The following is a 57,671-nucleotide window of genomic DNA, read 5'->3' as shown; positions in this document are numbered from 1 at the left end:
CATCATTGGCAAAAAGTTTAATGGCGTCAATAAACCGGGTGCCGATAATCGGATCACCACCGATACCGATACAGGTGGACTGACCGAGACCAACCTGGCTGAGCTGATGCACCGCTTCATAGGTCAGGGTGCCGCTGCGGGAAACAACTCCGATAGTCCCTTTTTTATGGATAAAGCCAGGCATAATACCGATCTTGGCTTCACCGGGAGTAATCACACCGGGACAGTTTGGCCCGACAAGCACAGCACCTTTTTTCTGAACAAAAGCATAGGCTTTCATCATATCATTGACCGGAATACCCTCGGTAATGCAGATGATCACTTTAAGGCCCGCATCAGCAGCCTCCATGATGGCATCGGCAGCAAATGCTGCAGGCACAAAGATAACGGTCGCATTGGCTTCCGCCTTTTCTACCGCATCACGCACGGTGTTAAATACCGGCACCGGTCGGCAAAACTTGTCCTTTTCATTACCGTGATAGAGAACGCCGCCTTTTCCAGGAGTAACTCCGGCAACCACATTGGTTCCATATTCGAGAATCTGGGAGGTATGAAAGGTACCTTCTCCACCGGTAATTCCCTGCACAAGCAGGCGTGTATCCTTGTTAACTAAAACACTCATAGAGCCACTGATTAGTATTGATGGTTATAAAATACGCCCTAAGAAATTATCAGGAAGCCTGCATATGTCTGGCTATACCAAGCAGTTTCCCCTCCTCGAAAAAGTTACAGATAAGGTGCAGACCGACAGGAAGGTTGAGGCTGTCGAATCCGACAGGTACACTGACAGCCGGCATACCGACAATACTGGCCGGAACAGTAAAGACATCAGCCAGATACATTTCAAGCGGATCTCCGGTTTTGTCACCGATACCAAAGGGCGGAAATGGAGAGGTCGGTCCGGCAATGACATCAACCTTATCAAGCGCTTCACGATACCTGTCCTGAAAAACTCTTCGTACCTGCTGGGCCTTTTTGTAGTAGGTATCATAGTAACCGGCTGAAAGCACATAGGTTCCAAGCATGATCCTGCGTTTGACCTCCCTGCCGAAAGCTTCCGTTCTGGAGTTCACATACATAGCCGCAAGATCTTCCGCACTGCCTGAACGATAGCCATACCGTGCTCCGTCAAAACGGGCAAGATTGGATGAAGCCTCCGCCGTGACAAGAATGTAGTATGCCGCGATTGCATAATCACTTTCAGGAAGGGTTATATCAACAAGCTCCGCGCCCTTGCCACGGAGCTCATGAAGCTTGCCCTTTACAAGGCGGGCAACATCAGGATTCAGGCTTTCGTGAAAGAACTCCGAAGGAACACCGATCCTGAGACCTTCAACAGAGACCGCCGCCATGTCAGAGCGATAGTCGGGCACCGCATGCAGTGAAGAGGTGGCATCATGGTCATCCTTTCCGGCCATGACCTCAAGCACCAGAGCCGCATCATCACAGTTCATGGCAAGAACCCCTATCTGATCAAAAGAGGAGGCAAATGCCACCAGACCATAACGGGAAATACGTCCATAAGTCGGTTTCAAGCCGACAATATTACAGAAACCGGCCGGCTGGCGGACAGAGCCCCCGGTATCGGAACCAAGAGCCACCATTGCCAGACCATTGGCCACTGCCGCAGCCGATCCTCCCGAACTGCCGCCGGGCACCCGTGTTTTATCAAAAGGATTGGGAACATTTCCGAATGCCGAATTTTCATTCGAACTGCCCATGGCAAACTCATCCATATTGGTTTTGCCAAGAAAAACAGCATCTGCCTCTTCAAGGCGCAGGACGGCTGTTGCATCGTAGACACTTTCGTAATTCTCAAGAATTTTTGATGCACAGGTGAGTCCGGCTCCTTTTATAGCTATATTGTCCTTTATAGCTATCGGCATGCCGAACAGTTTTCCGGGGTTACCCCCTTCCACCAGTTTCCTGTCAAGGGCTTTTGCCCGGTCAAGTGCCTGCTGGTGGAAAACAGTTATATAGATATTGTCAGCGTGATGCTGATCAATACGGTCCAGATAGAGACGAACGACCTCCTCACAGCTTATTGCCCGGGAGAGAAGTCTTGAACGTAGATCCTCGTAACCACTTAATTGCACGTCAGTTATAAATTATTTTATGATAAGATTTTGCCGTGTCGATTGCTGCTCACTTTAACTATGAAAATGAGGATCTCACTACAGGAGCTGTGTTCTGTCTAAAGTTTGTATAATAAGAAATAACTGCATATTATTCACTCAATTTAAGGTGTTTTCGTCTTCTGAAAACATCAGCAGCTTAGGTTCTCATAGTCCCTTAAGCTATAAGGAGTAAAGAGCGTTATGGCTATAATCAAGACAATGTCTCAATCATCATCATTCAAGCCCCACTGGTTTTCAACTGACAGTGACACCTCTGACAAACGGCTGCAAGCCGAACTTAAATCATCCTGCCAGCTCCCCTGTCATATTGCCATAATTATGGATGGAAACGGCCGATGGGCCCGTTTAAAGGGGAAAACAAGACTTGAGGGTCATATTGCCGGTGTGGATTCTGTCAGGGATGTAGTTGAGGCCGCCTCCCAGCTTGGCATCAAATACCTTACCCTTTTCACGTTTTCTACAGAGAACTGGAACCGGCCCGAAAAGGAGATTTCAGCCCTGATGCAGCTTCTTGTCAGAGTTATTGGCCGCGAGACCAAAAAACTGCATGACAACAACATCCGGCTCAATGTTATCGGAAACATAGCGCGTCTTCCTGAAAAAGTGAGAGCTGTGTTGCAAAACACCATGGAACTCACCAAAAACAATAACAAACTTGTACTGAATATAGCGCTCAGCTACAGCGGGAAATGGGATATAGTCCAGGCCTGCCGCTCCATGTTTTTTGAAATACAGGCAGGAAATATTGATCCGGATGCTATTGACGAGCAGCTCCTCTCATCCTACCTCTCTACGGCATCAATGCCCGACCCCGAACTGCTGATCAGAACCAGCGGTGAGTTCAGGATAAGCAACTTTATGCTCTGGCAGAACGCCTATTCGGAAATATATTTCACCAATGCCTACTGGCCCGACTTTCGTCGGTCGCAGCTTTATGACGCCATACTGGAATATCAGAACAGGGAACGCCGATTCGGACAGACAAGTGAACAGATTCAGAAAAAAAATATAGCTTCAACCAAGCACTAAAAGGATTGATACCTACGTACTTCATGAAAAAAACGCAACCACTGATAACGTTAGTTCTGACGGCCCTTGCATTAAATTTTACTGTTAATACTGTTGAGGCAAAAACACGCACAAAGGTTACTGAACCGGCTAAAGCCATTGAAGCAAAACAGAATTCGTTCACAGTAGCAAAAATATCTTTTGTCGGACTGGAGACACTGAGTGAACAGGAGTTAACTGCAAGCCTTCCGGTCAAGGTCAATGACCGGATCACCATACCCGGAACGGAACTCTCCGGAGCAATGCAGTACCTCTGGCAGCTCCAGCGCTTCAGCGATATCAGTGTTGAAAAAAACGATCTCGGCCAGGGCAGGATCTCCCTCAAATTTACGGTACATGAACTGCGGATTCTTGATAAGGTAACCTTTGAGGGAAACAGAAAGTACAAAAGTGATGAACTGCTTACCAAAACCGCTCTTGTAGCGGGTCAGAAAATCAGCGAGCAGGATCTGCTGACTGCGGCAAATAAGATCGAAAAGCTCTATGCCACAAAGGGCTATCTGACCGCCGGTGCAGAGTTTACTTTGAAGGATAATGGCAAAAATCATGTGGCCGCCCACTTTACAATAAGTGAGGGGTCAAAGGTAGCTATAGAAAAAATAACCTTTCATGGCAACACAGCTTTCAGCCAGAATAAACTGAAAGGGGTGTTCAAGGAGACTTCCCAGAACTCCTGGTGGCGTAAAATCTTCGGCGCACCAAAGCTTGACAAGGATAAATTCAGCGATGACAAGAACCTTCTCGAAGAGTTTTATCGCAACAACGGCTATCGTGATGTAAGAATTCTACGTGATTCGCTCAGCTACACCGCTGATAAAAAAGGGGTATTTCTTGACATTTTTCTTGAAGAGGGCCGCAAATACTCTATCCGCAACATTACATGGAGTGGAAACACCAAGGATTTTGCCACCACAGCAATACTCAACAACAACTTCAGGATCAAAAAGGGTGATGTCTACAATGCCAGAATGATTCAGGAACGGCTGAATTATTCTCAGGATAACAGTGATATCAGTTCACTCTATCTGGATCGCGGCTATCTGGCATTCAATGCAAAACTTGACGAAAAGGTTGTAAAACCCGACTCCGTAGATCTGGCGATCTCGTTACGGGAGGGGGAGCAGTTCCAGCTGAATACCGTCAACATTAAAGGCAACAGCAAAACGAAGGACCATGTGATCCGCCGTGAGCTCTACACGATACCGGGAGATATGTTCAGCCGCAGTAATGTGGTGCGCAGTATCCGGGAGCTCAACATGCTCAACTACTTTGAGCCGGACCGGATATCACCGGACGTTCAGCAGAACCCGGAAAACAACACGGTTGATTTGACCTACAATGTAACGGAAAAGCAGACCGACACCTTCAACGCTTCGGTAGGATACGGGAACACCGGCTTCACCGGCGCACTTGGTGTCACCTTCAATAACTTCTCCCTGAAGGATATCTTCAACCCGCAAGCCTACAACCCCCTGCCGCACGGTGACGGGCAGAAGCTCGGACTGCAATGGCAGTTTGGCAGCTACAATTATAACACGCTAAGCCTCTCATTTTCTGAACCATGGGCATTCGGCGGCCCCACAAACGTAGGGTTTTCAGCCTTCAAAACCCATAGTGCATACGATTATACCGATGACAGCGTCGACAACCCGACGGTCATTGACCAGTTGGGTACAACACTCTCTGTCGGAAGACGACTGACCTGGCCTGACGACTATTTCTCCATCAACTGGAAGCTGAAATATCTGAACAGCAAAGGGGGATTTCTCAGTTTTATCGATCTGCCTGCAGATGCCCCGACAGAAGCCAATGAGTATTCCATAACGCAGACTTTTGGCCGCAACAGTATCGACAGCCCGATCTATCCCCGAAAGGGAAGTAAAAATATCTTCACGGCGCAGCTCGCCGGAGGCCCGCTTCCGGGTTCGGTTGATTTCTATAAATTATCGGTGAACTCCAGCTGGTTCTTCCCGATCTCAAAAAAACTGGTGCTGAACCTCTCCTCTCAGCACGGCTACCTCTCAACATTCAGTGACAGTGACTATATCCCCTATACTGAATATTTCTATATGGGAGGCAGCGGTATGTCCAACCTTCCTACCATCCCGCTCAGGGGATATGACGACCGGAGTCTTGGTTCCCCTCTCGGCAGCACCAGCTCCAGTTCCACCCTCTATGCCGGAAAGATTTATTCCAAATTCTCTTCGGAAGTGCGTTACCCTATTACCATGTCGCAATCGGTAAGTATCTATGGCCTTGCATTTGTTGAGGCGGGTAACCTATGGCGTTCCAAAGGGGAAGTGAATTTTTCAGATCTGAAAAAATCTGCCGGACTTGGCCTGCGACTCTACCTGCCGGTTATCGGGCAGATAGGTCTTGATTACGGTTACGGATTTGATGCCGTTAAAAGCATTCCGGCAAAGACAAAACAGGGATGGGGCCTCCTCTTCAGCTTCGGCACGGCAAATGAATGAAATTAACTATGATCATATTTCTGTAATTTGTAAATTAAAGTGAACTATATATATTTAAGCTATGTTCTATAGTATGATACGGTACGGAAATTTAACCAAATACACAGGAGAGAAGATGAAGAAAACTTATTCACTGCTTATCGCAGCTTTGGGATTTACTCTTTCGGCTGCACCTGCTCTGGCTGCTGACAGGTATGTAAGCATTTTCGGTGGCGCTTCGAAAATTAACAGCGGCTTATTGGACACCGGTCTGGCAGCAACAGCTGCTCTTGGATGTGACTACGGAAGCAACCGGGTTGAGGCTGAAGTAGGCTATCAGAGTAACGGCTATAAAGCCAACACAGACGATGTGAAAGTTGCTACACTCATGGGCAATGGCTACTTTGATTTCGACCTTGGCGGTGTTGATCTCTATGCAACCGGTGGACTTGGTGTGGCTGAAGCTTCAACTGCTTTTGTGGGTAGCAGCAATACCAACCTTGCATACCAGTTTGGTGCCGGCCTTGCCGCTCCCATCGGTGACAAGGTAAAGCTTGATGCACGGTATCGCTACTTTACAACCGTTGACAATCCGGCACTTTCAAGCAACAGTATTCTGCTTGGACTTCGGGTAAGCTTCTGATCTGAACAGATGAACTTGAAAAAGGAGGCTTCGAGCCTCCTTTTTTTTTCAAAAAAAACATACCATCTCAAGAGCTGCTTTTCAGGCGCGACAGTTCATCACGAAGTCTTGCCGCCTCTTCATAGTTCTCATTGCTGATCGCTTCATTAAGCGCATTCTGAAGTTCATCAAGCCGTGCATCCAGACTTGACGATACCAGCGGCATCTCCTCTTCGGCTTCAGCCGGAATCTCCTCTTCTCCCTCCTCCTTCTGCTCCTCTCTTATACCGGCCTCATTCATAATCTCTTCGGTAACAAAAAGGGGGGCATTGAACCTCACCGCAATAGCAATGGCATCACTCGGGCGGGCGTCGATTTCATGCACTTCACCATTTACCTCACAGACAACCTTGGCATAAAAGGTTTCATTATGCAGCTCATCAATAATGATTTCATTGACGTGCAGATGAAATGCATCGGCTATATTTTTGAAAAGATCGTGAGTAAAGGGACGCGGGGGTTTTATGTTTTCAAGTTTCAATGCAATGGCCTGTGCTTCAAACCCGCCAATAATAATTGGAAGCTTGCGCTTTCCCTCCAACTCATAAAGAATGAGGGCATATGCTCCATTGGTATGGGGACTGGTAGAAAGTCCGAGAATATCTACCTGAAGTTTACGCATCGGCTTACAAAAGATATTTTACGTTATACCCGCAAATGAAAAGCGTATCCGGGTATTTATTAACCATAAGGTACAGTTAATCATTTCTTCTTCAAAAATTCCTTTAGCGCTTCGATCAGTTTTGGAAGCACAAGATGCACATCACCCACAATACCAAAATCTGCAACCTGAAAAACAGGCGCATCATGATCACTGTTGATGGCCACCACTATTGCCGATGATGCAACTCCTGCCAGATGCTGGGGAGCACCGGAGACTCCACAGGCAAAATAGAGTTGCGGCGCAACCGTTTTGCCGGTCTGACCTATCTGCTCAGCATGGGGTCGCCACCCTTCATCAACAGCAAATCGGCTGGCGCCGACTGCTCCGCCAAGAAGAGCTGCAAGCTCTTCAAGCAGGGCAAAGCCCGCGCTGCTCCCCATTCCTCTGCCTCCGGCAACAATTATACCGGCTTCGGCAATATCAAGGCTGTTCTGGCGAAGAACAATCCTGCGAACTTCAGCAAGAAGGTTATCGCTGCTTTGTTGATGCAGCTCTATCGGCAGCACCTGAATTGTGCCGTCGGCAGAAGAGCGGGTGACCATTCCCCGGGAAGGCGAAAGATTATAGATGGTGATATTTCGCTGCGGTAAGAACGAAGCTGTGGCCAGACCCGAATAAACCGGACGGAAAGAACCGTCAGGATGCCCCTGCCGGTTGAAAAGGAGATCTCCCGAGAGCAGTGAAGCCTTAAGCAAGACTGAAAGTCGAGGTGCCAGATCCCTGCTTAGAGATGAATCGGCAAAAAAGAGTGCGGAAATACTCTCCTGCTTGATCAGCGAGGTAACAAGACGGGTATAGAATTCCTGCCGGTACGGGCGGAGCAACTCTTCATTTGCATGATAAACGACCCCGTCTCCGGCAAGGAGATCGCCAATCGGCTGCCTGTCCACCGGGCCGGCAATAAGACCGGTCACCATTGCACCCGCAGATAAAGCCGCGATCTCCTGAACCCTGTTCCATGCATCAATAGAGGATTTTTTCAGAACCCCCTCCCTTTGCTCCAGAAACACCAGAAATCTTGTCATTGTAACGGTTTATTAATCAGCCGAAAAAAGAGAACATTCATTGGAGAGGAGCAGTACCAGCTCTTTTTCATCCTCTGCAAATCGGCATACTTTTTTTCGTTCAAGAGCTTTAAAGTCACTCACGAGAACCAGAGGAGCCCCGTCAACCGACACGGCTAAAAGATCTATCGGCTTTTTCCTGGCCTCCATGACGGCCTTGACCGTTGTTTTCCGGGGCTGATTCAACCCTTTTTCGGCACTGATCACGACCGGATAGTGAAGCTCAATCTGCTCAACACCACCCTCAATCTCCCGCTCAAGATGCAGATGCTCACCCGAAACATTCAGAGAGGTAACGCCGCTTACCGATGCTATACCCAGCAATGCTCCGAGCATTGAAGGAACCTCTGCACTCTGAAAGTCGGTAGAGCTTTTTCCGCAAAAAACAAGGTCGGGTAAAATCCCTTCATAAAATTCCATCAGCGCACTCTTCAGTTGCAGGGCTGTAAAATAGGGATCAGAGGGTTCAGCTGCACTCACGAGAACTGCCCGGTCGGCTCCCAGTGCAAGCGCTTTTCGCAGCATATCTTTAGCCGACAAAGGAGCAACAGTGAAGACGGTTACCAAACTCCCCGCAATACGCTCTTTAAGGCACACCGCTTCCTCAAGGGCATACTCATCGTATGGATTCATAACCTCGTTGATTCTCGAACGGTCTAATGCTCCGTCAGCAAAACCGATAACCGACGCACTATCAGGCACCTGACAGAGACATACAGCAATATTCATGATGGGTTCCCTTGATTCCTGACTGTTAGAACAGAACGATCTTCCTTGAGATGGTTCTGTATAGACAAAATACGAGCGAAGGAGAAGAAAAAATGCAAAAAAAAAGCCGCGAAAACGCGGCTTTAATGATTAACAAGTGCCCGAGAGGAGATTCGAACTCCTACACCTTTCGGCGCTACCCCCTCAAGATAGTGTGTCTACCAGTTTCACCACTCGGGCTTGTCAAAATCCAGAAATAACAATACACATCAGTGAGAATAGAAGGACTCGAACCTTCGACCCTCTGCTTAAAAGGCAGATGCTCTACCGACTGAGCTATATTCTCAACCAATAACAAAAGTACAGACGTACCGGAACTTATTTGTTCTGGTATCTCAAGCGCTTCTTGTGCCGGTTCTTACGGCGCATCTTTTTGCGCTTGTGTACCGCCATTTTATGACGTTTTCTTTTTTTTCCGCAGGGCATGTAGTAAATGTCTTTCCACTTGTTTTAAAGGCAGATAATATAGGAAGTTTTCTCAAAAGCGCAAATACAAATTCATCCTTAAACAGTAATTCATTTTTTATAATGGTGTTGCATACGATCCCATCCGGCTTGAGAGCACAATCATGCATTCATGTATTTGAAAAAGTCCTTGTTGTCCTTTGTGTCGGCCATTTTCTCGCGCATGAACTCCATGCATTCGATCGGATTTTTGTCGGCAAGATATTTTCTGAGAAGCCATGTTCTGGAAAGCTCTTCCTGTGAAAAGAGCAGCTCCTCCTTGCGGGTGCCGGAACGGAGAATATCAATGGAAGGAAATATCCGCCGTTCGGAAAGGCGGCGATCAAGCAGAAGCTCCATATTACCGGTACCCTTGAACTCTTCAAAGATAACATCATCCATACGCGAACCGGTATCAACAAGTGCTGTGGCTATAATAGTAAGACTGCCCCCCTCCTCAATATTACGGGCTGCACCGAAAAAGCGCTTGGGTTTGGTCAGCGCATTGGCATCAATACCACCGGAGAGAATTTTTCCGGAGTGTGGAATGATGGTATTATGAGCCCGTGCCAGCCTGGTAATGGAGTCGAGCAGCACCACAACATCACGGCCAACCTCTACAAGCCGCTTGGCCTTCTCCAGTACCATATCAGCCACAAGGACGTGGCGTTCAGGATCCTCGTCAAACGTTGAACTGACGACCTCTGCAGGCACACTGCGTGCCATATCGGTCACCTCTTCAGGGCGTTCATCAATGAGCAGCACAATAAGGTAGACCTCGGGATGATTTTTGATGATCGCATTGGCAATCATCTGCAGAAGCATGGTCTTGCCGGTTTTCGGCTGCGCAACAATCAAGCCTCTCTGTCCCTTTCCTATCGGTGTGAAAATATCCATAATCCGCCCGCAGTATTCCGACTGCTTGGTTTCAAGCTTGAGCCGTTCGCGGGGAAAAAGAGGGGTGAGGTTTTCAAAATAGGGGCGCTCCCGTGTAATTTCGGGATCGTTGCCGTCTATGGTGTTGATCTTCAGCAGTGCAAAGAAACGCTCACCCTCTTTCGGCGCCCGGACCTGGCCGGATACCGTATCACCGGTACGCATGTTGAAGCGCTTGATTTGCGAAGGAGAGACATATATATCATCAGGAGAGGAGAGGTAGTTGTAGTTGGCTGAGCGTAAAAAACCGTACCCTTCCGGGATAACCTGGAGAACACCGGTATTGACCATCACATTGCCACTTTCAGAATCGCTGTTTTTCTGCGACTGGGCTTCGATAATCTTGAAAATCAGCTCCTCCTTCCGCAACCCTGCCGCCGTAACACCAATCTCTTTGGCTAAAGCATGCAGCTCAAAAACTTTCTTTTTCTGGAGCATATTGATGTCCAGACCTTTAAAAACCGGATTGTTCGACATTGTAATGGGATTCAACGCTTGTTATTCAAAAAAATAAACAGGAAAAGAAGAGGATAGCCCGTCATATCCGGACGGTATATCCACAATCATGGTCAAAACCACGCATCTTCGACGGGAGTTAGCTTTAACGCGTTTTCATGCAACATGAAAGCAGGGAAAAAGAAGATGACAGGGGAAGACTTTCTATAATTGAAAAAGGGATAATCACAACAAGGAATTATGAAACGGATGTCTCTCTTGGGTAAATGAAGCATTTATGTGGCTTGACTAAAATATAAAACTTTTTCCGTAAAAAAACTCTCTTCAAACCGCGGCACACTTCAGCAACCTGAAGCAATAATCTCTCCTGCAAGATAAAATGATCCGGTCACAAGAATCAGGTCATCAGGTTTCGAATACTCCCTCAGATACCCGAGCGCCTCACCTCCTGTTTTAAACACCTTTGCCTCATTGCCCTCATCAACGCATAACAGGGCAAGCTGTTCTGCGGGAACGCTACGTTCCGAGGGAATATTGACCGGATAAAAATCGCAGTCAAGACGGGTAAGCTCCCTGATAACCGAAACGGCATCCTTGTCCGAAGCCAGACCAAGAATAACGTGTACAGCCCGGTATGCGCTCCGGAAATCAGCTATGGCATTGACAGTCTGGCGCATGCCATCGGAATTGTGCGATACATCAAGGAGCACGGCGGGATGCACTCCTATCTTCTCCAGTCTTGCCCGGTAACCGGTCCGTAAAAGCTGTTCAAGACCTGCATAGATAGATGCCGGTGCAACACCGGCATCCTCGGCAACCATCACTGCAAGAGCTACATTGGAGGCATGAAACGATCCGCTCAGCGGCGCTTTAAGAGCCGGATAATACCCTGAAGCCGTCCGGAGATCAAGCTGAAGCGCTCCTGCTTCGGCACAGAGAACACTCCAGACCGCATCCTGACCTGCGACAAAGAGCAATACTTCATGCAATCCAGCCACCCAGGATATCGGCTGAAAAGCTTCAGGATCGGAAACCGCAGTAAAAACCCTGCACCCTTTTTTTATTATGGCCGCTTTTTCCTCCGCAATCAGTGCGCGGGTCTCTCCAAGCCAATCCGTATGATCCAGCCCGATGCTTGTAATAACTGCATAGGCTGGATCCAGAATATTGGTGGCATCAAGCCGCCCCCCCATGCCCGTCTCGATAATGGAAACATCAACCTGTTCATCAGCAAACCAGGCAAAGGCTATCGCTGTTGTCGCTTCAAAAAAGGTGTAAGGAGTATCGGCCGCTCGCTCTTTGAGCTGTGAACAGTAACAGGCCACCCGCTCTCCGGGAATCGGTTCACCGTTGATGCGCATTCTTTCACTGAAATCAACAAGATGAGGAGAGGTGTAAAGTGCGGTTTTTTTGCCGGAAGCCTGGAATATTGATGCAAGAGCGGCGGCAACGGTCCCTTTTCCATTCGTACCGGCAATATGAATCACCAGACCGAGACGTCTTTCGGGAGAACCAAGGTGATCAAGCAGCGAGCGCACAACGTCAAGACCCGGCTTTATGCCGAACCGGTGAAGCGGGTAGAGAAAATCAAGCGCGTCCTGATAGGTCACCGTTATCTGCTAACTGTTATGAATTGAAACAAGAGCTGATTTGATTACCTCCTCAACACTGAGAGCGGAATTTTTTTCAAGAATGGAGTCCACAGCTTTCTGTACTGTAACTCTGGAGAAACCGAGCGTCACAAGGGCGTTGATTGCATCATCCCTCATCCGGGAGGAGAGCTGTGCTGCCGGTGCCGCAATAGTCCCGGCAGGAGACAGTTTCAGGATTTTATCCCGCAATTCAAGAATTATGCGTGCGGCGGTCTTTTTGCCTACACCGGTGATCCCGTAAAGCCGTTCAGGAGTGTTCGCCAGGATGGCGTCATAAACTTCCGCAACCTGCAAGCCGGAAAGAACCGCAAGAGCAAGCTTTGGCCCCACGCCGGAAGTCAGTATAAGCAGGCGGAACATCTGCCGCTCGGCTTCCGTAAGAAAACCATAAAGCTGATGGGCATCCTCTCTGACCGAGAGATGGGAATAAAGCAATACTTCACTGCCCGGTACAGGCAGCTGTCGGCTGGTGCTCGCGGAGATAAGAAACCGGTAGGCAATCCCGGAAACTTCTACAACCGCCTCTTCCGGCAGGAGTGAAACAAGCCTGCCACGAAAATATGCAAACATGAGAGAAGGAATGGAAACCCGGACTGAAAACCGCTCACAGAGCGTCTGTTACGGATTTTTCAGGCCGGATGTCAGAGAATGAAGATCAGTATTGAACCGGAAAGCAGGCATGCAACGCTTACTCGGCTTTGCCGTAACTGTTCAAGAGACGAGTCAGTTGTGACTTCTTTCTGGATGCTTTATTGGCATGGATATAGTTCTTGACGCCAAGACGATCGAGTTTCTGAACAGCCGAACGATAGGCGACCTCAACTTCCGCCTTGTCTGCACGGGTATCAATCAGTTTCTGCATATTTTTGACAAGAACTTTAAGCTCTTTTTTCCTTGCTCTGTTCCTGGCATTTCTTCTTTCTGACTGCCGCAGTCTTTTTTCAGCCGATTTGTGTAAAGGCATATACGGTTGCTGTTAGGATATAAAATTTTTCAAAAGCCTCCTTGCTTCAATAACAAAGGGCATATAATATAGAAGAAAGGAGGAAATAATCAAAAGAGTATCAAGAAATCCTGAAAAAGCCTTGCAACTCTCTTCCGGTTTCAGTAAACGCAGATCCAGGTACATGCCTGCTCCATTCCGACTCGGAACGTCATTCAGAACTCGGAGCTTTTTCCTTATATTGCGCCAGATCTTTTTCAATTCATTCAGTGATTATTATGAGCCTGATGATCAGCGTTTCCGGCATACGCGGTATAGTCGGTGAAAGCCTTACCCCAAAAAATCTTACCGCTTTTGCCATGGCCTTTGCCTCATGGATTCTTCGCCGTAAGGATGACCGGACAAAACATCCAAGGATAGTCATCGGCAGGGATACCCGGCCTACAGGCAAGGCTATCGGTGATCTTGTCAGCAATGTTCTGGTGCTTTGCGGCTGTGACGTTATCGACCTTGATATCGCAACAACACCAACAGTAGAGATTGCCGTCACCTCCGAATGTGCCGACGGAGGACTGATCATTACCGCATCCCATAATCCTGTTGCCTGGAATGCGCTGAAAATGCTCAACCACCTTGGCGAGTTTCTGACTGCCACAGAGGTTGATGAGCTGCTTGCCATAGCAGACAGGGAGCAGTTCTGCCCGGCTGGATGGGATCATATCGGCGTTATCACCCATGATGATCGCTATGACGACCTGCACATCGAAAAGATTCTGCAACTTTCTTTTGTTGATACAGCAGCAATAGCAAAAGAGCAGTTCCGGGTGCTCGTAGACTGTGTTGAGGGTGCCGGTTATGCCGTTGTGCCGAAGCTGTGCAAAAAGCTCGGTATGGAGCATATTGTTCCGGTTGCCTGCGGCGGTAGCGGCCTCTTCCCCCGCAATCCTGAACCGATTGAGGAGAATCTTTCGGCAACCATCGCCGGACTCAAAGAGAGCGGATGCGATTTTGCCATTGTTGTTGATCCGGATGTCGACCGGCTCGCACTCATCTGTGAAGACGGGACTCTGTTCGGCGAAGAGTATACCCTTGTAGCCTGCGCAGACTTTTATCTCAAACAGCACCGTGGCGCTGTGGCAAACAACCTCTCCAGCAGCAGGGCCTTGAGAGATATTGCCGGAAGGTACGGCGTTGAGTGCTACAGCGGAAAAGTCGGAGAAGCCAATGTTATCGAAGTGATGAAAGAGAAATCGGTTGTCATTGGCGGAGAAGGCAATGGCGGCATTATTCTTCCCGAACTCCATTACGGAAGGGACGCTCTGGTTGGCATTGCGCTCTTCGTCCAGGCCTTCACTCACTGGCGCACAACAAACCGTAACGGCACTCTTTCAGCCTTCAGAAAAGAGTTTCCCGACTATGTGATGTCGAAGCAGAAAACTACGCTCGGAAAAACTGACCGTTCATCGCTCGAGAATATTCTGACCGATATTGCCTTGCAATACCCTGAAGCTGAATCAAGCGCTCTTGATGGGCTGAAACTTGATTTTGCCAGCAGCTGGGTGCATCTGCGTCCGTCGAACACCGAACCAATTATCCGCATCTACTCCGAAGCACCGTCAAAAGAGGAGGCTGAAGCGCTGGCTGATAAACTGAAAAGGGATATAGAGAAAAGAACGCAGGGGCATGAATGACCTGAAACGGCAGGTATTTGGATGAAAAATAATGAGTAAAGAGCAGAACAAAAGCTTCCGGACGCAACAGGACGAAACACTTGGAATAGAGAAAAAAGGCTCGGTTGACAGCTATATTGTCTCCCGTCTCTTCGCCTATATCAAGCCATTTAAAACCCTTGTAGCCGCCTCTGTTGCAATTACCATTGCAGGCTCTTTTCTTGGTCCGCTTCGGCCCTATCTGACAAAAATCGCCATTGACGACCATATCGCCCGTGGCGATCTCAGGGGACTCGCCTTTATCAGCATCCTGCTTGCAGGAGCCATACTGCTTGACGGCATCAAGCAGTATATCACCACATGGTTAACCCAGATTATCGGCCAGAAGGCCGTATTCAACCTCCGGATGGATATTTTCACCCATCTGCAAAAACTGCCGGCACGGTTTTATGATCGCAACCCCATAGGACGACTGATCACAAGAACAACAAGTGATGTTGAATCGCTCAACGAGATGCTCTCAAGCGGCATTATCACCATTCTCGGCGATATCCTGCAACTGTTTTTTATCGTTGTCTTGATGGCTTGGATAGATTGGCAGTTGACGCTTATTGTACTCGCCGTTCTCCCCCTCATGCTCTATGCAACCATCCTGTTCAAAAACAGGGTACGGGTTGCGTTTCAGGATGTCAGAACCCACCTTGCACGCCTTAACACCTTCTTTCAGGAGCATATTACCGGCATGAGCATCGTACAGCTCTTCAATCGCCAGGAGCAGGAATATGAGAACTATGCCGCCATTAACCGCGATCACCGGGATGCAAACATACGCACGGTTTTTTATTTCTCCATCTACTATCCGCTGATTGAAGTGCTGAGTGCTGCTGCTGCGGGTCTGGTGATATGGTACAGCGGCGTGCGCCTGCTCAAGGCTGACCTCACCATTGGAGTGGTTATCTCGTTTGTGCAGTATATATGGCTCTTTTTCCGCCCTCTTCAGCACCTTTCCGACCGGTTCAACGTTATTCAGACGGCAATTGCCGGATCCGACCGGATTTTCAGACTGCTTGATGAAAAGGAGGGGATTGAAAACCCAGCAGAAGTTCAGCCCGTCTCAACCTTCAGGGAAAAAATAAGTTTCAGTAATGTCTGGTTCGCCTACGACGGCGATAACTGGATACTCAAGGATATCTCCTTCGATATCCGGCATGGCGAAAAAGTTGCCATTGTCGGGGCAACCGGGAGCGGGAAAACGTCAATTATCAATATTCTCTCCAAACTCTACCCTTTCAGCAAAGGCTCCATCACCATTGACGACATCCCGATCCGGGAAATCGAGGCGAGTTCACTGCGAAAACTTGTCGGGGTTGTCATGCAGGATGTCTTTCTCTTTTCCGGCACCATTCGCGAAAACCTCGCCTTCGGCAATCCCGATGTCTCCGACGAGGCCCTGCGGGAAGCGGCAAGAGTGGTTGGTGCAGACCGGTTTATCGAGCAGCTCCCCGGCGGCTACCAGTACAGGGTGCTTGAAAACGGCACCGGCCTCTCCTCCGGCCAGAAACAGTTGATCGCCTTCGTGCGGGCACTGCTCTACAATCCGGAAATTCTGGTGCTTGATGAAGCAACCAGCTCTGTTGATACGGAAACAGAGACACTGATCGATGCGGCAACGGCGAAACTCATGAGTGAGCGTACCTCGATTATTATTGCCCACCGGCTCTCAACCGTGCAGAAAGCTGACCGGATCATCGTTCTGCACAAGGGCGTGATCCGGGAAACCGGCAACCATCAGGAACTTCTGGCAAAACGGGGCCTCTACTACAAGCTCTACCTCCTGCAGCACCCCGAACAGACCACTCAAAAAGAGGTTTGAACGCTCACCGGTATTTCTGTTAACCGTCGTGAGCGGTTTAAGGGCAAGGCGGACGGAGCGCAGAAACCGGAGTGTACACAAAAGTACATGAGGATTTCGAGCACTGCCCAACGCAGCAATCGAATCGCGCAACAGGTTAACAAAAATACCGTTACAGGCTGCTGTCGCGAAGCACACTCACCGGCTCCAGCTTCGCCGCTCTTGCTGAAGGGAGAATTGCTGCGAGCGTACTTATAAGCACCGTCACCCCGATGACCACAAGAAAATAGATGGGGTTGTAGGACATACTGAAGCCTGTTTTGGTCAGGGGCCCCTGGGAGCTCTCAACAGGCAGGCTGGCAAAGAGATTGATAGAGCCTATGGCGAGGACTCCGCCGGCAAGAGCACCGGCAAGTCCCACAATAAACCCTTCAAGAACAAACATACTGACAAGCTGCACGGCGGAAAAGCCGAACGACTTCATGATGGCAATGTCGCGGCTCTTTTCAAAAACCGTAGTAACGAGAATATTGGCAACCCCGAAACCGGAGACAACGCCGACAAAGGCAACGAGAGAAAAAACGATATAGCCGATACGTTTAAAGAGGGAGAGCACACTCGCATTTTCCTCCTGCCAGGTCAGGCAGCGGTAACCGGTTATCTTCTCCAGCTCTTTTGAAAGCCCTGCATTATTAAACGGATCGGCCACCTTTAAGGCTATACCCGATACCTTGTTGGCCGGAAGCCCCTCAATGATTTGACCAAGCTTGAGAGAGACCAGAACACCATTATCAACAGCATTGACGCCGGAAAAAAAGATACCTGCCACCTTGCACTGACGGCTCTTTCCTGATGAGGGGATAATAACCACATCATCACCGAGCTGAAGATTCATATCCCTGGCTACCGTACGCCCAACCAGAAGAGCATTGGGTGTTTTTTCATAGAGGGTGATATCGCCGGAAGTAAGTTTTTTCCGAATTCCGCTGATGGCATCCTCCCTGTCGATTATGACACCCTTAAGCAGAAGAGGCTGGTTGCGGCTCCCCTTTACCGCCATAACCTGTGACTCAACATAGGGGGAGGCGGCAACGATCTGCCTGTTATACTGGGGCAGGTTGAAAACACCGAGAAGCTGGCCGTAATTGCGCACCTCATCACGCTCCAGCTTCTGGATATTATCTTCAACAATGGCAACAGAGGACTCCTTCTGGCCGGCAAGTATATTGACCGGCACAGGATTCATCTTCTCCCCCTTGACGGTGATATGGGGCGCAACATTGACAATGGTTTCAATAAAGGAGTCAAGCAGACCGCGCGTAAGAGAGTTGGTGGTGATCAGCACCATGGTGCTCACTGCAACTCCGAATATAGTTGTGAGTGTCTGTCGCCGCCGCCCGAGCAGATGCCGAACAGCTATATCGAATAATGTTTTAAACATGGTTAACCCGCATGATAATAGTGTAGCGAACAGCAATCAAGAGTGCTGTAGCCTGCTGCTTTGAATCAGGCATTGGCGTGACTCCTGATAATTTCTTTAGGTGCCAATAAGTTATGGGATATTTTTATTAAGTTATACCATTAAAATCCAGCATCAGAAATCCTGCAAGGAATCTACCGGGGCGGAATGAAAGAGAGTGAAAGCAATATAACAATTGAGCGCAAGCACAGCCATGTGGATATCTGCCTGCATGGCGATATTGCCTTCAGCGGCAAAACCACCGGTTTTGAGCGCTACGAATTTGAGCACAATGCCGTGCCTGAAATCTCTTTGGCCGATATCAGCCTCTCAACAACGTTCCTTGGCCGCACAATAGCAGCGCCATTCATGATCTCCTCGATGACAGGGGGATACAGTGAAGCGACCTTTCTGAACCAGCGCCTTGCCGAAACGGCAGAGCAGTTCAGAATTCCTCTCGGTGTCGGAAGCATGCGTCAGGCTCTTGAAAACAGTACACACCGTGAAAGCTTTGCCATAGTCAGAAAGTACGCACCATCAATACAGATTTTTGCCAATATCGGAGCACCGGAGATCGCAAAAGGGCTTACGGATAGCGATATCAGCGTCATGCTTGATCTCCTTGAAGCCGATGGACTCATTGTACACTTCAATGCCGCACAGGAACTTTTTCAGCCTGAAGGCAATACTGATTTCCGCCATGTGCTTGATCATCTGAGCACACTCACGGCAAGAATCCCTGTCCCGGTTATTGCCAAAGAGGTCGGGAGCGGTATTTCGGGCACGGCTGCATCTCAGCTTTTTGAGGCCGGAGTCAAGGCTGTTGATGTCGCAGGCGCAGGGGGAACCAGCTGGCAGAAAGTTGAAGAGATCCGTTATACACGCCAGTTCGGCACTGAGAGCCGTTTCAGCACGCCTGCGCTTGAAGAGCTGCTGAACTGGGGAATACCAACAGCTCAATGCCTGAAAGAGATCGCGGCCTTGAAAATATCGAACAAAATTTTCAGCACAGTAGAGCTCATCGCTTCAGGTGGCATAAAGAGCGGAATGGATATTGCAAAATCGCTGGCGCTTGGCGCAAATCTCGGAGCATCGGCAGGCCATCTGCTGAAAGCGCTCCATGAAGGAGTACTTGAACTGACCATTGAATCATGGCTGAACGATCTCAGGGCCGTCATGTTTCTCACCGGAGCAGCTACCATCGAGGAGCTCCGGAGCAAAAGCCTTATCGTAAAACAATGACCGACTTCACCATGAATATACCCGTTACACAGGAACTTGTCGAGAAAAAGTACCGGCTCTACCACACCAAAATCAATGATGCTCTCGGAACATGTTTTGAAAAACAATCTCCGGTAACACTCTATGAGCCAGCCAGGTATATTCTGGAAGGAAAGGGAAAAAGAATCCGCCCGTTCCTGACTCTCCTTGCTTCTGAAGCCGTCTCCGGCTCTTCTGAAAATGCCCTCAATGTTGCTCTTGCTGTTGAGGTCCTGCATAATTTCACCCTGATGCATGACGATATCATGGATCAGGCCGACCTTCGCCATGGCAGACCGACCGTTCACCTTGAATGGAACGTCAATGCGGCGATACTCTCCGGAGATATGATGATTGCCTACGCCTACGAGCTTGCACTTCAGGCGAAAAGCAGCCGTCATACTGAACTGGTTCACATTCTCAACGATGCCAATATCACAATCTGTGAAGGACAGGCTCTCGATATGGAGCTCGAAGAGAAAAAAGATGCAACAATTGCCGACTACCTTGACATGATTGCCAAGAAAACAGGGCGCCTGATCTCAGCCGCGCTTGAAGCCGGAGGTGTTGCAGGAAATGCTACGGATGAACAGCTCAGAAGCCTGGTGCTCTTTGGTGAAAAAATCGGCCGGGCATTTCAGATTCAGGATGACTATCTCGATATCATGGCTGACGATGGCAAATCAGGCAAGATTGCCGGCGGCGATGTCATGAACGGCAAAAAAACCTATCTTCTCCTCCGCTCGCTTGAACTGACCTCAGGCAGGGAACATGATCTCCTTCACTCCATCTTCATGAATAAAGGGATCAGTGCCGACAGGGTGCCTGAAGTAAAAGCCATCTATGAGCGGTGCGGTGTACTTGAGGAGACTGCCGCACTCATCAACTCGATTACCGAAGAGGCTCTCTCAGCCATTGACTCGCTCCCCTATGCCGAAGGCAGAGATTACCTTAAAGGATTTTCAAACATTCTCATGAAGAGGGATTTCTGAGTTTCCCGCTTCTTTCAACGGAAGCGCACCATGGAAAAGAGCATGTTGCTTCTGGCACTGACCCTTATTCCGGGAATCGGACCATCAAGGATCAAGGCTCTCATCAACCAGCTGCCAGACATCATCGATGTGCTGCAGGCTGATGTTGAAGAATTGAAAACGATACCGGGCATAGGAGAACCTCTTGCGCGTCAGATTCATGATTTTCTCGCTCACTCCGAAACAAGAGCTTCTGCTCTGAACACAGCAGAAGAGCAGATTGCTGCCCTGCATCGCTGCAATGCTAAACTGCTTACCATTCTTGACCCTGACTATCCTCCCCTTCTGAAGGAGATCTACGACCCGCCGCCATGCCTCTTCATCCGGGGAACAATGCCGGATCCTCACACGCCCGGCATTGCCGTTGTAGGCACAAGAAAGGCCTCTCCATACGGCAAAGAGTGTACCGAAAAGCTCTGCCAGGGGCTGGTATCTCTCGGTGCGGTCATTTTCAGCGGTATGGCTTACGGTATTGATATGACTGCACATCTGGCGGCCCTGAAACATGGAGGTACAACTGTTGCCGTTCTTGCCAGTGGCGTTGACACCATCTACACCGATCCACAGGGGAAAGTATGGCCTAAAATAGTAGAGCATGGCGCTCTCATCTCCGAAGAGTGGATCGGTTCATCCCTCTCTCCGGGAAAATTCCCGAAAAGAAACCGCATCATATCAGGCATCTCTGCCGGAACTCTGGTGACAGAATCAGATCTGAAAGGAGGCGCACTGATTACTGCCGCAAATGCTCTTGAGCAGAATCGGGAGGTTTTCGCCGTACCCGGAAGTATTTTCTCCCGGAGCTCAAGAGGAACAAACCGGCTGATCCAGCAGGGACAGGCAAAAGCTGTCATGTGTGTTGAAGATATCATTACGGAACTCTGGCCGCACTTTGCAAACACACTCCCGGAAACCGCCGCTCTCCCGCCTGACAATCTCTATCTGAAGCTGAATGACCATGAACGGGCTATATTGGAACGGATGACGAAAGAGCCGGTACATATCGATACCCTGGCGGCAGAAACGGGAATGGATGTCTCATCACTGCTTGTACATCTTTTTGAACTTGAACTGAAAACCGCGATCATGCAGATGCCTGAACAGTTTTTCCGGAAAATATAGCAATCGGCCAATTATACAGAACACCAGAAACTCCTTTAAGCCCTGCTCCAGCTCTCTTCCGGGCCTGTCAGCCAACCACATCCCGTCATCCCGGAATTGAGCCATCACAAAATCCTCAAGCATGCGGGCTTATCAGCTTTTTATAGTATTTTATCGGGGAATTATTACCTTTGAATGTATAATTTTGTCCAGTTACACGTTATACGATTTCGACTCATAAACATGATAACCTAAACCTTGAAATTGATGAATCATTCAGGAGGATTTATAAACGTTTCCCGCCGGGCCATTGTTACGGCGGCATTGTCCCTTATGCTCATTGCTCCTTCCCCGGTCCAGGCCGCGCAGGAGACCGGCAAGGTTGGTGTTGTTGATTTCGGAAAACTCATCCAGCAGTTGCCTGAAACCAAACAGGCGGAAACCACCCTGCAGGCAACTGCAGCACCGCTCCAGAAAGAGCTTGCCCGCTTGAATGCAGAGTATCAGAAATCAGTAGTAGCTTACCGTCAGCTCCCTGCTGCTACAACCAAAGCGGCGAGAGATCAGAAAGAGCAGGAGGTAAACAGCAAGGCACAGGCACTCCAGAAGTACCAGCAGGAGCAGGGTGGAGTTGTTGAAAGAAAGCAGCAGGAGCTCCTGACTCCTATCCGAGAGAAGGTACTCTCCGCAGTCAAGGCAATTGCCCAGCAGGACGGATTTACCCTGGTGATTGATAAAGGCGCCCAGGTTTACGGCACACCTGATCATGATCTGACGTTCAAGGTAATGAACCAGTTGAATATCAAGTAATGATCCACTGTGTTCGATAAGTCCATCGTTCTTTTTCTGCTGGCTCTTCTGTTCGTCATGACGGGATGCGGCGCTTCTCAAAAGGAGCGTCGTTCTCCGGAGACCCGCTTTATAGGTATCAATCATCCCGTTCAGGAAAGCTGGACGGCGAGGCTTGCTATTACCGATTCGGGTAAGAGAACGGGAGTTATTGAAGCCGGGCACGGTGCGATATACAGAACAAACACCGGAGATGAACATCATCTTGACGGGGGAATCAGGGTTACCTTCTTTGACGTCAACGGCCTACCCTCGACGTCAATAACAGCAGAAAAAGCTGTTATTCATGATAATCAGGATATTGAAGCTTCCGGTAATGTTATCATTACCTCCGCCGTGACAACGGTTATAAGAACCGAGTATGTCAAACGGACAACCAAAGACCGGATGATCCGCTCAGACAAGTTTGTAACGATAACAAGGCCCGGAGAAACCATACGGGGATATGGTTTTGAAAGCGACCAGGGTTTGAAGAAATACCGCATTTTCAAGGGAAGCGGCGAAGCATTTATACAACAATAATGAAGTCAATCTGTTCATGAAATTACATGTATTGAAATCAAAAATCCACAACGCTATTGTAACCAGTGGTGATCTCGAATATGAAGGAAGTATCACCATTGACAATGAACTGCTTGAGATGGTAGATATGATCCCCAATGAAAAAGTGCTTGTGGTCAACAATAATAATGGTGAACGGTTTGAAACCTATATCATCAAGGGAGAACATGGCTCCAGGGTGATTCAGCTCAACGGAGCCGCTGCACGCTGTGCACTTGCAGGCGATGAGATCATTATCATGACCTTCGCGGTCATGGACGAAGATGAGGCTCGAAACTATAAGCCGATGGTTCTTATTGTCGACAGAGAGAATAACCCTAAAAGCCGTCACCGCGTCGGCGAAATGAGTGAACCGTTATCGTAACTCCCCCTTACTCCAATCGTTTATAATATTTATGGGACTTGCAGTAATCATCATGGCGGCCGGAAAAGGTACGCGCATGCATTCAGACCTTCCAAAAGTGCTGCATAGAGCAAATGGAAAGCCGCTTGTTGAGTATGTTCTCGACACAGCAAACGCACTTGACCCGGAAAAAGTCGTACTCATTGTCGGCCATCAGGCTGAACAGGTAAAACAAGCGACTGCCGGCTACGCTCTCATCGCTGCTCTTCAGGAACCTCAGCTCGGAACAGGTCATGCCGTCATGCAGGCCAAAGAGGCTCTGAAGAATTTTGACGGTGAGGTACTCATCCTCTCCGGAGATGCGCCTCTTGTCACGCTCCGGTCGCTCCAGGAATTGATAGCGTTTCACCGCAGCCGGAGTGCGGTCGCTACCGTTCTGACGGCTGATCTTGCCGATCCTTCGGGCTACGGCAGAGTCATCCGGCACAACAACAGCGACATCGTTCTGAAAATTGTTGAACACAAGGATGCTACTGAAGAGGAACGCGCCGTGAGTGAAATCAACTCCGGTATTTATCTCTTCGATGCACCGGTACTGTTTACGGCACTTGGAGAGATCACCACCAATAATGCCCAGAATGAGTACTATCTCACCGATGTATTCAGCATCTGCTTTAAAAGCGGCAAACGGGTTTGTGCCTTCAAAACCGGGAATCCGGATGAGATACTTGGAATCAATACGCCGGAGCAGCTAAAAGAAGCTGAAGCAATACTGCTGAAGTAACTTCAGGAATAAACAAGAATAGTACTCAGAGGTAAGAAGGTTCTTAAATCTCCCATAGGTACTATACGACCTATGGGACCTATGGAAAAATAAGAGCGCTTCGGGGGAGGATAACCAGGATTCCGGTATCGGCAGAAATGGTTTATTTCCTTGAACGGCGGGGCTTTTGAAGTTCTTTTTCCTCCGAAATTTTCGGGCGACTTCCACCTGCAAGCGCACCGGGAGTGGAGACATCAATATCAGGACTCTCTTTCTGGATTCCGGCTTCATGCATGGAGTAAAACTCCACAAGATTTCCGTCCGGATCCATGACAAAAAAAGCCCTCCCCTCACGTCGATGGGCGGGTCTGGTCACGAGATGTACTCCGCTATCGTCAAGATAGCGTGCAGCAGCATCGACTTCAGCATCGGAGGAAAGCCTGAACCCGAAATGGTCAACCCTTATATCACGCGCTTCGGGAGATCCCGGGGTTTCGGCTTTTACCAGTACCAGAAGGTCAGAGTTGATACGCAGATAAGAGATATTAGCTCCAACCCGGTGGTCAAGCTTGAAACCAAGAATGCCCCCATAAAATGCTTCGGCAAGACGCAGGTCATTGACGCGAAGGGTAATCTGATTAATCCCCGTCAGTTTCATCATCTTCTTCTACTTGAACAGGCTTTTTCTCGGCAGTTTTCTCCAGGGTATAATCATATTTGTGTTCGAAATACTCCGCAACTGCTTTATGCGAGGCCTTTTCACGGACTTCAAACTCAAGGCTGATAGCGATCTGTTCAGGGAATATCTTGTCCGATTCAGACTCACTGCTCGGGTTGCGGATCATCTCCTTGTAGGGGAGCAGCTTGTCTTCAAGATCAGCGCGCTCCTCATCATGTATTTTTTTAGCTCTTTTCGAAATCGCAACTACCGTCTCGTACAAATTCGAGTGCGCACTTCTCAGCTTGTTCAAATCAACAGGTTTCACCGACATTGCACTATAATTATGACGTTTATAAAAGAAATTTTCTGACTTGTTCCGTGACCGTCTCCACGGTCAGATCAAGATTGTCGTTTACAATCACCTCATCAAACCGTTCCGCATACTCAAGTTCAAGACGGGCACGCTCAAGGCGCAATTTCAGACTCTCTTCATCTTCACTCTCCCGTCCTTTGAGTCTGGCTTCCAGTATCTCCATACTCGGCGGCTTGAAAAAAATCAATAACGAGTTTTCAGGAAACAGCCGCTTGAGATTCAGCGCGCCTTTGACGTCAAGATCAAGAAGAAGATGGCTGCCGCTCTCAATTACCTCACGGGTTTTATCAAGCAAAGTCCCGTAATGGTTTCCGAAAAAAAACTCATGTTCAATAAATCCACCGCAGCGGATCTTCTCCTCAAAATCGTTTTTACTCAGGAAATAATAGTTAATCCCCTCTACTTCACCAACCCTCTTCTCGCGGGTTGTAGCAGATACCGAAAATCTTATATCAGGAATCCGCTCCAGCAACTGTTTGGCAATTGTTGACTTGCCGGTACCGGATGGTGCTGAAAAAACAATCAGTTTCCCCTGCCGTTTCCGCTCTTCAACCATAACATCACTCTATATTTTGCAGTTGCTCCCTGACTTTTTCAAGTTCTTCCTTTATTCGAACCATTTTCTGGGATATTTCCGCATTCTGGGATTTAGAAGCGATGGTATTGGCTTCACGAAGCTGCTCCTGAAGAAGAAAGTTCAATTTTCTTCCTGTACCGCTCTCATCATTTCCCAGCTCTTCAAGGAAAAACTTGTTATGGCTGGCGAATCTGGTCAACTCTTCGGTAATATCAAGCTTGTCGGCAGCAAGCACCAGCTCCATTTCAAGACGATCCCTGCTGTATGCCAGATCCTTTGAGGCTATTGCCTCTACTTTTGCCGCCAGTCTTTTTCTGACCGCTTCAAGGTTTTCTGCCGAAAGCGTGGAAACGAGAGCGAGTGTCTGTTCAATCTCCGCAATGCGTACACTGAAGTCAACCAGAAGCTCCTCCCCTTCCCTTCGGCGCATCGCCTTGAGACGATCTATGGCCTCCTGGAGCAGTTTTTTTGCGACAGGCCAGAGCTTTTCGATCTGGTCAAGTGAAGTTGTACCGTTATCGAATACTTCCGGAAAACGGAGCAGATGCTCCAGCGTAACCGGTGTAGTGAGCTGGGCTTCTCTCTGAAGGGTCTCAAGCAGTCCCTTGTAGGCTTTAACCTTTGACGCGTTGACGCTGACAGCTATAGGCTGCTCTTCATCAAGCTGAACCTGAATAAACGCGGATATTTTACCCCTTTGAAAATGGGCCCGTATCATTTCGCGGACTTCAAGTTCAAACGAGAGTAATTGACGGGGAAGCTTTACACTGATTTCTGCAAACCGGTTATTGACTGAGCGTAGCTCAACAAGCGTGCGAACACCGTTTTCAACTGACTCCGCACTGCCATATCCGGTCATACTTTCCAACATAGGCTTCCCTGCTTCATTCGTTGTTAAAAAGATAACCTGCAGAGCAACAGCCCTGCAGAGATCGGGCAAAAAGAGTTCGGATAGAACTGCTTACTTGCGGAGATCAAGTTCGGCAATCACCTTACGGTAACGGTCGATATCAACATTCTTTATATAATTCAAAACTTTTTTGCGCTTGCTTACCAGCATAAGCAGTCCACGACGGGAGTGCTTGTCTTTCGGATGCAGCTGAAGATGGCCGGTAAGATCGGTAATTCTGCGGCTGAACAATGCCACCTGAACTTCAGATTTTCCGGTATTCTTCTCGGAACCGCCGAACTGCTGGATAACTTCCGCTTTATGCTCTTTTGTGAGACTCATAGCTCTTCATTTGTTATGTTAAATCGATTGACCTGCAATATAATATTATATACTATACAACTCCACCGTTTTTTTATCTTTTTCAAGCTGGTTTTTCAGCTCATCAAGTGACGTAAACTTGCGCTCCTCCCTGATAAAGCGAAAAAGGCTGAACTTCAGAGTACGACCGTAGAGCGCGCCGGAATACCCAAGAATATAGGCTTCGACGGTTGTAATCCCCTCTGAGGTGACCGTCGGACGCACGCCGATATTCATCATAACCCTGAATGAACGACCGTCAAGCTCGGTTCGGGCAAGATAGACCCCGCTCTTGGGCAGCAGCTTGTCCGGATCGGAAAGCTGGAGGTTAACCGTTGGAAAGCCGATCTCCCGGCCCCGTTTGTCACCATCAACAACTACTCCGCTGATCATATAGGGAGAGCCGAGAAACTCATTCGCCTCGGCAATCAGACCGCTTGCGAGGAGTTGACGGATTCTTGTACTTGAGAAATGCTCGTCACCGATCAGCAGTTCATCAAGCACCTCAACATCAAAATCCAGCTCTCCGCCGAGATGCTCAAGTGTTGTGCCGCTGCCGCTCCGGTCGCGTCCGAAAGCATGGTCATATCCGATGATGATGCTTTTTGCCCCAATAAGGCTGACCAGCACATTGCGGATAAAATCCTCCGAGCTGCGTTGGGCAAAATCCGGTGTAAAACGGACAACAAAAAGCAGATCAACCCCCTCCCTCGAAAGCAGGTTGATTTTTTCCTCCAGTGTGGTAAGCAATCCAAGCGGGCCGGTAACGGCACCTTTGAGCACTCTTCTTGGATGGGGTTCAAAAGTCACCACCACGCTTCGCAATTGACGACTGCGGGCAAGAGCAACAAGTCGGGCAATAATCATCCGGTGGCCCTTATGCACCCCGTCGAACGAGCCGACGGTTACCGCCGAACCTACAACAGGAAACTCGACAGGAGAGGCAGTGCCAAAACCACAGACATGATGATTATCATATTCCACAATACGCATACTTCCGTTATCTCCCTTTACAGATCGGGTTGATGGGTGCTTTGAACAATATCCTTGATAGTATCAGGCAGGGTCCTGGCAGAGCTCAATTGATAGGGACCGATAGCGACTCTTCTCAGTGCGGCCAGGTAGCCGCCAGTGCCAAGAGCATGGCCGAACTCGTGAGCAATAACCCTTATATAGGCACCCTTGGAGACATGCAGAACGAAATAGACCATCGGAAGGTCAATCCGGGTAACTTCAAAGCGATGAATCACAATCTCCTTTGCCTTCCTCTCCCGTATCACCTCTCCTTTGCGGGCATGTTCATACAGCCGTTTTCCCTTGTGCCATGCAGCCGAATGCATCGGGGGCTGCTGCTGATGGGTCCCCACAAAGCGTGAAGCAGCCTCTCTGATCTGCTCCACTGTCAGGTGAGCGGTACTGCAGTGACCGTATTCACTGGTTTCACAATCATGGCTCTCCGTCATAACACCGAGCTTGATGGCGCCGTCATAGACCTTGTCAAGAATCTCAAGAGTGGAAATTTCCCTGGTTTTCCGGCCGGAGGCGAGGATAAGAAGACCGGTGGCTTTCGGGTCAAGGGTACCGCAATGACCAACCTTGCGCTTCAGACCGCTCTGGCGGTAGGTATTCCTGATTTTGGCAACCACATCAAACGATGTCCAGTCCAACGGTTTGTCAATCAGGAGAAATGCACCTTCATCCTGAAGCTGCTCCCTGTTTTGCTGTTCATCCATACTCACTGCCTGCAAAAAAGCTTACTCTTCACGGTTTTCAGGGGCGCTTTTACGCACACTGCTCAACAGCTCTTCAATCCTTGTGGCTCGCTCATAGAGATGATCTTCATGGAATTCAAGTTCCGGAATACGCCGGAAGTGGTGGCGGATTCTTGCGGAGAGAATCTTTCTGATACTTTTTGTCTCCTCACGCAGATATGCCATGGCTTCGACCTGCTCTTTGGATGTCCCGATAATGGAGACATATATCCTTGCTATACCGAGATCAGCCGTAACCTTTACATCGACAACCGTGATAATCGGCCCGTTTCGGGGGAGCTCTTTCTGCATAATTGCTCCGAGCTCCTGCTGCAGAAGTGATGCTACTTTCTCAGTACGTATGGACATAACTCAACAATAAGAGGTTTACAATTTCCGTTTTTTCTCTACGATTTTGTAAGCCTCAACAATATCGCCAACCTTGATATCATCGTAATTCTTGAGACTCAGACCACACTCGTATCCGGCATCCACCTCTTTGACATCATCCTTGAAGCGTTTGAGTGCTGCAAGCTGCCCTTCATAGATCTGCACACCGTCACGAAGCAAACGGACCTTGGAGTCACGGAATATTTTACCCTCAAGCATATAGCATCCACCAACGTTACCGATCTTCGGCACTTTAAAGACCTGGCGGATTTCAAGGGAGCCAAGACTCTCTTCATGAAGTTCCGGAGAGAGCATACCCTCAAGAGCCTTTTCGACATCTTCAAGAACATGATAGATGACGCTGTAGAAGCGAACATCAAGATCTTCCTTTTCAGCAAGCTTCTTGGCATTGACATTAGGACGTACCCTGAAGCCGATAATAATAGCATCTGAAGCCGCAGCAAGAAGCACGTCGGTTTCGGTTATCTGACCGACACCCTGGTGGATAATCTGCACCTTGACCTCTTCATTCTGAATCTTCATGAGTCCGTCAGCAAGAGCCTGTATGGAGCCATCAGTATCAGCCTTGATGATAACACTCAGCTCTTTCATGAGGCCCTCCTTGATCTGGCGGGCAATACTGTCAAGCTTGACACGCGTACTGCGACGGAAATCGTGCTCGCGACGGATGACCTGCCGTTTCTGCGCCAGGTCACGCGCCTCCCTGTCAGTTACCATAACCGTCAGAACATCACCGGATTGCGGAAGATCCTCGAATCCGAGAACCATAACGGGCTGTGAAGGGCCGGCAGAGGGAATTCTCTTCCCCCTCTCGTCCATAATGGCCCGAACCTTGCCAAGTGTATTGCCTGCAACAAACGGATCACCAACCTTGAGGAATCCGCGCTGAACGAGAACCGTCGAGATCACACCCTTGCCCTTGTCGAGCTCTGACTCAACAATAATACCGCTTGCCGGGACCTCTGCGGAATAGTTGCCGCGCAGTTCACGCATCTCAGCCTCGGTCAGCACCTTGCCCATCAGCTCTGAAATTCCAAGACCTTTCTTGGCAGAGATCTCCTGGCACTGATACTCGCCACCCCACTCTTCAACAAGCACTCCCGCTTCGGAAAGCTGTGTTTTGATCTTCTCGGGGTTAGCTTCAACCTTGTCAATTTTATTAAGGGCAACAACAATCGGGACACCGGCGGCCTTGGCATGATTGATCGCCTCTATGGTCTGGGGCATTACGCTGTCATCTGCAGCTACAACAAGGATAACAATATCGGTAACCTGGGCACCCCTTGCACGCATGGCGGTAAAGGCTTCATGGCCCGGTGTATCAAGAAAGGTGATCTTGCGGTTTCCGTCAACTGTAACTTCATAAGCACCGATATGCTGGGTTATTCCGCCGGATTCACCGGCAACAACATTGCTGTTTCGGATATAATCGAGCAGTGAGGTCTTGCCGTGATCAACATGTCCCATGATGGTGACAACGGGAGGACGGGTCTGAAGATCCTCTTCAGCATCCTCCTCGGCAATAACGGCTGTTGCTTCAACTTCAGAGATGAATTCGGCCTCATAGCCAAACTCAAGAGCAATAAGTTCAATAGACTCCTTGTCAAGGCGCTGATTAATGGTAACAAACTTCCCGAGAGCAAAGCACTTCTGGATAATATCCTTTGCCGTAACGCCCATAAGTTCGGCCAGTTCGTGGGGTGAAGCATACTCGGTTACCCTGACAATAAGCTGCTGTGACTCACGCAACGCGTCAGCCTCCTCCTGCTCGCGCTCCCGATCGATCCGGCGCATCTTGCGGAATTTCTGGCGCGAACCGGTACCGCTGCCATCCTCCATACCGCTGATCGTCTTCTGGATGTTTGCCGAAATCACCTTGTCATCCACTTCCGGCTTCTTTTTCTTCTTGCCCTTTTTCTTTTTGCCTGCACTGTCATCCAGCAGCGCTTTCGGCTTTTCGTCCCCGGCAGCTTTCAGCGGTTTTTTTACCACAGCGCCTTTCTCATCAACATGCACTTCTTCAGTGACTTTCGTCTCAAACTCGTCTTTCAGCGCATCTGCCTGCTCCTTGAAATTCTTTTTCCGGTTTTTCTTGTTCCTTCCGGCCTGCATATCAAGCGTACCAAGTACGGTAAGGCCGCCCATATTCTGCGGACTGTCAAAAGAGACCAGATGTTCGTTGATTGACGGTTCAATCTTTACTGGATCAAGAACTGAATCTTCGCCAATAAGCGGAAACAGCTGCTCAGACTCAGCAATCTCTCCATCGTCAGCAACCGGTGATGGCTGATCAATAACAGAAGGTGCTGGAAGATCGCCCGGAAGAGAGTGCTCAACATCATCTTTTTTTGCATCCCGGGTCGTTACGGCAGGAGCGGACTGCGGACTAAGGGTGTCACGCAGCTGCTTCTCTTTTTCATACGTTTTGCGTGACTGCTCCTCAAGTCTTGACAACCGTTTCTCTTTTTCCGCCCGGATTTTTTTGGTCTCATCAACCATTTTCTTTTCAACACTGAAGTGGCTGAAAATCAGGTTATGCATCTCTTCACTTACCATAGAGGATGTAGAGGCCACCTTGCCTCCTTCCTGCTTGACAAAAAGTAAGACTTCCTGCGGACTCAACTGCAGTTCTCTTGCTATATCACTTATTCGATATCTCTTTTCCATGTCCTCAAGGGCCATTACATCCTCCTCTGGATTTAAAAACTCTTTACTCTTTATCCAATGCTGACATCTACAGGGACTACTCAGGATTCATCCGCCACCGGCTCAACTGAATCCTGATCGGCATCGTCATCAAAAAGACCCTGCAAATCCGCTTCGGTGAACTGCTCTTTAACGGTTTTATAGATGTTCTCGGCAATCTTTTTCCAGTACCGCTTTTCATCCTCGGTTACTTTTCGCTCTCTCGGTTTTATGCCTGGTCTGCGACCCTGTGGCTGGCCAAAAACTGTTACCTCTTCAGGCTTGGAAGGCCCAAGCAATGCATTTTCAATCTCTTCAACTCCGGCTTTCAGCACTTTTTTAGCCGTATCAAGACCGCCATCCAGAAGCTGGTAGATCATATCATCACCAAACTCTTCACGGAATTCGATGATATCAATATCGGTCGGATCTTCCATCGACTTGTCGATAACATCACGATAGACGTCGATCTCATAGCCGGTCAGTTTTTCAGCCAGATGAATATTGTTACCGTTCTTTCCAATGGCATACTTGATCTGGTCCGGTTTGAGCATAACCCTTGCTTTCCTTGTTTTCGGGTCGGCGTGAACCGTAAGCGGATCGATTTTTGCAGGCTGCATCGCACGTGAAATATAGATCTGCGGCTCATCGGTGTAGTAGATCACATCAATGTTCTCGTTGTTCAGCTCCTTGACAATGCTCTGAATACGTTTACCGCGGTACCCGACAGTAGCCCCTACAGGGTCAATCCTGGCACTGGTGGATTCAACGGCAACCTTGGCTCTCTCACCCGGTACTCGTGCAATAGCCTTGATAACAATAAGACCATCCAGAATTTCAGGAACCTCATGTTCAAAAAGCTTGTAGAGGAAACGGTCATCAACTCTTGATACAATCACCTTCATGCCGCCGTCCGCCTTTTCGCGCTCGACCACATTACCGTCATCAAGCTTTGTCTTCACTTTCTCCCGCTCAATGCGTTTGATATAGAGTTTCATCCTCGGAGTTCTGCGGGGATTATCCTTTTTCATCATCTCCGACTTCGGCAGAACAAGCTCAACGCGGTGATCTTTTGAGGTGTTATAGGTAAAAATAACCTCATTCGAACGGATCTGATAGACCTCACCGGCAACGACTTCGCCCACCTTCTCAAGGCACTCTTCATAGACTACGAGACGCTCAAGATCCCGGACTTTTTTCTGTACGGACTGCTTGATGATCTGAATGGATTTACGGCTCAGATAATCATCCAGCTTGATAGGGCCCTCTTCATAGTAATCGCCGATGTCAAGGGAGTCATCAATTTTCCTCACCTCATCAAGACTGATCTCAATGCTTTCAATGTCTACTTCCTTGACAATCTTTTTCAGAATATAGACTTCAAAATCTCCCCTTTCCGGGTTGATGAAAATGTTGGACTCAACTTCAGGATCATAATCTTTTCTGAGCTGCTTCTGGATGATATCCTTGAGAAGATCGGCAATATCCATTTTAACAGCCGCACTTTCCGTGCGCTTGTCCAGAAAGATCTTGGACTGCTCGATTTCCCCGAAGGCACTGGCAATCTGTGCTCTTCTGTCCACTCCCTCATCTTTTATCTTTTTTCTGACCATCTCTTTCTTGATTGTGCTTTTTGAAAAGATAACTCCCGCTGATCCCTAAAAACCTGTTATAACTGCGCCAGAGGAATTGCACGGTTTACCTGATCAAGGTACAGTGTGACTTCCTCTCTGTTTGGCGTACTGCCTTTTTTCCTGTTTTTTTCCGGCATAATCACGATATGCGGCCGGCTCTCTTCCGATAGTGATACCCGCAGAAGACGGCCTCTGAGCTCTCTCTGCACCGCATCCTCATCCGTGTAGGTTACCTCAATAATTTTTCCGCAATGCCTGACATACTGACGATGAAGCATGAGTGGCTCGCCAAGCCCCGGAGAAGAGACCGTGATTTCAAAATCCTCTCCAACCAGCGCAAGAAGCTCCTCATCACCCTCAAGCAGCTCCCTGAGTCTTCTGCTCAGCCATGCACACTGATCAATGCGAACACCGCTGTCGTCATCGACAAGTATCTCTATTTTCCTGGCTCTCTGTGGGCCTTTCACCTTGAGATCAACAAGATAGGCCCCCTCACCTCTGGTGCCTGCAGACCCGTCAATAATTTGGAGAACACTGCTCCTGATGCGCTCTTGCATGATCACCCCGTACAAACCTTTTGGAAAACAAAAAAGTGGGGAACCCCCACTTTCAGATAAGATAATTCTCGCGTCGTCAAATCAAGTGTACTAATGTACAAAAAATCCTTCAACAGCCAAATAGTTACACAACATCCCTCTCCTTGTCCGGAAGATGGCTCTCTATAACCTCATAGTCTGTCTCTTCAATCTGCTTCGGTGAAGCAGAAGAGCCTGGAGAGTTTTCCCTGTGACGGGGGACTCCATAATAAAAAAACAGTCCGCCTCTCAACAGACGCCGCACCATTCTGAACAGCAGGTAGAAAACAATAACAAGCAGAATAAATTTCAGCATTGCGGGAAGCTCCGGTCTGAGCAATTAAACTATTGGTAACCGAACCGTTTCGGTAGAGAATTTCATACAAGTAACAACAGGGAGTGCAAAGAGTTCAAGGACAAAGAGAAAACTTTCCTGCCACTCTCTCCTGTCAGGCGGTCAGTAATGATCGCAGTTTGTTTTCGTTTACCCGGTAGTTGAATACCCTGACACCGTCAACATAGATAACCGGTATCTTGAGTCCGAACTCCTCTTGCAGCCGGGGATTGCCGGAAATATCTATTTTCTCAATCTCGAATGGAACTGAAGCACGTACCCGTTCAAGCAGCTCCATAGCCTCATCACACAGACAGCACTCTTTTTTACCGTAGAGCGTTACACGGTGGCAATTGTTGCCGGTCATCATTTCTGCAGCTCTCCTGACGCCGGTTCATGAAGAATCTCAAGCACTGCCTCCATCGAAAGGGTTGTCTGCCCCGAGGTAACAAGATTCTTGAGCGTGTAAAGCCCTGTTGTCACTTCCGAAGTACCGATGAAAAGAGCATAGGCAGCTCTTGCTCGATTTGCTTCCCTCATCTGAGCCTTCATGCTCCTTGCGGCGAGGTCTATTTCCGTCCTGATTCCGGCTTTTCGCAAACGCCATGCGACCTGCATGCCGTGATCAGCAAGCTCTGCCTGCTGAAGAACAACATAGACGATCGGCCCTTGAGGGGTCAGAGCCGCAAACAGTCCCTGTTTTTCCATGGTCAAGAGCACTCTCTCCATACCTGCGGCAAAACCTGAAGCCGGCACTTCTGAGGAGCTTCCAAGCTCACGGGCAAGGCCATCGTATCGACCTCCTCCCCCTATGGCATCCTGGGCACCAAGCTCTGAACTGGTGACTTCAAAGGCTGTATGGCAGTAATAATCAAGCCCCCGGACAAGACGATGATCTCTGTCATAGGTAATCCCCCGTTCGTCAAGATAGTAGAGCACCTTTTCAAAATCTTCAACCGAAGAGGTTGAGAGGTAGTCATACAACTGTGGGGCTCCTGCAATTATATCCTGAAGGGCAGGGTTTTTTGAATCAAGAATCCTGAGTGGATTTTTTTCAAGGCGCTCTTTTGAAGAAGCATCAAGTATCTCTTCAAAAGGGGAAAAATAGCTTTTCAATGCCTCTCGATAACGGTTCCTGTCGTTCACGTCACCAAGCGAATTGACTCTCAGCTTCAGCCCGCGGAGCCCAAGAGCTTCAAAAACATGCATCATCAGAGTTATAACCTCAGCCACTGCTGCCGGCGTTGAAACGCCGAGCAGTTCTGCTCCGAACTGCGAAAATTGGCGCTGACGACCGGCCTGGGGCCTCTCCTTGCGAAACAGTTCACCGATATAGTACAGCTTGTGAACCGGGGCAGCAGAGAGTATGTTTTTCTGCAGTGCCGCCCTCATTACTCCGGCGGTCATTTCCGGACGAAGCGTAATGGAACGCCCGTTTGGATCCGGCAGAAAAGAGAACATCTCTTTCCCCACAATATCCGTAGTCGAACCGATACCTCTCTGGAACAGCTCGGTATATTCAAAAACAGGAGTCCTTATTTCGCTGAACCCGTAAAGAGATGCGACCGTATGAATAACTCCTTCAACATATTTCCATTGAGCAGACTCTTCCGGGAAAATATCCCTTGCTCCCTTTACTGCCTGATACTGCGGCATAGCTTTAATAATCCTCTGATAGTAAAAATGATATGGGCATAGAACAAGAGTCGGTTTGCCCCGCCTGTATATAGTTTATTGACAATTCAAGGGGCGATCCCGTTAAATCTGGGGCAGATCCTTCTCCTCTTCTCTGAAAAGGTCAAGTACCTCGGATGGCGATCTGGCAAGAAGAAGGCTCCTGCGAACTTCCTCACGACCGGCAAGCCTTGTAATACGACCAAGCAGTTTCAGATGTTCAGCAAGCATCTCTGCCGGAGTCGCAAGAAGAAAAACAATCTGTACAGGCTCATTGTCAATCGAATCGAAATTGATCTCACGCTGAAGCGTTGCCAATGCCAGAACCGGCTCTGTGACCGCACTGGTCTTGGCATGGGGAAGGGCTATTTGTTTACCGATACCGGTAGACATCTCCTCTTCACGCCGGACAACATCCTCCCGTAGCTTATTGATATCCGTCACTCCGGTATGAGTGGCCGCAATAGAGAGCATTTTTTCAATAACCTGGCGTTTTGTTGCCAGTTCAAGATTCAGAACTATATGTTTTTCGGAAAGAAGACCTTCAATTTTCATTATGACAATCTCTTGCAGTTAATACGCTTATACCGGGGGAAACACACGAGACCTGGCCACCCGTTTAACGGGTAATATAAAACATTTATAATCCATACCGCATGTTGCTCCGGCTGGCAGCAGGCTCAGAGGTAAAACGCTATAAAATAAAGAAATGGCGATACAAACATGATGGTATCAAACCGGTCAAGCACCCCCCCGTGGCCCGGTATCAGACCGGATGAATCTTTGACTCCGGCATCCCGTTTGAACATGGACTCAACAAGATCTCCTGCCGGACTGGCAACCCCGATCAGCAATCCCGTCATCAGCGCGGTATTCAATGGCAACGATGGAAAAAAGTTACCGTATATCAGTGCCGCCGATACACTGCCCGCCAGACCGAACAGAAATCCCTCCCAGGTTTTATGCGGGCTCAGACGTTCAAACAGTTTGCGGCGAATAAATTTTCCACCGAGGGTGCTTCCGCCGAAATAAGCAAAAATATCAGCAGCCCAGACACAGAGAAAAAGAAGATAGACCATGGCAACACCACTTCCCTCCGGAGCATCAAGACGCAGCCGTAAAAGGGCGCCGAAGGTAAGGTTAACATAGAGAAGACCGGGGAAAACCGAACCGAGATTGAGTAGCGGTGAACCCTCCTTCGAAAACAGTTCGAGCACGAAAAGAAAAAGCACAACCGCAAGCAGCAGCTCCCATACCTCAACAAGATGAAACGCAAAATCAAGCTGAAAGAGCAGTGTTATCAGCACTGCCAGCCAAAGGGGTGGAGGAGAAGCCTTGTGCGCTGCAAGATGATGAAACTCATAGACCGCAAGCAGAGCGAGCAGTGAAAAAAAGCCGGAAAACCACACCCCGCCAACGTTGATCAGCCAGAGCAGAAAAGGAATACCGGCAACAGCCACCACTACCCGCTGCAATAAATTTATCGTTAAGAGTTTAGACATAGATCATGGTTTAAACATCTGACCGGTATTTTTCTTCCCCCTCTTCCGCCACTGAAGGCATGACCGGAAAAAACCGGCGAATCACCAGAGCAAACAGAGACAAGCTCCCGGCGACAACAACCCACCACCAGACACTCCGGAGAAGCGGTATCTGAGCGGATACGTTCAGAGAAAATCCGCTCTCCGCAGCATAAAGCATGAGGAGCGCGGCGAGATTGTTTGCTAAATGCACAGCAAAAGGCACCATAAGACTGCCTGAAGCGCTGTAGACATACCCAATATACCACCCCAGAAACGCAAGAGGAAGAAGATTCGCCGGACTCAGATGAAAGAATGCAAAAACCACTCCGGTGAGTAAAACAGCTTTGGCCGATGACATCGACCGGGTATAATTCTGCTGGATATATCCCCTGAAAAAGAGCTCTTCACACACCGCAGGAGTAAGAGAAAAAACCAACACAACCGAAAAGAGCTCCGGCGTCGAACGCACAACCGCAAGTGCCTTGATAAAAGAGTCCATCATATCCCGCTGGCTGACAACAGCTGAACCCGCAGCGCCAAGAGCCGGCCACAGATAAAGATCCTGAAGAGCTGTTATGGTAAACAACGCCGGTTGAAGAAGGAAAATACCAGCAACTGCAGGAAAAATGGCACCGGAGTGCGGATGCATCCCAACCCCCAGAAAGGCAAGGCTTCGCCGGGAAAACGCATTTCTGCTGCCGGTATGCCAGCCGGCAAGCAGGATAACCGGAATGGCAAGAACAAAAATCTGACCGGCAACCTGAATCAGCCGCATAAGGGGAAGCATGGTACTCACCGTATGCATCAGGGAAAGCGCATCAAGGCGATCTCCATTGATCAGCCAGAACAGAAGCTCTCCTGCAAGAGAGTAGAGCACCATCAGAAGAGCCAGAATAAGGGTATTGACCAGAAAAGAGGGGCGCTGTGCCGTAAATGAGTCTGGAGAGGAAAATATCCGCATTGATTATCTGTTACAATGAAACTCCTGAAATTTGATACTTTATCATCCTGAACACCCTGAATTCAGGCCTTATGAACAGATAGGTATTGGCGAGAGAAAAAACAAGCAGAAACCATAACTCTCTATTGAAAGCGTACCCTGCTGGCAGAAAAAACAGCATCCGCAGTTGTTACAATACCTTGCCGGCGAGCTGCCAATAAACGATACAACCGGGTTTATCCATTTTCAGAATTTCTCGTCAATAAGAGCAGCCACAGATGAATCTTATGATATTTGATGCCACACCCCACTGGTCTGGCGGCGCAAACAGAATTCTGCTCTTCAGCCGGGAACTGCAAATGCGGGGTCACAAGGTCGCGGTGTGCTGTTTACCCGGAAGCGGTCTTGCACTCCGGCTCCCAGGGGAGAACATTCCGGTTTTCACTATCGACCCGAAATCAGATATAAACCTGTTAGTTATCCCGGAGCTTATCCGGATTATAAAAGAGAACCATATTGATCTCATCGAGATCTGCTCCCCAAAATTTTATTGGGTCGCATCCCTTGCCGCAAAAATAGCAAACAGAAAAGTAATCCTGACCCGTAATGTTCCCTACAGAAAAACAGGATTAAAAAAACAGATCAATAAACTCCTCTACTCCAGACTTATCGACAGAATCATTGCTGTTTCTGATAAGATAAAACGTGAGCTTGTTTCAGATTTCTCTATCCCCGCAGATAAAATCACGGTAATTTATGACGGCATCGAATTGAGCCGGTTCGACAGTAATGCAACCGCATCGCAAAAGGAGAGGGTTTCGCAATACGTGGTTGCCATCATAAGCCGACTGGACGAAAACAAGGGCGTTGAATGCTTTATGGCAGCAATCCCGGAAATAGTTAAACAAATCGGTTCAATCCGTTTTTTGATTGTTGGTACAGGCAGTCTCGAAAAGAAGTTGAAGACGTTAACAACACAAAGTGATCATGAGGAAAAGGTGCTCTTCACCGGATTCAGAACAGATATTCCGGAGATACTCGCCGGAGTGGACATGACCGTTATGCCCTCACCCGAAGAGGGCATGTCGATGAGTGCACTTGAATCCATGGCGGCGGGCAGACCGGTTGTCGCCACATCCGGAAGCGGACTGGTGGATGTGATTGTCAACAACCAGTCCGGCATCATTGTTAAACCCGGCAGCAGTCAGGCACTGGCTGAAGGGGTAGCAAAAGTTTTGAAATCCGACTATCGTGAGATGGGAAAAGCGGCACGAATGATCGTGGAAGAGAAGTTTGACCTGCAAAAAGTAGTTGACCGGTACGAGCTGCTGGCTGATAAATTAATAGAACGCACGTAATCGTCTACACAGGAAGTATGAAATCGAAAAAAAAGGATCATCGGGTATTTCGTCAGCGCTTTGCAAAGAGCCTCCAATTCGTCGGAAAGCGACCTGAGAACATCCCTCCTTTTCAGGAAACACCCGAAAGCATCGTTATTCTCGCCCGGGAGTGTTATGGCGACTGTATTTTATTGACACCCCTGATCGGCACCTTGCGAAGGGAGTTTCCTGAACTCGCAATCCATGTCATTGCCTTCAGCCAGATTATTTTCAATTTTTTCAGTGCAGATAAAAATGTCACGGCGGTTTATCATGCAAAAAGAAACATGCCGCGATACTATAAAGGGATTCTTTCAAAAAAATTTGATCTGCTTTTCAATCCAAAGGATCACCCTTCATTCCATTTTCTGATCCAGTCGGTACTTGTCCGCGCCCGAAGCAAGGTAAGCCACTTCAGCCCCAGTCATGAAGGTCTGTTCGACCACCTTATCAGTATGGAGCCAAACACCCATGAGTCACTGAAAAACCTTGCTCTGCTGAATTTCCTCGGAACAAAAACGTTAGAACAGCCATGCAGACCGTATCTGCCGGTGATGCCGGTATCGCATGAAACGGAAGCTTTCCTGAAGAGTCTTGAGCCCGGAAAATACATAGGGATTAATATCAGTGCGGGGCATATTGGCGGACACCGTACGTTGCAGCAATGGTCGGAACTCGTTCAGGCCTTCCCTGACGAACGGTTTATAATCTTTTCTACGCCTCAGGACCTTGAAGAGAAAAGAGCACTTGAAAAGCCGCATACCAATGTCATTGAATCTCCGTCAACCCGTAACATCTATGAGGTAGGTGAAATCGTCAGGAAGCTCAGGCTCCTCATCACTCCAGACACCTCCCTGGTCCATATTGCTGCCTGCTCCGATACGCCCCTGATAGCACTCTACAGGGAGTATCTCGCTGATCGAACACAGTTCGGGCCGTTGAGCACCATACAGAAGGTTATCATATCACAGACACCTGATATCATTGATATCGATCCTGCCGAAGTCTCTTCGGCACTCCGGGAGATGCTCAAAAAACTTTCATAACCGGCGGCGTTACGATCACCGGTAATAAAGTGGCTGCCGGGCTATGGCATGCAGCACTCACTTCCAGCAACCATGTATAGAAATCGTTATGACGACAAGCTTATTGCTGATCATCCTTCCTGCCATTGCGATTTTGCTGATCGTCACTGCCCGCTATAGAAAGCATTACAAAAAAAAGATTCTCAGGCGCAGCAGGGAAACCTGGGCAATCGGTATCTATGAAGGGCACTCGCCCATTGAGCTTCACCCGCCGACAGCCATTGAAAATCCTGTACTTACCGCAAAAGATATCACCGATATCTCTGCCCGCTTTGTTGCAGACCCGTTCATGATAAAAACGGAGAGTGGCTATCACCTCTTCTTTGAAGTATTGAACAATAAAAACAACAGGGGGGAGATCGCTTATGCATTCAGTAAAAACGGCATAGCGTGGCGGTATTGCCAGGTTGTTCTCAGAGAGCATTTTCACCTCTCCTATCCCTATATCTTCATGGCAGAGGAAAACTATTACATGATCCCTGAATGTATGGGCTCAGGGGGCATTCAACTCTACCGTGCAGTTCATTTTCCTGACCAGTGGCAGCATCTGACAACACTTGTCCAGGGCAAAGACCGCTTTGCAGCACTGGTTGACCCGTCAGTTATTCACTATCGGAATCGCTGGTATCTTTTCAGTTATTCCCTTAAATCAAAAAACCTCCACCTGTTCACTTCTGAAACTATTACCGGGCCATGGAAAGAACATCCGAAAAGCCCTGTAGTGTGCAACAGTCCGAATTTTGCCCGTCCCGGAGGAAGAGTAACGCTTTATAATGGAGTCATCTATCGATATGCACAGGATGAGATTCCGAACTACGGTACAAACGTGTGGGCGTTCCGGATAACTGAACTCACAGAAAACACCTACAGTGAAGAGCCGGCAAGGGAGAAACCGGTGTTACAGCCCGGCGATGAATGGTGGAACAGCGATGGTATGCATACCGTTGACCCCTTTCAGAGAGAGAACGGAGAGTGGTTTGCTCTGGTAGATGGATTCTCAATCGATCGGCAACAACCGAAGCATTGAGCAGCTCTCCCTCAATTGCAGGCCTCTTGAGTGGCTGAAAGTTCGGATAATCCGCACAATTTCTCCATTGCCTCCGCTACAGCTTCCGGAGTAATGTTTGCAAGACAGCGATAGTGGTGGTACCTGCAGGTTCTCTGGAAACAGGGGGCACATGGCTCGGGAAAGTTCATGGCAATGCTTTTTTTTCCGAGAGGACCCGTCCAGACCGGGCTTGTGGAACCGAACAGGCCGATGACCGGAGTGCCGATGTAGCCGGCAAGATGCATCAGCCCGGAGTCGTTCGAGACCACTCCGCGAGCGGCTGACAAAATCGCTGCAACCTCCTTCAGCGAAGTCCTTCCGGTAAGGTCCGTAACTCTTCCGGGCGCCATACCTGCGATCTCCTCTGCGGACTGCCGGTCTTCTTTCATTCCAAGAACAACAATGTTGTATCGCTCATGCAGCCTTGCCAGTTCAGGAAAATGAGGCCATTTCTTGGCCGGCCCGTAGGCGGCACCGGGGCAGTAGACAATTGAACCGGCGTGACTCCTGCCTGGCGTAACCTTTACACCGTTCCACTCTTCAGGGGGAAGATATGGCGTATCAAGAATGGCGGCATATTCTCTGGTAATATGAATCAGCTTGTTATCACTGAACTCTTCGGAGACCGGATCAGTCAAAAGAAAACGCCTCATCTCTTCCGGCAGGCCTCGCCTGAGCGGCACCCTTGTCTTCATCGCAAACCATGCGGAAGAAAATGAAAACGGGAGGAGGTAGAAGGCGTGAAACCCCCCGTTGCGCACAGCATTCAGCGTACGTTTGCGCTCTTCGGCACTGTTACGGAGATACTCAATCCGGGGCAGATTGCAGAGCTCCCCGACCAGGCCGCTCATCTGAGGCGGCACAAGAAGCGTGGTTTTTGACCGACGACTTTCCGGCAGTCTCATGACCAGTGAAAGGGCAAGGAGCATATCTCCAATCCAGTTCGGCAAAAGGACAATGGAAGGGTTCATAAACGAACTGCAAATGGTGGAGAAACTGTCTGCTGTGAATGTTGTCTGCAGGGATTTTCACTCACGGGTTACGGGATCAAAATGTTTTTTACTCAATTCCATCCCGAACCACCGTTCAAGATGGAGCATGAAGCGGTGTTTTTTCTCCCGCCGGGTCAATGTATGGCCGGGATTGGCCCGAAAAAGGCCCTCTTCTTTCGGAAGCCAGTCACGAATAATTGCAGGATGTGAGCCCTTGAACTCGCGAACAATCTTCTGATCGATCTCACCATAGTCGATCCGGCTATGGTTTTTATTCCAGTACTTCTGAACGTTTTCCGATTTCCGGTTCATCTCCGCCTCGCTCCGTACCCAACCGTAGTGATAGATCGACGCCCCGGTATGGGCACTCCTGGGATAACGTGAAACCTTGTTGTTGTCGGTAAGCACATGCCAGAAAAGCCCGTCAGGAGCTGTCGTCCTGATGGAGTTTCTGATAATTCTGGCCGCACGACGGTACCATCCCGGAGAATCGAGATAACTGTTCGCATTTCCATAGAAATGATAGTAGTCGAAGGTGAGAGCCTCAATTCGCTCATCATCCAGATGGGTCCGGCAGGCCTCGACAATTTTTCTCAGCTCCTCTTCATGCACAATTTCGTCTCCCTCAAGATAGAATGCCCAGTCTCCGGTACAGTTGAACTGCGCAATCATTTTCTGCTGGCCATAGACATAGCCGCCGACCTTCATCCTGTCGTTCCAGTGTGACTCTATGATCCGGATTTTCGGGTCATTGATCGCCCTGATTCTTTCAAGGGTATCGTCATCACTCAACCCGACGTTAACAACAAATTCATCAACAATCGGCAGCACGGAACGAATTGATTCCGTGTAGGGAAAACCGAAGATGGTTCCGTTTTTGATAAAGGTAAAGGCGCTGATTTTCATAATTATCTCTTTGCCAGGTATTTATCGATGCCATTCGTGCAGGTGGTGATCCTGCCGACAACAGCCTGTTCAAGTAAACGGTCATTTGCAGAGAGCTGGTGCTTGGGGCTCTCCGGATGCCAGAGATGGGATGCTATGGCGCTGAAGCGGACATTGCGCCGGAGAATGCCGCTGTTGATCATACGGAGAGCAAATTCGCTGTCTTCACGGCCCCACCCGATAAAATCCTCATTGAACCCGTTGATACGGAGGCAGTCGTTTCTGAAAAACGACATATTACAGCTTCTTATACCGCTCAGGGAGCTGCTTTTCAACGCAATGAGCTTTGAAAGGAGCGGAAAGTGCAGAACATTTTTACGGTTTTCAAGCCCCTTTTCGAACAGGGAGACGGTGATATTCTTCGTAACGAACCGCTTCAGGGTATTCTCCTTCGAAAGCAGCACTCTTGAACCCTGAATGAAGGTACCTGCAAGCGCCAGCCGTTTATGGTCCCTGATGAAGTCGCGATGCATCAGTATATCTCCGTCAACTATCACGATATAATTACCCTTTGCCGCGGCAATCGCCCTGTTCCTCGACGAGGCTGCCCGGAACCCCCGGTCTTCCTGCCAGTGGTGAACCAGCGGCACGCTCGCACGAACCCTGTGCGTTTCGATGAGCAGTGCGGTATCGCTCGTACTGCCGTCGTCTGCAATAAGGATTTCAGAGGGCGGCTCGGATTGCGCAAGTGCGCTCCGGATGGCAAGATCCAGCAGATCAGGTGCGTTGTAGGTCGTGATGACCAGACTACAGGCTGTGAGATCTGTCGGCTTCATAGAGCTTGATGTATTTGTAAAAAACCCCGTTCGCATTCGAAATCGAGATCAGGAGGCCCTCGTAACCGTAAAGCCATCCTTTCTTGAACAGGTATGACTTGAAAAAGGTGAGTACTCCGTAGAAGAGCGCCTTGAAGGGGGATGCTTTTTTTCGGCCCAGACTCTCCTCGGCCCAGAGCGTGGAGTAGTGCTGCATTTTCTGGATGAGCTGCGAAGCATTGTCGTAGGGATAATGGTTCAACCTGCCCTCCAGAAGCTCCGTTTGAAGCTGGTCATCCATTTTGAGCCCTTCATGAACCAGCTTGTCGTCGTATCGGGTACGCTTCCTGTTGAAGAGCCGCTGGACCTGATCGTTCTGCCAGCCGCATCCACAAATCAGCCTTCGACGGTAATGGTTATCACGCCCCACCGCATAGATGCGGCTGCTGTCCAGCTTGAGATTCAAAATCTCGGCCGTCAGCTCCGGAGTAACAATTTCATCGCTGTCAACCGAGAAGATCCAGTCATTGGCGGCTTTGTCGACTGCAATGTTCTTCATCGGGCCAAACCCGGTGAAGGGGTGTTCGAAGAGTCTGACGTTCCTGAAGCGTGAAGCGATAGCAATTGTATCATCGGTCGATCCATTGTCGACAACGACAACTTCCGTAAACGCCTCAAGCGCACCGAGGCACTCAGCGAGAAAGGCGGCGGAATCTTTGGTAAGGATCGTTACCGAAATGTTGTTAGCCAATGCTCAATTTCGTTAGTGATGAGATCGGGATCAATATGGTAAAGGCATTCGCTGACACCGTGTTGATCATCGCAACCAGCGCGACCGCAGGAAACACAGGGCATATCAGCCTGAAAGATGGTAATAGTGCCATATGTCTGCAAAGGCCTGTTCAGCCTGGTTCCGGTGTGGAGCGCGTTGCACCAGGGAGACCACATACCGGGAATTGTCGGGCCGAAAATGGCAAAAATACGTTTGTTCTGCGAAGCAGCAATGTGCATGTTCAGCGTATCGGCTCCAATATAAGCAAGGGATCGGTCACTCAGCGCTATCAATTCATCCATACTTGTCCTGCCGATAAAATCATGAACATTTTCAAGCTTCGGCACTGTTTTTTTGATCTCAAGGTCAAGCCGGCTCTTTCCGCCGGTAACAACTATCGGTATACCGAAACGGTTCAGGCGCTCAAACAGAGCGTTTCTGAGCCGCTCGGGATATACCTTGTAGTTATACTGAGCTCCGGGATGAACTATAATAAATTCGCCGATACCGGCCCCTTCCAGCATCTGCCTTACACGTTCGGCAGCCTCCGGCGAATGGCAGGAGCTGACGGTCGGCTTGCCGGAACCAATGCCCAGAAGGTCAAGAGCGGTGGTGTTGTTCTCAATGATGTGCCGGGAGGTGTCAAACTCGTAATGGGCCGAAAGCAAGAGGCGCTTCCACCAGGATTTTTTCCGGTCGGGCTCCACTGCGCTTATGGCTCTTCGGCCGGAAAGCAGAGCAAACAGAACTGAACGGTCACTTGCAGTCAGATTGATACTCAGGTCATAGCGGCGGAAAATCCTTTTCAGCAGATCAGCAGTCTGGGAACCCCTCCCCTTTCCCTCGACATTGTAGGAGAACTGATGTATCTGCTGTATATGCGGCAGCGTCTCTGCTACGGCAAGCGTGTCGCTGTTGACCAGCAGATCGATGCCCGGGCGGCCATAAACACGGAAAAGCACCTCGATCAACGGCGAACTCAGAAAGACATCGCCGTTGGAGCGTTGTACAATAACAAGTATGCGTCGCGGATTGCCTTTATGCATGGTCATCGCTCAAATACGGCTGCCGCCGCAAACATTAATCCCGTAAGAGTATTCCATATAATCAATTATCATCAATGGCCGGATGATCAACGAAGCTCCCATACTCCATCCCTGCGTATCATATGCAGTGAATAGCCTGTTCCTGCCCGTTCATCGTTGATCCATTTCCTGAAAATAAACTTTGACAAAAATTTATCCCGCTTCCTTGACCACCATTTTGAACCAACCCTGGAGCGGAAATACTTGAGGTCCCCGAGAGATTTCTGTCCCGTCTTCTGCTTGATGGCCTTCTGGGTAATAGAGCCGAAGTGGTGAAAGACCGAATCACCGACAATTCCGACCGGAATCCCGGCTCGCCGGCAGCGGACGAGAAACTCGGCATCTTCATATCCCCCCAGACGCCGGTCGGTGTCCGGAAAACCGATTTTCTCAATAACGCTCCTGTGAAGAGCAAAACAGACCCCGTGGAACCGGTTCCGTCGAATCATGCCAGACATGCTTTTCTGATATTGCCGGGCGAAATTTTCAAAATCGTAGTCGTTCGGACCCTCTAACAGCGCCGGACTTACGACTCCAAGCTTTGAGCGTTCGGCCGCATCAAGCAGGTTATTGATCGCTGCAGGCCCCGAAAGCACATCGTTGTTCAGGAGTACTATCCATTCGGCATCCGGACTGAGAACAACGCCCTGAGCCCAGGCACAGCCGCAACCGAGATTGACCTTGTTACGGAGATGTTTCAATTCGGAATGTTGCGCCAGCCAGAGCGGTGTTTCATCGCTGCTGGCGTTGTCGATAATCAGGATCTCATCCGTTTCGACACATTGCCTGAGCAGGCTTTCAACACACTGCGATGTGTAGTGGAGCTGGTTGAATACCGGAATGACGACAACAAAACGATTTGGAATATTTGCCATGGTTGCGGAAGGATTGAAGGGATAAAAGAGCACCCGTACCAGTCGGCATTGGCGGTATATTCAGGAAGCAACCGGCGTCCGTTCGGACTCCTGCGTCTTGCCGGAAAACTGAATATCATAGAGCTGCCTGTATAAACCGCCACGAGCGAGAAGCTCTTCATGACTACCGGATTCAACCGCTCTACCCCTCTCCATGACAATGATCCTGTCGGCATTCCTGACAGTTGAGAGCCGGTGAGCGACAACCAGAGCCGTACGGTTTTCAAGGGCATGGTCTATTGCCTCCTGCACTACCTTTTCGGATTCATTATCAAGAGCACTGGTCGCCTCATCGAAAACCAGCAGTTCAGGATTCTTCACCATGGCACGGGCAATAGCAAGGCGCTGTCGCTGTCCGCCTGAAAGCTGTACCCCACGGTCTCCGATCAGTGTATCATACTGCTCGGGTTTTTCCTCAATGAACTGATGGGCATTGGCCATTTTTGCCGCCATGATTACCTTCTCCTGGCTTATCTCTCCATGGATCCCGTAGGCAATGTTCTCCTTGATGGTATCATTGAAAAGGATCACCTCCTGGCTGACCACACCGATCATCCGGCGCAACTGCTTGAAATCATACTCCCGGATATCGATCCCGTCAATGGTAATACGGCCCGAATCAACATCATAAAAACGCAGAAGAAGATCAACCGTCGTCGACTTTCCTGATCCCGACTGGCCAACGAGGGCAACCATCTCCCCTTTTTTCAGTTCAAAAGAGACATGGTCAAGCACATTGGGGGCATCAGCCTCCTTGCTGTATTTAAACGAGACGTCCTCAAAGCGGATCTCATGGGAAAAACCTGTTATGGAGCGACTCCCGTTACTGATATCCGGCACGGTATCAAGCAGCTCAAAGAGCCGTTCAGCAGAGGCCTTTCCGACAGCCATCTGGCTGCTGATATCTCCGAATTTCTTGATCGGCCCCATGGTGGAGTAAAGCGTAAAGGCAAAGAGAATCAGTTCAGAGGAGGTCATCCTTCCCTCAAAGACCTGCAGTCCGCCAAACCAGAGCACAAGGGCAATGGCCGCAACCAGCAGCGTTTCATTAACCGGACTGATAATATTACGAAGTCTTGCAATCCGGATATCGAGTTTCCGGAAATCCCTTGTAAACGATTGAAAACGCTGAAGTTCGACATTTTCGAACGCACTTGACTTGATAACCTTGATCCCGCTGAACTTCTCCTGCAAGACCGAGTTCATATCACCCATTTTTGTGCGGAACGTTGCCGCCAGACCCTTCACCTGCTTGCCGATTATGCTGATCACAAAAAATATCAGCAGCGAAGTCACCGTTGCAAAAAGAGTAAGCTTCCAGCTCAAAACAAGAAGGACACAAGCATAAACAACTACCGCAAACGGGTTCTGCAGAAAATTGACAAAGGTGGAACTTACCGATTCATTAACCGTCTGAACGTCGTTGTAAACCAGATTCATCAGATTGCCAACCCGGTTCTTGTTAAAATAATCCAGGTGCATCTCAATGATATTATTGAATACATCATCCCGGAGCTGTTTGGCCGTCTTGGTCTGAATCCGGTAGAGGAGCTGACCGTTCATATAGACAAACAGGTTTTTTACGGCAAATGCCCCTATCAGAAAGAGGCAGATATTGAGCAGGGTTCTCTCTTTGGTCTCGGCATGAAACGCTTCTGCAAAGGACTCCGTCACCGAAGCCTTGAGCTTTTCGGTATCAAAGCCATTAAAAACAACCGGAACCTGGTCGGAACTTTTTTCAGGCGCCCTGCTCTGCAGCGCGGCTGTTTCAGGAGGGCCCGAACCCGCAATCGTGCGGTCGGCAGTAAAAACCGCATTAAGAAGAGGAAGGACTGAATAGATTGAAACAACCCCGAGCAGCGAGGTCATGATGCTGACAACCAGAACAAGTGCAATCTTGCCTTTTGAGGGGAGCAGATAGCGAACAATCCTTGATAATACTTTCATAAAGAGGTTATTGTGACAGCAAGCAATGCCCGAACGCAATCTACATTTTCAGCCCCTCTTATACAAAAAGGAGCCGGTGGTAAAACCCTCCTCAGGGTTCTGAGCGCTTCCAGCGGTTATGCAGCCAGAACCACTCTTCAGGATATTGATAGATAAAGCGTTCGATCACCTTTGTATACCGGCGTGCAAGCTCTTCGGCATCCGCCTTTTTGCCTCCAAGATCACTCATGTCAATCTCTTCTATATCGATGGTATAACGTCCGTTTCCTATACTGCGACACATCACAACAAAGAGCGGCACTCCCGCTTTCAGGGCAAGAAAGGCCGGACCAAGAAATACGGCGGTCCTTCTTCCGAGAAACTCGGTAAAAAATGATCCTCCCGAATCAGACTGATCACCGAGAATTGTTACAATCCCCCCTTCCCGGAGCGTTCGCAACCCCGTACGAAGCGCCTGCCAGTCATAGACGATCCTGTTCCCCTGCATCGTCCTCCAGCTATTGATTTTACGATCAATAGCATGATTCTTCAGCTCCTTTACCACGATTGTAAAAGGGGCCATCAACAGTCCGGAACAGAGCGCCATCAGCTCCCAGTTGCCAAAATGAGCCGAAACCAGCACGCAACCTTTCTGCTGCTCAAGTGTTTTCGAGAGCAGCAGACGCGCATCAAGCTCAAGAAGCCGGGCGGCATCTTCGGCTGTTTTTATCATGGGAAGACGGAGCATTTCTATAAAATTCTCAGCCTGGTTGCGATAGACCTGGAGGGCAATCGCAGAGATTTCTTCACTGTTTTTTTCGGGGAAAGTCAGGGCAAGATTCTCTTCAACAAGAGAACGCCGGAGTTTAGGAACCCGGTAGATAAAATCACCGAGTGCGCGAGCTAATGCACTTGAATGTTTACGACTTATCGTTCTGACGAACCAGCCGATCATCATAATTAAACCATAAAGCACCCGATCGGCCACCCCGTCACTATCCTCCCAGCTTCGCTTCATGGTAAGTCTGTGTTTTAGCATGCGGACAATCGAAGAGTATAAGCTAAATTGAAAAAAATTCGGCGACTTATTATTCATACACTACCGGGCAAAGTATAGCAAAAAGATGGCAACTATGCATGGTTCCCATAAGCTGCTGAGCCGGAATGAGGCTCTTCTCAGGGTTCGGGCATGGCAGGCTGCCGGTAAAACCGTTGTATTTACAAACGGCTGCTTTGATATCCTGCATGCCGGACATGTCGGATATCTGAATGCTGCAAAACAACTGGGAGATATTCTCCTGATCGGTCTCAACAGCGATGCGTCGGTACGAAGACTGAAAGGCCCGAATCGACCGGTCTGTTCCGAAACCGACAGGGCTGCCGTCCTTGCGGCACTTCAGGCGGTCGATGCTGTTACCCTTTTTGAAGAAGATACGCCCGAATCCCTTATCACTCTTCTCTTGCCGGATATTCTGGTCAAAGGAGCGGACTGGAACGTTGAGCAGATTGCCGGAGCAAAGGCCGTTCTTGAAGGTGGCGGCAAAGTACTGACCGTACCGCTGCTCGACGGCCGGTCAACAAGCAATATCATTGATAAAATTCTTCAGCTCTACACTAACCCATCACCCGGCAGTGGAAAGGATTAAACACTACACCATCAAACTGCTGACAGTTTTCACGGCATTCATTTTTCTTCTGTCGCTTGTCGCTCTGTTTGTTCTGAACAGCGGAGTCATTGACCTGCTGGTCAAAGAGCGGGCAACGGCTCTTTTTAATGAAAACTTTGTCGGTCGTCTTGAATTGGGCGAACTTCACCTGAAGTTCCCCAACAGTGTCACCCTGATCAACCCCCGTATATACAGCCCCGGCGAAGCGGTTCCTGCGATTGAAGCGCGCAAAGTTTCAGCAAAAGTAAACTTCCTCACCTTCCTCCAGCCTGAAATCAGAAAACTCTATCTGCGGCGGCTTGTTGCCGATTCGCTGAACGCGAGAGTTATCGAACAGGAAAACGGCAAACTCAATATTGAACAGCTCTTTGCTTTTCGCGATCCCAATATAAAGCAGGCTCCACTCGATCATTTTTTCAGCAAAAAACTGCATCTGAAAAACAGCACGCTCACCTACACCGGAAAGAAGAGCAACCCGAACGCCCTTCAGCTCTCGGTGAACAATATCAACCTGGAACTCTCATCGTTCACCATAAAGGACAAATTTCTGAAGGGAAAACTTGATACACTCCGACTCAGACTCACACTCCCCCGCGAAAACATCACCCTGCACCATGCATCGGGAAGTTTTCTCTTTTCGGAAAACCGCGCAGAAATAATTGCACTGAAAGCCGAGGCAAATAAAAGCAAAGCTGAACTCTCGGCCACTTTTGACAATTTTACTATCTTCTCCTCCCTGATTCAAAAGCAGCTTTTACGCGCCGACTCATTTTTGAATATTCAGGAGCTCTCCCTCCACAGCAGTGATCTGAAACAGTTTTTTCCGGAACTTCTTCTTCCTGACGGAATGTACACCCTGAAGGGCAACGCAAAAGGAAAAAAAGATAATGTCAAAATCCTGGATGCAAACCTGACACACCTTAAAAACCGGATCATCGTTAAAGGAGAACTGCTCAACCTGCAAAACAGAAATGCCCTGGCTTATCAGCTTGAATGTGACAGCTCAAGGGTTGAAGGTGCATTTATCGAGTCTCTACTGCATGAGAGTACCTACCGGGAGATCGCAAAAAAAACCGGTAACATTACCTTTCTCGGACGGGTAAAAGGTAGTCTGAAAACGGTCAAGTCAGAACTGACCCTTCGAACTGCTCCAGGAGATCTCTCCCTGAATGCAGAGACATCAAAAGAGGGATCGGAACAGTTTTCCTCCAAAGGCTCCATGGTGCTGAAAAACCTGAAACCTCAAAAGCTGGTTGACGCGGGTGGAGAAAAAAGTCTGATCAACGCATCCGGCAGCTTTGAAGGCGTTATGGTCAACAAAAAAATCAACCGCCTGAAGCTTGACATGAAGCTGGCCGACTCCTACTGGCAAAATCAGCCGATCAAAGAGGGAAGTTTGCTGCTTGACTTTGCCAATGACATGATGGCAGCTACGGTTTCCCTCAAAAACAATCTCACAACATTCAGCCTTGACGGTGGAGTCGACCTGAAAAATAAAGCAACCCGTTACCAGGCATCCGGCAAGGCCACGGCTCTTGATCTATCAAAAATCCTCGGTTCAGAGCAGTATAAAACCGATCTGAACGGCACATTCAGCATGAATGGATCAGGTGTTGACGCGAAAGCCCTGAATGTTTTTGCCATGATGAAGTTCGCGCCCTCTCTCATCAACAATATCCGGCTGAAAGATAATTCAAAGGCATCTATCGAGATTGTACAGAAACCCGGCAGCTCCAGAACCACGATCAACAGTGATTTTTTTGACCTGCTTACCGAAGGAAATTTTTCATTTGACGAGCTGATTGCTCTTGGCAGACTTGCAGGCTCCGGAATTGCGAGGGAGATCGCATCACAGAATATATGGCAGACAACCATGCCTGCCCCTGAAAACAGCTCGGGCAAACTGACAAAACCATTCACGGTCAACTACCTGGTAACAATCAAAGATCTCTCACCCTTTCAGCGACTCTTCCCTGTTGAGGCGCTCTTTGTGAAGGGACGTGCTGAAGGGAGAGCCATGTACAGTAATGGCGAGTGCTCGATAGAGAGTGCAATAAGAGTCGAACAATTGAAGGCCAATAACAATGTGCTGATAGAGAAGCTCGCTATGGCGGCCGGGCTGGAGTGTACTGCCAGCGGGACGAAAAAAGCATCGGTAAATGCAAAGGCAGCATCACTCTCCCTGGCCGGCAAAAAAACAGGTGCGGCCATCTTTACCGCGCTGTATAGCCCTTCTCGGCTTGAGACCTCTCTCGACATCTCCACCCTTGAACCGCAGCAGAACTTTTCGGCAAAACTGTCAGCCGCAAAAAGCGGCAGCAGCTATGATTTGACCGTTAATCACCTCTCCCTGAAAGATGCTGAAGGTATCTGGCAGGCATCTGAAAAGTCACATATCATGCTCGGCAGAACATCGGCACTCTTCAACCGTTTCAGTCTGATGAAAGGGGGGCAGCAGATTGTGCTTAACGGAGAGCTCAGCAACTCGCAGTCAGGTACCTTTCAATGTATACTCTACAAAGTTCAGCTCAGGGAGTTGAGACAGTTAATCATCAATCCATCACTTGATCTGCTTGCAGGATCCATCAATGCCTCTCTGACAGTCAGCGGCACACCCGGCGCAAAAATAACGGCACTCAAACTGAGCGGTGAGGATATACGCTATGATAAAATCCGGATAGGAACCGTGCAGGGCACAGCAAGGCACAGTTCCGGCCAGCTTCAGTTTGAGATGCATAACAGCTCACCGGGCTCACTGAACAGTGCAAAACCGATAGTGGTAATGAACACGTTCGAGGGAAGCGGAACCATTCCGCTGGAACTCAGCTACTACCCCCTGCAGATCTGGACTGCACCGCAACAACCCGTCAGAGTTTCATTCCGCTCGGATAATCTTTCCGCGCAGTTGCTGAAATACGCGATCCCGATCATTGATGATGCCGAAGGCATAATACCGACAACACTCAAAATTGAAGGGAGAACACCGACACCCGATATCTATCTGACAAGCCGGCTGCTTGATACAAAAATCAGAATTGAACCCACCCAGGTTACCTATCTGCTCAATGGGGACCTCTTTATAACCCCAAAAGCGATCGAACTTCGCGATATCAAAATCCGCGACAATCTCAAGGGCACAGGGCGTATCAACGGAGTGGTAAAACTTGACAAACTGGAACCGGGAGCACTTGCTCTTGAATGCCGGATTGACAATCTGTTACTGTTCAACAAAAAAGACCGGAAGGATGAAACCTCTTTTGGAACCATAACCGGTTCTACAAACAATCTGCTGCTGCATGGCACATTCACCTCCCCGCTCGCCGAAGGAGAGTTGCGAATCAACGCTGCTGATTTCTCTCTCTATCGGGCTGGAGCCAATGAAAGCGCGAAGTATATTGGAGTCAACAAGTTCATTGAATTTGTTCCCCGCTATCCATCACAGAGTTCAGCTGAGATTGCCGGAAGTAACGCAGCCGTTCAACCCGCAGAGTTTTACTATTCACTGCTTGATATCCTCCAGATAAAAAACCTGAGGCTGACAAGTAATGTACCGATCAAGTGCAGTGTGATTTTTGACCGCCTCAGAGGCGAACAGATTGAAACAACGGTAAACAATCTCTCACTTGTCGTCAATAAAACCGATCAGCTCTACCGGCTGTTCGGTTCGGTGAATGTCATCGGAGGTAAATACAAATTTTCCAACTCAAATTTCGATCTGCAGGATGGCGGCAAGGTAACCTGGAACAACGCTGATATCCGGGGCGGCGTTATGGACAATCTGTATGGAGCCAAATACGTAACGGCTGTAAACCAGCAGACCGGTGAGCGGGATAATGTAAAACTGCTGCTTGCCATCACCGGTTCGCTCAATGAACCACAGGTGGAGATGGGCTATTACCTCAACGAGCAGTCTCAACCATTCTCTTCCCAGAACACCATCGGCGGACAATCAAGCCAGATAGACCCGAACGCGCAGCTGAATGTCATCACCATGCTGCTTTCAAAACAGTGGTATATCAGACCGGGCAGCAGCAACCAGAACACCGGCTTTGCATCAAACGTCGGAATATCGACCGGAACAGGTATGATTTCTTCACAGCTCTCAAGAGTCGTGCAGGATATTGCCGGAATCGAAAGCTTCAATGTCAATGTCGGCGTGGACAACCGCGGAGCCCTTAGCGGACTTGATCTTTACTTTGCACTCAACGTCCCCGGTACCGGCGGAAAAGTCCGCTTTGTAGGCACAGGCAGCTCACCGAGCATGAAACAAACTGTTATGTCAGACTATTACGGTACTGCACAGAAAATCGAATACCGTGTAACTCCGAAAATATACCTGGAGGCCTATCGCTCTTACGGACAGATCGGAAATGAAACATCGAGCATCAATCTGCAGAAACCTTCGGAAACATGGGGTGCAAGCGTCTCCTTCAGGGAGCGGTTCAACTCATGGGATCAGTTCTGGAAACGAATTATCCCTTCATCCGGCAAAAAAAAATAAATCCTGCTGTTTTTGTAAATTGACAGGTAAACCAATCTGAAATAAATCCACAGGAAATAAGCTCTTGAGAGGCAAAAACATCATCATCGGCATCTGCGGCGGCATTGCCGCCTACAAAACGCCGCAACTGGTAAGAGTGTTGAAAAAAGCAGGGGCAAATGTCAGGGTTGCCCTTACCGACGGCGGTGCCCGTTTTGTCAGTGAACTTGCCCTTGCAACCGTTTCCCAGGAGCCTGTCTACCGGAATATATTTCCTCCTGCTGACACACCGGAAACCGATTACACACACCATATCTCGCTTGGCGAGTGGGCCGATGCGCTGGTCATTGCCCCGGCCACAGCCAATACGCTTGCGCGGCTGGCCGCAGGCCTTTGCGACGATATGCTCACAGCCTGCTTTCTCACACTGCGGCCAGGCAAGCCGGTACTTGTTTTTCCTGCCATGGATGGCCAGATGTTTCTCTCTGCATCAGTGCAGCGAAATATCGCACTCCTTGAAAAACAGGGCTGCCTGGTCTTCAAACCTGAAAGCGGAGAGCTCGCTTCAGGACAATCCGGAACCGGCCGGATGCCTGAGCCCGAAACCATCCACACGCATCTTGAAGAGGCCCTGCACTCATCACAGAAAAAGTCCCCCCTGCAGGGGAGATCCATTGTTGTGACAGCCGGACCGACAAGAGAGAAAATTGATGGCGTGCGCTACATCTCCAACTACTCTTCGGGCAAGATGGGATTCGCCATAGCCGGTGCTGCGGCAAAACGCGGAGCACTGGTCACGCTCATTACAGGCCCGGTTCATCTTGAAACTCCTCCGGGAGTGCAACGCATCGATGTTGAAAGTGCTGCGGAGATGCATGCTGCCGCCCGAACATTTTTCCAAAGCTGCCAGATCTTTATCGGCGCGGCGGCTGTAGCAGATTATCGACCGGCCGCACCATATGAAAGAAAAATGAAAAAAGAGGCCGAAGAGATCGAGATTACGCTTGTAAAAAACCCGGATATCCTTGCAGAGTTCAGTCTGCAGAAAAGCAGCAAACAACTTGCCATAGGATTTGCACTCGAAATGCAGTCAGATATTGATAATGCACGCAAGAAACTGGAATCAAAGCAGCTTGACCTGATAGCATTCAACTTTTTTGATCGCAAAACTTCCGGTTTTGAAGTTGATACCAATATTCTGACCCTGATAGAGCGTAGCGGCAAAACAACCGAGCTGCCTCAACTTTCAAAACATGACGCGGCAGAGCGGCTGCTTGAGGTCATAGAAAAACAGTACGAGAGTAAGTCTCCTCTCCATAAAAACAGCCGATAATTGCATGGAAGGCCTGTTATTTGATCCTGTAGTGAGCACACCGTCCGGCAGTGAACACCCTTCCGCTTCGGCAGCTGAAAAGCTTGCGGAGCTGCAAAAAGCGGCAATGGCGTGCCGAAAGTGCCGGCTCGCCGAAACAAGGCGGAATGTTGTTGTTGGCGAAGGGAGCCCTCTTGCAGAAATTGTTGTCATCGGCGAAGCCCCCGGAGCGGAAGAGGATGCGTCGGGAAGGCCTTTTGTAGGAAGATCCGGCCAGCTCCTCACAAAAATTCTGCAGGCGGTTCATTTTGAACGTGAAGAGGTCTATATCTGCAACATTCTGAAGTGCAGGCCGCCGGGAAACCGCAACCCGCTTGAGGATGAAATCGGATTCTGCCGGCCATGGCTGCAGCAGCAGTTGCAGATTGTAAAGCCTAAAATCATTCTTATTCTTGGAAAGGTTGCCGCAAATACCATTCTTGGAAATAACCTCTCCATGGGAATGATGAGGGGAAAGCTGATCGAATGGAAAGGGTTTGACTGTTTTGTGACCTATCATCCGGCCGCACTGCTGCGTAACCCCAACTGGAAACGGGCCTGCTGGGAGGATGTGCAGATGATGGAGCACCATTACAAAAAAACGGGCGGAAAAGAAACGCTTCACGACAAGGATATTGCATGATGATCAAGAAAGCTGCGGTTGCCATAGATTTTGACAAGGATATTGATTTCAGTCAGGAGAGCCGCGTTCCTCCCTATTCTACTGAAAT

At 49.0% G+C, this 57,671-nt stretch carries 55 protein-coding genes and 2 tRNA genes (2 of these 57 only partly in view); 20 read left to right on the top strand and 37 right to left on the bottom strand.

Annotation, left to right across the window (positions count from 1 at the left end; all coding sequences use genetic code 11):
- Both sucD and gatA read right to left on the bottom strand, forming a co-directional pair.
- On the bottom strand, positions 1-622 hold the 5' portion of the coding sequence (gene sucD / locus G9409_RS04940) for a succinate--CoA ligase subunit alpha (protein WP_166807707.1). 278 nt of this gene lie to the left of the window's left edge; only the first 622 of its 900 coding nucleotides appear in the window; its start codon is at positions 620-622; the stop codon falls past the left edge of the window.
- 49 nt (positions 623-671) lie between these two features.
- Positions 672-2,096 carry an Asp-tRNA(Asn)/Glu-tRNA(Gln) amidotransferase subunit GatA gene (gatA, locus tag G9409_RS04935; RefSeq protein WP_166807706.1) on the bottom strand — a complete coding sequence of 475 codons (1,425 nt, stop codon included), beginning with the start codon at positions 2,094-2,096 and terminating at the stop codon, positions 672-674.
- Between the two features lie 222 nt (positions 2,097-2,318).
- Here gatA and G9409_RS04930 point away from each other — a divergent pair, with 222 nt between their 5' ends.
- From G9409_RS04930 to G9409_RS04920, 3 genes are all read left to right on the top strand, one after another.
- A complete protein-coding gene (locus G9409_RS04930) occupies positions 2,319-3,167 on the top strand; it encodes an isoprenyl transferase (protein WP_006367386.1) in 849 nt (282 codons plus the stop codon).
- 23 nt (positions 3,168-3,190) lie between these two features.
- Positions 3,191-5,680 (top strand): outer membrane protein assembly factor BamA, encoded by a 2,490-nt coding sequence (gene bamA, locus G9409_RS04925; RefSeq protein WP_166807705.1) that lies wholly within the window; start codon positions 3,191-3,193, stop codon positions 5,678-5,680.
- A 115-nt stretch (positions 5,681-5,795) separates the two neighbouring features.
- Positions 5,796-6,302: an outer membrane protein gene (locus G9409_RS04920; protein ID WP_166807704.1), complete on the top strand. Its 507-nt coding sequence runs from the start codon at positions 5,796-5,798 to the stop codon at positions 6,300-6,302.
- A 67-nt stretch (positions 6,303-6,369) separates the two neighbouring features.
- Here G9409_RS04920 and G9409_RS04915 read toward each other — a convergent pair whose 3' ends face one another.
- From G9409_RS04915 to rpsT, 9 genes are all read right to left on the bottom strand, one after another.
- Positions 6,370-6,963 carry a bifunctional nuclease family protein gene (locus G9409_RS04915; protein WP_166807703.1) on the bottom strand — a complete coding sequence of 198 codons (594 nt, stop codon included), beginning with the start codon at positions 6,961-6,963 and terminating at the stop codon, positions 6,370-6,372.
- An 80-nt stretch (positions 6,964-7,043) separates the two neighbouring features.
- Complete coding sequence (locus tag G9409_RS04910; RefSeq protein WP_166807702.1) at positions 7,044-8,030, bottom strand: electron transfer flavoprotein subunit alpha/FixB family protein; 987 nt, start codon at positions 8,028-8,030, stop codon at positions 7,044-7,046.
- 12 nt (positions 8,031-8,042) lie between these two features.
- Positions 8,043-8,798 (bottom strand): electron transfer flavoprotein subunit beta/FixA family protein, encoded by a 756-nt coding sequence (locus G9409_RS04905; protein ID WP_166807701.1) that lies wholly within the window; start codon positions 8,796-8,798, stop codon positions 8,043-8,045.
- A gap of 137 nt (positions 8,799-8,935) precedes the next feature.
- Positions 8,936-9,017, bottom strand: a tRNA-Leu gene (locus G9409_RS04900).
- Positions 9,018-9,050: 33 nt separating this feature from the next.
- Positions 9,051-9,123 (bottom strand) — tRNA-Lys (locus G9409_RS04895).
- A gap of 281 nt (positions 9,124-9,404) precedes the next feature.
- Positions 9,405-10,694 carry a transcription termination factor Rho gene (gene rho, locus G9409_RS04890; RefSeq protein WP_006366034.1) on the bottom strand — a complete coding sequence of 430 codons (1,290 nt, stop codon included), beginning with the start codon at positions 10,692-10,694 and terminating at the stop codon, positions 9,405-9,407.
- Between the two features lie 320 nt (positions 10,695-11,014).
- On the bottom strand, positions 11,015-12,283 hold the full coding sequence (locus G9409_RS04885; protein ID WP_166807700.1) for a bifunctional folylpolyglutamate synthase/dihydrofolate synthase: 1,269 nt from the start codon (positions 12,281-12,283) through the stop codon (positions 11,015-11,017).
- Positions 12,284-12,292: 9 nt separating this feature from the next.
- Positions 12,293-12,895, bottom strand: coding sequence for a Holliday junction branch migration protein RuvA (gene ruvA / locus G9409_RS04880; RefSeq protein ID WP_166807699.1), 603 nt, complete (start codon positions 12,893-12,895; stop codon positions 12,293-12,295).
- Positions 12,896-13,013: 118 nt separating this feature from the next.
- The gene (rpsT, locus tag G9409_RS04875) at positions 13,014-13,289 is read right to left on the bottom strand and encodes a 30S ribosomal protein S20 (RefSeq protein WP_006366037.1); all 276 of its coding nucleotides are present in this window, start codon (positions 13,287-13,289) and stop codon (positions 13,014-13,016) included.
- Between the two features lie 257 nt (positions 13,290-13,546).
- Here rpsT and glmM point away from each other — a divergent pair, with 257 nt between their 5' ends.
- Both glmM and G9409_RS04865 read left to right on the top strand, forming a co-directional pair.
- Positions 13,547-14,959 carry a phosphoglucosamine mutase gene (gene glmM, locus G9409_RS04870; RefSeq protein ID WP_166807698.1) on the top strand — a complete coding sequence of 471 codons (1,413 nt, stop codon included), beginning with the start codon at positions 13,547-13,549 and terminating at the stop codon, positions 14,957-14,959.
- A gap of 31 nt (positions 14,960-14,990) precedes the next feature.
- Positions 14,991-16,811, top strand: coding sequence for an ABC transporter ATP-binding protein (locus tag G9409_RS04865; RefSeq protein WP_166807697.1), 1,821 nt, complete (start codon positions 14,991-14,993; stop codon positions 16,809-16,811).
- A gap of 151 nt (positions 16,812-16,962) precedes the next feature.
- Here the strand turns inward: G9409_RS04865 and G9409_RS04860 are convergent, their stop codons facing one another.
- Positions 16,963-18,231, bottom strand: a complete 1,269-nt coding sequence (locus G9409_RS04860) for an ABC transporter permease (RefSeq protein ID WP_166807696.1) — start codon at positions 18,229-18,231, stop codon at positions 16,963-16,965.
- Between the two features lie 186 nt (positions 18,232-18,417).
- Here G9409_RS04860 and fni point away from each other — a divergent pair, with 186 nt between their 5' ends.
- From fni to G9409_RS04825, 7 genes are all read left to right on the top strand, one after another.
- On the top strand, positions 18,418-19,491 hold the full coding sequence (fni, locus tag G9409_RS04855) for a type 2 isopentenyl-diphosphate Delta-isomerase (protein ID WP_166807695.1): 1,074 nt from the start codon (positions 18,418-18,420) through the stop codon (positions 19,489-19,491).
- An 11-nt stretch (positions 19,492-19,502) separates the two neighbouring features.
- Positions 19,503-20,501 carry a polyprenyl synthetase family protein gene (locus tag G9409_RS04850; RefSeq protein ID WP_166807694.1) on the top strand — a complete coding sequence of 333 codons (999 nt, stop codon included), beginning with the start codon at positions 19,503-19,505 and terminating at the stop codon, positions 20,499-20,501.
- Positions 20,502-20,531: 30 nt separating this feature from the next.
- Entirely contained in the window at positions 20,532-21,659 is a 1,128-nt protein-coding gene (gene dprA / locus G9409_RS04845) for a DNA-processing protein DprA (protein ID WP_166807693.1), read from the top strand.
- Between the two features lie 246 nt (positions 21,660-21,905).
- Positions 21,906-22,448 carry an OmpH family outer membrane protein gene (locus G9409_RS04840; protein ID WP_166807692.1) on the top strand — a complete coding sequence of 181 codons (543 nt, stop codon included), beginning with the start codon at positions 21,906-21,908 and terminating at the stop codon, positions 22,446-22,448.
- 9 nt (positions 22,449-22,457) lie between these two features.
- A complete protein-coding gene (gene lptC / locus G9409_RS04835; protein ID WP_328700115.1) occupies positions 22,458-23,009 on the top strand; it encodes an LPS export ABC transporter periplasmic protein LptC in 552 nt (183 codons plus the stop codon).
- 16 nt (positions 23,010-23,025) lie between these two features.
- The gene (gene panD / locus G9409_RS04830; protein WP_166807691.1) at positions 23,026-23,412 is read left to right on the top strand and encodes an aspartate 1-decarboxylase; all 387 of its coding nucleotides are present in this window, start codon (positions 23,026-23,028) and stop codon (positions 23,410-23,412) included.
- Between the two features lie 31 nt (positions 23,413-23,443).
- On the top strand, positions 23,444-24,175 hold the full coding sequence (locus tag G9409_RS04825; RefSeq protein WP_166807690.1) for a sugar phosphate nucleotidyltransferase: 732 nt from the start codon (positions 23,444-23,446) through the stop codon (positions 24,173-24,175).
- A 142-nt stretch (positions 24,176-24,317) separates the two neighbouring features.
- On the opposite strand, the gene G9409_RS04820 is transcribed toward G9409_RS04825, so the two are convergent.
- The 17 genes from G9409_RS04820 to G9409_RS04740 form a co-directional block, all read right to left on the bottom strand.
- Positions 24,318-24,815 carry a VOC family protein gene (locus G9409_RS04820; RefSeq protein WP_166807689.1) on the bottom strand — a complete coding sequence of 166 codons (498 nt, stop codon included), beginning with the start codon at positions 24,813-24,815 and terminating at the stop codon, positions 24,318-24,320.
- Complete coding sequence (locus tag G9409_RS04815) at positions 24,793-25,146, bottom strand: DNA-directed RNA polymerase subunit omega (RefSeq protein ID WP_006366049.1); 354 nt, start codon at positions 25,144-25,146, stop codon at positions 24,793-24,795. Before G9409_RS04815 ends, G9409_RS04820 begins: the two co-directional genes overlap by 23 nt.
- Positions 25,147-25,165: 19 nt before the next feature.
- Positions 25,166-25,744 (bottom strand): guanylate kinase, encoded by a 579-nt coding sequence (gmk, locus tag G9409_RS04810; protein WP_166807688.1) that lies wholly within the window; start codon positions 25,742-25,744, stop codon positions 25,166-25,168.
- Between the two features lie 4 nt (positions 25,745-25,748).
- A complete protein-coding gene (locus G9409_RS04805) occupies positions 25,749-26,636 on the bottom strand; it encodes a YicC/YloC family endoribonuclease (protein ID WP_166807687.1) in 888 nt (295 codons plus the stop codon).
- A 90-nt stretch (positions 26,637-26,726) separates the two neighbouring features.
- Positions 26,727-26,996, bottom strand: a complete 270-nt coding sequence (rpsO, locus tag G9409_RS04800) for a 30S ribosomal protein S15 (protein WP_166807686.1) — start codon at positions 26,994-26,996, stop codon at positions 26,727-26,729.
- A gap of 45 nt (positions 26,997-27,041) precedes the next feature.
- Positions 27,042-28,007 (bottom strand): bifunctional riboflavin kinase/FAD synthetase, encoded by a 966-nt coding sequence (locus G9409_RS04795; RefSeq protein ID WP_166807685.1) that lies wholly within the window; start codon positions 28,005-28,007, stop codon positions 27,042-27,044.
- 17 nt (positions 28,008-28,024) lie between these two features.
- Entirely contained in the window at positions 28,025-28,747 is a 723-nt protein-coding gene (gene truB, locus G9409_RS04790; RefSeq protein ID WP_166807684.1) for a tRNA pseudouridine(55) synthase TruB, read from the bottom strand.
- 21 nt (positions 28,748-28,768) lie between these two features.
- Positions 28,769-29,134, bottom strand: a complete 366-nt coding sequence (rbfA, locus tag G9409_RS04785) for a 30S ribosome-binding factor RbfA (RefSeq protein ID WP_166807683.1) — start codon at positions 29,132-29,134, stop codon at positions 28,769-28,771.
- Positions 29,135-29,152: 18 nt separating this feature from the next.
- Positions 29,153-31,858 carry a translation initiation factor IF-2 gene (infB, locus tag G9409_RS04780; protein WP_166807682.1) on the bottom strand — a complete coding sequence of 902 codons (2,706 nt, stop codon included), beginning with the start codon at positions 31,856-31,858 and terminating at the stop codon, positions 29,153-29,155.
- 65 nt (positions 31,859-31,923) lie between these two features.
- The gene (gene nusA, locus G9409_RS04775) at positions 31,924-33,474 is read right to left on the bottom strand and encodes a transcription termination factor NusA (RefSeq protein ID WP_166807681.1); all 1,551 of its coding nucleotides are present in this window, start codon (positions 33,472-33,474) and stop codon (positions 31,924-31,926) included.
- Between the two features lie 56 nt (positions 33,475-33,530).
- Positions 33,531-34,052 carry a ribosome maturation factor RimP gene (gene rimP / locus G9409_RS04770; protein WP_166807680.1) on the bottom strand — a complete coding sequence of 174 codons (522 nt, stop codon included), beginning with the start codon at positions 34,050-34,052 and terminating at the stop codon, positions 33,531-33,533.
- Between the two features lie 124 nt (positions 34,053-34,176).
- A complete protein-coding gene (locus G9409_RS04765) occupies positions 34,177-34,386 on the bottom strand; it encodes a hypothetical protein (protein WP_166807679.1) in 210 nt (69 codons plus the stop codon).
- Between the two features lie 133 nt (positions 34,387-34,519).
- Positions 34,520-34,774, bottom strand: coding sequence for a glutaredoxin family protein (locus tag G9409_RS04760; protein WP_166807678.1), 255 nt, complete (start codon positions 34,772-34,774; stop codon positions 34,520-34,522).
- The gene (hisS, locus tag G9409_RS04755) at positions 34,771-36,060 is read right to left on the bottom strand and encodes a histidine--tRNA ligase (RefSeq protein ID WP_166807677.1); all 1,290 of its coding nucleotides are present in this window, start codon (positions 36,058-36,060) and stop codon (positions 34,771-34,773) included. Before hisS ends, G9409_RS04760 begins: the two co-directional genes overlap by 4 nt.
- A 102-nt stretch (positions 36,061-36,162) precedes the next feature.
- Positions 36,163-36,633, bottom strand: coding sequence for a PTS sugar transporter subunit IIA (locus G9409_RS04750; protein ID WP_166807676.1), 471 nt, complete (start codon positions 36,631-36,633; stop codon positions 36,163-36,165).
- 125 nt (positions 36,634-36,758) lie between these two features.
- A complete protein-coding gene (locus G9409_RS04745) occupies positions 36,759-37,580 on the bottom strand; it encodes a phosphatidate cytidylyltransferase (RefSeq protein WP_166807675.1) in 822 nt (273 codons plus the stop codon).
- A gap of 10 nt (positions 37,581-37,590) precedes the next feature.
- Complete coding sequence (locus G9409_RS04740; protein WP_166807674.1) at positions 37,591-38,562, bottom strand: CPBP family intramembrane glutamic endopeptidase; 972 nt, start codon at positions 38,560-38,562, stop codon at positions 37,591-37,593.
- 257 nt (positions 38,563-38,819) lie between these two features.
- Here G9409_RS04740 and G9409_RS04735 point away from each other — a divergent pair, with 257 nt between their 5' ends.
- From G9409_RS04735 to G9409_RS04725, 3 genes are all read left to right on the top strand, one after another.
- Positions 38,820-39,899, top strand: coding sequence for a glycosyltransferase family 4 protein (locus tag G9409_RS04735; protein ID WP_166807673.1), 1,080 nt, complete (start codon positions 38,820-38,822; stop codon positions 39,897-39,899).
- A gap of 17 nt (positions 39,900-39,916) precedes the next feature.
- Positions 39,917-40,966 (top strand): glycosyltransferase family 9 protein, encoded by a 1,050-nt coding sequence (locus tag G9409_RS04730; RefSeq protein ID WP_166807672.1) that lies wholly within the window; start codon positions 39,917-39,919, stop codon positions 40,964-40,966.
- Positions 40,967-41,054: 88 nt separating this feature from the next.
- Complete coding sequence (locus G9409_RS04725; protein WP_166807671.1) at positions 41,055-42,032, top strand: glucosamine inositolphosphorylceramide transferase family protein; 978 nt, start codon at positions 41,055-41,057, stop codon at positions 42,030-42,032.
- A gap of 11 nt (positions 42,033-42,043) precedes the next feature.
- Here the strand turns inward: G9409_RS04725 and waaF are convergent, their stop codons facing one another.
- The 8 genes from waaF to G9409_RS04685 all read right to left on the bottom strand — a co-directional run bounded on the left by waaF (position 42,044) and on the right by G9409_RS04685 (position 50,460).
- Positions 42,044-43,024 carry a lipopolysaccharide heptosyltransferase II gene (gene waaF, locus G9409_RS04720; RefSeq protein ID WP_166807670.1) on the bottom strand — a complete coding sequence of 327 codons (981 nt, stop codon included), beginning with the start codon at positions 43,022-43,024 and terminating at the stop codon, positions 42,044-42,046.
- 57 nt (positions 43,025-43,081) lie between these two features.
- The gene (locus G9409_RS04715; RefSeq protein ID WP_166807669.1) at positions 43,082-43,951 is read right to left on the bottom strand and encodes a glycosyltransferase family protein; all 870 of its coding nucleotides are present in this window, start codon (positions 43,949-43,951) and stop codon (positions 43,082-43,084) included.
- 2 nt (positions 43,952-43,953) lie between these two features.
- Complete coding sequence (locus G9409_RS04710) at positions 43,954-44,766, bottom strand: glycosyltransferase family 2 protein (RefSeq protein WP_235923236.1); 813 nt, start codon at positions 44,764-44,766, stop codon at positions 43,954-43,956.
- On the bottom strand, positions 44,738-45,496 hold the full coding sequence (locus G9409_RS04705) for a glycosyltransferase family 2 protein (protein ID WP_166807667.1): 759 nt from the start codon (positions 45,494-45,496) through the stop codon (positions 44,738-44,740). The genes G9409_RS04710 and G9409_RS04705 overlap by 29 nt, the downstream gene beginning before the upstream one ends.
- Positions 45,475-46,569, bottom strand: a complete 1,095-nt coding sequence (locus tag G9409_RS04700; RefSeq protein WP_166807666.1) for a glycosyltransferase family 9 protein — start codon at positions 46,567-46,569, stop codon at positions 45,475-45,477. The genes G9409_RS04705 and G9409_RS04700 overlap by 22 nt, the downstream gene beginning before the upstream one ends.
- A gap of 80 nt (positions 46,570-46,649) precedes the next feature.
- Positions 46,650-47,477, bottom strand: a complete 828-nt coding sequence (locus tag G9409_RS04695) for a glycosyltransferase family 2 protein (protein WP_166807665.1) — start codon at positions 47,475-47,477, stop codon at positions 46,650-46,652.
- Positions 47,478-47,537: 60 nt separating this feature from the next.
- Positions 47,538-49,463, bottom strand: a complete 1,926-nt coding sequence (locus G9409_RS04690) for an ABC transporter ATP-binding protein (RefSeq protein ID WP_166807664.1) — start codon at positions 49,461-49,463, stop codon at positions 47,538-47,540.
- 91 nt (positions 49,464-49,554) lie between these two features.
- On the bottom strand, positions 49,555-50,460 hold the full coding sequence (locus tag G9409_RS04685; RefSeq protein WP_235923235.1) for a lysophospholipid acyltransferase family protein: 906 nt from the start codon (positions 50,458-50,460) through the stop codon (positions 49,555-49,557).
- Positions 50,461-50,566: 106 nt separating this feature from the next.
- Between G9409_RS04685 and rfaE2 the strand changes: the two genes are divergently transcribed.
- The 5 genes from rfaE2 to dnaB all read left to right on the top strand — a co-directional run.
- Positions 50,567-51,088: a D-glycero-beta-D-manno-heptose 1-phosphate adenylyltransferase gene (gene rfaE2 / locus G9409_RS04680; RefSeq protein WP_166807662.1), complete on the top strand. Its 522-nt coding sequence runs from the start codon at positions 50,567-50,569 to the stop codon at positions 51,086-51,088.
- The gene (locus tag G9409_RS04675) at positions 51,075-55,610 is read left to right on the top strand and encodes a translocation/assembly module TamB (protein WP_166807661.1); all 4,536 of its coding nucleotides are present in this window, start codon (positions 51,075-51,077) and stop codon (positions 55,608-55,610) included. Before rfaE2 ends, G9409_RS04675 begins: the two co-directional genes overlap by 14 nt.
- 64 nt (positions 55,611-55,674) lie before the next feature.
- Positions 55,675-56,922 carry a bifunctional phosphopantothenoylcysteine decarboxylase/phosphopantothenate--cysteine ligase CoaBC gene (coaBC, locus tag G9409_RS04670; protein WP_166807660.1) on the top strand — a complete coding sequence of 416 codons (1,248 nt, stop codon included), beginning with the start codon at positions 55,675-55,677 and terminating at the stop codon, positions 56,920-56,922.
- 4 nt (positions 56,923-56,926) lie between these two features.
- A complete protein-coding gene (locus G9409_RS04665; RefSeq protein ID WP_166807659.1) occupies positions 56,927-57,583 on the top strand; it encodes a uracil-DNA glycosylase in 657 nt (218 codons plus the stop codon).
- Positions 57,580-57,671 carry the 5' portion of a replicative DNA helicase gene (gene dnaB, locus G9409_RS04660; protein ID WP_166807658.1) on the top strand. It continues 1,435 nt past the right edge of the window, so only the first 92 of its 1,527 coding nucleotides appear in the window; its start codon is at positions 57,580-57,582; the stop codon falls past the right edge of the window. Before G9409_RS04665 ends, dnaB begins: the two co-directional genes overlap by 4 nt.

This window comes from Candidatus Chlorobium masyuteum (genome assembly GCF_011601315.1).
In the GTDB taxonomy this organism is placed as follows: domain Bacteria; phylum Bacteroidota; class Chlorobiia; order Chlorobiales; family Chlorobiaceae; genus Chlorobium; species Chlorobium masyuteum.
Note: the sequence above shows the minus strand (reverse complement) of the source record. Positions and strands in the feature narration are given on the sequence as shown.

Coding starts and splice junctions, on each gene's coding strand:
- panD (WP_166807691.1), top strand. CDS start 23,026: ATGAAATTACATGTATTGAAATCAAAAATCCACAACGCTATTGTAACC.
- G9409_RS04685 (WP_235923235.1), bottom strand. CDS start 50,460: ATGAAGCGAAGCTGGGAGGATAGTGACGGGGTGGCCGATCGGGTGCTT.
- nusA (WP_166807681.1), bottom strand. CDS start 33,474: ATGGTCAGAAAAAAGATAAAAGATGAGGGAGTGGACAGAAGAGCACAG.
- gmk (WP_166807688.1), bottom strand. CDS start 25,744: ATGGTTGAAGAGCGGAAACGGCAGGGGAAACTGATTGTTTTTTCAGCA.
- waaF (WP_166807670.1), bottom strand. CDS start 43,024: ATGAACCCTTCCATTGTCCTTTTGCCGAACTGGATTGGAGATATGCTC.
- G9409_RS04760 (WP_166807678.1), bottom strand. CDS start 34,774: ATGATGACCGGCAACAATTGCCACCGTGTAACGCTCTACGGTAAAAAA.
- truB (WP_166807684.1), bottom strand. CDS start 28,747: ATGGATGAACAGCAAAACAGGGAGCAGCTTCAGGATGAAGGTGCATTT.
- dprA (WP_166807693.1), top strand. CDS start 20,532: ATGGAAAAGAGCATGTTGCTTCTGGCACTGACCCTTATTCCGGGAATC.
- G9409_RS04740 (WP_166807674.1), bottom strand. CDS start 38,562: ATGCGGATATTTTCCTCTCCAGACTCATTTACGGCACAGCGCCCCTCT.
- G9409_RS04865 (WP_166807697.1), top strand. CDS start 14,991: ATGAGTAAAGAGCAGAACAAAAGCTTCCGGACGCAACAGGACGAAACA.
- rho (WP_006366034.1), bottom strand. CDS start 10,694: ATGTCGAACAATCCGGTTTTTAAAGGTCTGGACATCAATATGCTCCAG.
- G9409_RS04805 (WP_166807687.1), bottom strand. CDS start 26,636: ATGTTGGAAAGTATGACCGGATATGGCAGTGCGGAGTCAGTTGAAAAC.
- G9409_RS04915 (WP_166807703.1), bottom strand. CDS start 6,963: ATGCGTAAACTTCAGGTAGATATTCTCGGACTTTCTACCAGTCCCCAT.
- rfaE2 (WP_166807662.1), top strand. CDS start 50,567: ATGGCAACTATGCATGGTTCCCATAAGCTGCTGAGCCGGAATGAGGCT.
- G9409_RS04930 (WP_006367386.1), top strand. CDS start 2,319: ATGGCTATAATCAAGACAATGTCTCAATCATCATCATTCAAGCCCCAC.
- G9409_RS04730 (WP_166807672.1), top strand. CDS start 39,917: ATGAAATCGAAAAAAAAGGATCATCGGGTATTTCGTCAGCGCTTTGCA.
- G9409_RS04920 (WP_166807704.1), top strand. CDS start 5,796: ATGAAGAAAACTTATTCACTGCTTATCGCAGCTTTGGGATTTACTCTT.
- rpsT (WP_006366037.1), bottom strand. CDS start 13,289: ATGCCTTTACACAAATCGGCTGAAAAAAGACTGCGGCAGTCAGAAAGA.
- G9409_RS04815 (WP_006366049.1), bottom strand. CDS start 25,146: ATGTCGGTGAAACCTGTTGATTTGAACAAGCTGAGAAGTGCGCACTCG.
- bamA (WP_166807705.1), top strand. CDS start 3,191: ATGAAAAAAACGCAACCACTGATAACGTTAGTTCTGACGGCCCTTGCA.
- hisS (WP_166807677.1), bottom strand. CDS start 36,060: ATGCCGCAGTATCAGGCAGTAAAGGGAGCAAGGGATATTTTCCCGGAA.
- G9409_RS04695 (WP_166807665.1), bottom strand. CDS start 47,477: ATGGCAAATATTCCAAATCGTTTTGTTGTCGTCATTCCGGTATTCAAC.
- G9409_RS04735 (WP_166807673.1), top strand. CDS start 38,820: ATGAATCTTATGATATTTGATGCCACACCCCACTGGTCTGGCGGCGCA.
- G9409_RS04710 (WP_235923236.1), bottom strand. CDS start 44,766: ATGAAGCCGACAGATCTCACAGCCTGTAGTCTGGTCATCACGACCTAC.
- fni (WP_166807695.1), top strand. CDS start 18,418: ATGAAAGAGAGTGAAAGCAATATAACAATTGAGCGCAAGCACAGCCAT.
- G9409_RS04795 (WP_166807685.1), bottom strand. CDS start 28,007: ATGCGTATTGTGGAATATGATAATCATCATGTCTGTGGTTTTGGCACT.
- G9409_RS04725 (WP_166807671.1), top strand. CDS start 41,055: ATGACGACAAGCTTATTGCTGATCATCCTTCCTGCCATTGCGATTTTG.
- G9409_RS04910 (WP_166807702.1), bottom strand. CDS start 8,030: ATGACAAGATTTCTGGTGTTTCTGGAGCAAAGGGAGGGGGTTCTGAAA.
- rimP (WP_166807680.1), bottom strand. CDS start 34,052: ATGCAAGAGCGCATCAGGAGCAGTGTTCTCCAAATTATTGACGGGTCT.
- G9409_RS04820 (WP_166807689.1), bottom strand. CDS start 24,815: ATGATGAAACTGACGGGGATTAATCAGATTACCCTTCGCGTCAATGAC.
- infB (WP_166807682.1), bottom strand. CDS start 31,858: ATGGCCCTTGAGGACATGGAAAAGAGATATCGAATAAGTGATATAGCA.
- G9409_RS04700 (WP_166807666.1), bottom strand. CDS start 46,569: ATGACCATGCATAAAGGCAATCCGCGACGCATACTTGTTATTGTACAA.
- G9409_RS04825 (WP_166807690.1), top strand. CDS start 23,444: ATGGGACTTGCAGTAATCATCATGGCGGCCGGAAAAGGTACGCGCATG.
- G9409_RS04905 (WP_166807701.1), bottom strand. CDS start 8,798: ATGAATATTGCTGTATGTCTCTGTCAGGTGCCTGATAGTGCGTCGGTT.
- G9409_RS04750 (WP_166807676.1), bottom strand. CDS start 36,633: ATGAAAATTGAAGGTCTTCTTTCCGAAAAACATATAGTTCTGAATCTT.
- G9409_RS04745 (WP_166807675.1), bottom strand. CDS start 37,580: ATGTCTAAACTCTTAACGATAAATTTATTGCAGCGGGTAGTGGTGGCT.
- ruvA (WP_166807699.1), bottom strand. CDS start 12,895: ATGTTTGCATATTTTCGTGGCAGGCTTGTTTCACTCCTGCCGGAAGAG.
- G9409_RS04665 (WP_166807659.1), top strand. CDS start 56,927: ATGGAAGGCCTGTTATTTGATCCTGTAGTGAGCACACCGTCCGGCAGT.
- rpsO (WP_166807686.1), bottom strand. CDS start 26,996: ATGAGTCTCACAAAAGAGCATAAAGCGGAAGTTATCCAGCAGTTCGGC.
- G9409_RS04840 (WP_166807692.1), top strand. CDS start 21,906: ATGAATCATTCAGGAGGATTTATAAACGTTTCCCGCCGGGCCATTGTT.
- G9409_RS04715 (WP_166807669.1), bottom strand. CDS start 43,951: ATGAAAATCAGCGCCTTTACCTTTATCAAAAACGGAACCATCTTCGGT.
- G9409_RS04850 (WP_166807694.1), top strand. CDS start 19,503: ATGAATATACCCGTTACACAGGAACTTGTCGAGAAAAAGTACCGGCTC.
- glmM (WP_166807698.1), top strand. CDS start 13,547: ATGAGCCTGATGATCAGCGTTTCCGGCATACGCGGTATAGTCGGTGAA.
- G9409_RS04860 (WP_166807696.1), bottom strand. CDS start 18,231: ATGTTTAAAACATTATTCGATATAGCTGTTCGGCATCTGCTCGGGCGG.
- G9409_RS04690 (WP_166807664.1), bottom strand. CDS start 49,463: ATGAAAGTATTATCAAGGATTGTTCGCTATCTGCTCCCCTCAAAAGGC.
- rbfA (WP_166807683.1), bottom strand. CDS start 29,134: ATGTCCATACGTACTGAGAAAGTAGCATCACTTCTGCAGCAGGAGCTC.
- G9409_RS04765 (WP_166807679.1), bottom strand. CDS start 34,386: ATGCTGAAATTTATTCTGCTTGTTATTGTTTTCTACCTGCTGTTCAGA.